This window comes from Clostridium luticellarii (assembly GCF_002995845.1).
GTDB lineage: Bacteria > Bacillota > Clostridia > Clostridiales > Clostridiaceae > Clostridium_B > Clostridium_B luticellarii.
Genome location: NZ_PVXP01000010.1, coordinates 1 through 57,671, shown reverse-complemented (window position 1 = coordinate 57,671; position 57,671 = coordinate 1). Strand labels below are relative to the sequence as shown.

At 36.2% G+C, this 57,671-nt stretch carries 48 protein-coding genes and 1 other annotated feature (1 of these 49 running past the window's edge); of the genes, 42 read left to right on the top strand and 6 right to left on the bottom strand.

Features of this window, described 5'->3' with window-relative positions; genetic code table 11:
- From CLLU_RS05600 to ppsA, 12 genes are all read left to right on the top strand, one after another.
- A protein-coding gene (locus CLLU_RS05600; protein WP_106008589.1) for a 3-isopropylmalate dehydratase large subunit crosses the window boundary here: on the top strand, positions 1-1,242 show its 3' portion. The gene continues 15 nt to the left of window position 1, outside the view; 1,242 of the gene's 1,257 nt are visible here — the last part of the coding sequence; the start codon falls outside the window, past its left edge; its stop codon occupies positions 1,240-1,242.
- Positions 1,243-1,246: 4 nt separating this feature from the next.
- Positions 1,247-1,747: a 3-isopropylmalate dehydratase small subunit gene (locus tag CLLU_RS05595; RefSeq protein ID WP_106008588.1), complete on the top strand. Its 501-nt coding sequence runs from the start codon at positions 1,247-1,249 to the stop codon at positions 1,745-1,747.
- Positions 1,748-1,905: 158 nt separating this feature from the next.
- A complete protein-coding gene (locus tag CLLU_RS05590; RefSeq protein ID WP_106008587.1) occupies positions 1,906-3,216 on the top strand; it encodes a 2-hydroxycarboxylate transporter family protein in 1,311 nt (436 codons plus the stop codon).
- A gap of 116 nt (positions 3,217-3,332) precedes the next feature.
- Positions 3,333-4,511: an NAD(P)-dependent malic enzyme gene (locus CLLU_RS05585; protein WP_106008586.1), complete on the top strand. Its 1,179-nt coding sequence runs from the start codon at positions 3,333-3,335 to the stop codon at positions 4,509-4,511.
- A gap of 159 nt (positions 4,512-4,670) precedes the next feature.
- Positions 4,671-5,633 (top strand): AEC family transporter, encoded by a 963-nt coding sequence (locus tag CLLU_RS05580; protein ID WP_106008585.1) that lies wholly within the window; start codon positions 4,671-4,673, stop codon positions 5,631-5,633.
- A gap of 461 nt (positions 5,634-6,094) precedes the next feature.
- On the top strand, positions 6,095-8,563 hold the full coding sequence (locus CLLU_RS05575; RefSeq protein WP_106008584.1) for an MMPL family transporter: 2,469 nt from the start codon (positions 6,095-6,097) through the stop codon (positions 8,561-8,563).
- Complete coding sequence (locus CLLU_RS05570) at positions 8,553-11,318, top strand: GLUG motif-containing protein (RefSeq protein ID WP_242977491.1); 2,766 nt, start codon at positions 8,553-8,555, stop codon at positions 11,316-11,318. Before CLLU_RS05575 ends, CLLU_RS05570 begins: the two co-directional genes overlap by 11 nt.
- A gap of 63 nt (positions 11,319-11,381) precedes the next feature.
- A complete protein-coding gene (locus CLLU_RS19065) occupies positions 11,382-12,110 on the top strand; it encodes a hypothetical protein (protein ID WP_242977490.1) in 729 nt (242 codons plus the stop codon).
- A gap of 101 nt (positions 12,111-12,211) precedes the next feature.
- Entirely contained in the window at positions 12,212-12,415 is a 204-nt protein-coding gene (locus tag CLLU_RS19060) for a hypothetical protein (protein WP_242977489.1), read from the top strand.
- Positions 12,416-12,615: 200 nt separating this feature from the next.
- Positions 12,616-13,383, top strand: coding sequence for an EFR1 family ferrodoxin (locus tag CLLU_RS05560; protein WP_106008583.1), 768 nt, complete (start codon positions 12,616-12,618; stop codon positions 13,381-13,383).
- A gap of 330 nt (positions 13,384-13,713) precedes the next feature.
- Positions 13,714-15,195, top strand: coding sequence for a B12-binding domain-containing radical SAM protein (locus CLLU_RS05555; RefSeq protein WP_106008582.1), 1,482 nt, complete (start codon positions 13,714-13,716; stop codon positions 15,193-15,195).
- Positions 15,196-15,824: 629 nt separating this feature from the next.
- Complete coding sequence (gene ppsA / locus CLLU_RS05545) at positions 15,825-18,440, top strand: phosphoenolpyruvate synthase (protein WP_106008607.1); 2,616 nt, start codon at positions 15,825-15,827, stop codon at positions 18,438-18,440.
- Positions 18,441-18,460: 20 nt separating this feature from the next.
- Here the strand turns inward: ppsA and CLLU_RS05540 are convergent, their stop codons facing one another.
- Complete coding sequence (locus tag CLLU_RS05540; RefSeq protein WP_106008606.1) at positions 18,461-19,456, bottom strand: YeiH family protein; 996 nt, start codon at positions 19,454-19,456, stop codon at positions 18,461-18,463.
- Positions 19,457-19,564: 108 nt separating this feature from the next.
- Between CLLU_RS05540 and CLLU_RS05535 the strand changes: the two genes are divergently transcribed.
- The 4 genes from CLLU_RS05535 to CLLU_RS05520 all read left to right on the top strand — a co-directional run bounded on the left by CLLU_RS05535 (position 19,565) and on the right by CLLU_RS05520 (position 22,660).
- Positions 19,565-20,443 (top strand): LysR family transcriptional regulator, encoded by an 879-nt coding sequence (locus CLLU_RS05535; RefSeq protein ID WP_106008581.1) that lies wholly within the window; start codon positions 19,565-19,567, stop codon positions 20,441-20,443.
- Positions 20,444-20,583: 140 nt separating this feature from the next.
- On the top strand, positions 20,584-21,060 hold the full coding sequence (locus tag CLLU_RS05530; protein ID WP_106008580.1) for a DUF2975 domain-containing protein: 477 nt from the start codon (positions 20,584-20,586) through the stop codon (positions 21,058-21,060).
- 10 nt (positions 21,061-21,070) lie between these two features.
- Positions 21,071-21,283 carry a helix-turn-helix domain-containing protein gene (locus CLLU_RS05525; RefSeq protein WP_106008579.1) on the top strand — a complete coding sequence of 71 codons (213 nt, stop codon included), beginning with the start codon at positions 21,071-21,073 and terminating at the stop codon, positions 21,281-21,283.
- 30 nt (positions 21,284-21,313) lie between these two features.
- Positions 21,314-22,660 carry a B12-binding domain-containing radical SAM protein gene (locus CLLU_RS05520; protein ID WP_106008578.1) on the top strand — a complete coding sequence of 449 codons (1,347 nt, stop codon included), beginning with the start codon at positions 21,314-21,316 and terminating at the stop codon, positions 22,658-22,660.
- A 115-nt stretch (positions 22,661-22,775) separates the two neighbouring features.
- Here CLLU_RS05520 and CLLU_RS05515 read toward each other — a convergent pair whose 3' ends face one another.
- Positions 22,776-23,321, bottom strand: a complete 546-nt coding sequence (locus tag CLLU_RS05515; protein WP_106008577.1) for a cupin domain-containing protein — start codon at positions 23,319-23,321, stop codon at positions 22,776-22,778.
- Between the two features lie 288 nt (positions 23,322-23,609).
- Between CLLU_RS05515 and CLLU_RS05510 the strand changes: the two genes are divergently transcribed.
- The 4 genes from CLLU_RS05510 to CLLU_RS05495 all read left to right on the top strand — a co-directional run bounded on the left by CLLU_RS05510 (position 23,610) and on the right by CLLU_RS05495 (position 29,195).
- Complete coding sequence (locus CLLU_RS05510) at positions 23,610-25,103, top strand: peptide MFS transporter (RefSeq protein ID WP_106008576.1); 1,494 nt, start codon at positions 23,610-23,612, stop codon at positions 25,101-25,103.
- 43 nt (positions 25,104-25,146) lie between these two features.
- Positions 25,147-26,235 carry a M24 family metallopeptidase gene (locus tag CLLU_RS05505; RefSeq protein ID WP_106008575.1) on the top strand — a complete coding sequence of 363 codons (1,089 nt, stop codon included), beginning with the start codon at positions 25,147-25,149 and terminating at the stop codon, positions 26,233-26,235.
- A gap of 299 nt (positions 26,236-26,534) precedes the next feature.
- On the top strand, positions 26,535-28,016 hold the full coding sequence (locus CLLU_RS05500) for a peptide MFS transporter (protein WP_106008574.1): 1,482 nt from the start codon (positions 26,535-26,537) through the stop codon (positions 28,014-28,016).
- A gap of 111 nt (positions 28,017-28,127) precedes the next feature.
- The gene (locus CLLU_RS05495) at positions 28,128-29,195 is read left to right on the top strand and encodes a M24 family metallopeptidase (protein WP_106008573.1); all 1,068 of its coding nucleotides are present in this window, start codon (positions 28,128-28,130) and stop codon (positions 29,193-29,195) included.
- Positions 29,196-29,263: 68 nt separating this feature from the next.
- On the opposite strand, the gene CLLU_RS05490 is transcribed toward CLLU_RS05495, so the two are convergent.
- The 3 genes from CLLU_RS05490 to CLLU_RS05480 all read right to left on the bottom strand — a co-directional run bounded on the left by CLLU_RS05490 (position 29,264) and on the right by CLLU_RS05480 (position 33,483).
- Positions 29,264-31,195, bottom strand: coding sequence for an oxidoreductase (locus CLLU_RS05490; RefSeq protein WP_106008572.1), 1,932 nt, complete (start codon positions 31,193-31,195; stop codon positions 29,264-29,266).
- 83 nt (positions 31,196-31,278) lie between these two features.
- Positions 31,279-32,103, bottom strand: a complete 825-nt coding sequence (locus CLLU_RS05485) for a MerR family transcriptional regulator (RefSeq protein WP_158255884.1) — start codon at positions 32,101-32,103, stop codon at positions 31,279-31,281.
- A 234-nt stretch (positions 32,104-32,337) separates the two neighbouring features.
- Positions 32,338-33,483, bottom strand: a complete 1,146-nt coding sequence (locus CLLU_RS05480) for a glycosyltransferase family 4 protein (protein ID WP_106008570.1) — start codon at positions 33,481-33,483, stop codon at positions 32,338-32,340.
- A gap of 201 nt (positions 33,484-33,684) precedes the next feature.
- On the opposite strand from CLLU_RS05480, the gene nirJ1 reads away from it, so the two are divergent.
- The 4 genes from nirJ1 (at position 33,685) to ahbB (ending at position 36,879) form a co-directional block, all read left to right on the top strand.
- The gene (nirJ1, locus tag CLLU_RS05475) at positions 33,685-34,869 is read left to right on the top strand and encodes a putative heme d1 biosynthesis radical SAM protein NirJ1 (protein WP_106008569.1); all 1,185 of its coding nucleotides are present in this window, start codon (positions 33,685-33,687) and stop codon (positions 34,867-34,869) included.
- A gap of 77 nt (positions 34,870-34,946) precedes the next feature.
- Positions 34,947-35,957, top strand: a complete 1,011-nt coding sequence (gene nirJ2 / locus CLLU_RS05470; RefSeq protein WP_106008568.1) for a putative heme d1 biosynthesis radical SAM protein NirJ2 — start codon at positions 34,947-34,949, stop codon at positions 35,955-35,957.
- Positions 35,950-36,402, top strand: a complete 453-nt coding sequence (gene ahbA, locus CLLU_RS05465; protein ID WP_106008567.1) for a siroheme decarboxylase subunit alpha — start codon at positions 35,950-35,952, stop codon at positions 36,400-36,402. Before nirJ2 ends, ahbA begins: the two co-directional genes overlap by 8 nt.
- Positions 36,403-36,408: 6 nt before the next feature.
- Entirely contained in the window at positions 36,409-36,879 is a 471-nt protein-coding gene (gene ahbB, locus CLLU_RS05460; RefSeq protein ID WP_106008566.1) for a siroheme decarboxylase subunit beta, read from the top strand.
- 52 nt (positions 36,880-36,931) lie between these two features.
- Here the strand turns inward: ahbB and CLLU_RS05455 are convergent, their stop codons facing one another.
- Positions 36,932-37,318, bottom strand: coding sequence for a winged helix-turn-helix transcriptional regulator (locus CLLU_RS05455; protein WP_242977488.1), 387 nt, complete (start codon positions 37,316-37,318; stop codon positions 36,932-36,934).
- 132 nt (positions 37,319-37,450) lie between these two features.
- Here CLLU_RS05455 and CLLU_RS05450 point away from each other — a divergent pair, with 132 nt between their 5' ends.
- The 18 genes from CLLU_RS05450 to CLLU_RS05365 all read left to right on the top strand — a co-directional run.
- A complete protein-coding gene (locus CLLU_RS05450) occupies positions 37,451-37,852 on the top strand; it encodes a pyridoxamine 5'-phosphate oxidase family protein (RefSeq protein WP_106008565.1) in 402 nt (133 codons plus the stop codon).
- A gap of 225 nt (positions 37,853-38,077) precedes the next feature.
- Positions 38,078-38,653 (top strand): TetR/AcrR family transcriptional regulator, encoded by a 576-nt coding sequence (locus CLLU_RS05445; protein WP_106008564.1) that lies wholly within the window; start codon positions 38,078-38,080, stop codon positions 38,651-38,653.
- A 134-nt stretch (positions 38,654-38,787) separates the two neighbouring features.
- Entirely contained in the window at positions 38,788-41,010 is a 2,223-nt protein-coding gene (locus tag CLLU_RS05440; protein ID WP_158255883.1) for an efflux RND transporter permease subunit, read from the top strand.
- Positions 41,000-43,186 carry a hypothetical protein gene (locus CLLU_RS05435; protein WP_106008562.1) on the top strand — a complete coding sequence of 729 codons (2,187 nt, stop codon included), beginning with the start codon at positions 41,000-41,002 and terminating at the stop codon, positions 43,184-43,186. Before CLLU_RS05440 ends, CLLU_RS05435 begins: the two co-directional genes overlap by 11 nt.
- Before the next feature lie 319 nt (positions 43,187-43,505).
- Positions 43,506-43,777, top strand: a binding site (T-box leader).
- 219 nt (positions 43,778-43,996) lie between these two features.
- Complete coding sequence (locus CLLU_RS05430; protein WP_106008561.1) at positions 43,997-45,319, top strand: MFS transporter; 1,323 nt, start codon at positions 43,997-43,999, stop codon at positions 45,317-45,319.
- 192 nt (positions 45,320-45,511) lie between these two features.
- A complete protein-coding gene (locus CLLU_RS19300) occupies positions 45,512-46,342 on the top strand; it encodes a methyl-accepting chemotaxis protein (RefSeq protein ID WP_434735236.1) in 831 nt (276 codons plus the stop codon).
- A gap of 448 nt (positions 46,343-46,790) precedes the next feature.
- Entirely contained in the window at positions 46,791-48,473 is a 1,683-nt protein-coding gene (locus tag CLLU_RS05420; protein ID WP_106008560.1) for an SWIM zinc finger family protein, read from the top strand.
- Between the two features lie 237 nt (positions 48,474-48,710).
- Entirely contained in the window at positions 48,711-49,298 is a 588-nt protein-coding gene (locus CLLU_RS05415; protein ID WP_106008559.1) for a GGDEF domain-containing protein, read from the top strand.
- Positions 49,299-49,357: 59 nt separating this feature from the next.
- Positions 49,358-50,347 (top strand): helix-turn-helix transcriptional regulator, encoded by a 990-nt coding sequence (locus CLLU_RS05410; RefSeq protein WP_158255881.1) that lies wholly within the window; start codon positions 49,358-49,360, stop codon positions 50,345-50,347.
- A gap of 72 nt (positions 50,348-50,419) precedes the next feature.
- On the top strand, positions 50,420-51,073 hold the full coding sequence (locus CLLU_RS05405; protein ID WP_106008557.1) for an SIMPL domain-containing protein: 654 nt from the start codon (positions 50,420-50,422) through the stop codon (positions 51,071-51,073).
- Positions 51,074-51,113: 40 nt separating this feature from the next.
- Positions 51,114-51,590 (top strand): hypothetical protein, encoded by a 477-nt coding sequence (locus tag CLLU_RS05400; RefSeq protein ID WP_106008556.1) that lies wholly within the window; start codon positions 51,114-51,116, stop codon positions 51,588-51,590.
- Between the two features lie 31 nt (positions 51,591-51,621).
- Entirely contained in the window at positions 51,622-52,092 is a 471-nt protein-coding gene (locus CLLU_RS05395; protein WP_106008555.1) for a hypothetical protein, read from the top strand.
- 58 nt (positions 52,093-52,150) lie between these two features.
- The gene (locus CLLU_RS05390; RefSeq protein ID WP_106008554.1) at positions 52,151-52,462 is read left to right on the top strand and encodes a hypothetical protein; all 312 of its coding nucleotides are present in this window, start codon (positions 52,151-52,153) and stop codon (positions 52,460-52,462) included.
- Positions 52,463-52,495: 33 nt separating this feature from the next.
- Complete coding sequence (locus tag CLLU_RS05385; protein ID WP_106008553.1) at positions 52,496-53,080, top strand: hypothetical protein; 585 nt, start codon at positions 52,496-52,498, stop codon at positions 53,078-53,080.
- Positions 53,081-53,291: 211 nt separating this feature from the next.
- On the top strand, positions 53,292-53,924 hold the full coding sequence (locus CLLU_RS05380) for a helix-turn-helix domain-containing protein (RefSeq protein ID WP_207655950.1): 633 nt from the start codon (positions 53,292-53,294) through the stop codon (positions 53,922-53,924).
- Between the two features lie 44 nt (positions 53,925-53,968).
- Positions 53,969-55,486: a class I SAM-dependent DNA methyltransferase gene (locus CLLU_RS05375; RefSeq protein ID WP_106008551.1), complete on the top strand. Its 1,518-nt coding sequence runs from the start codon at positions 53,969-53,971 to the stop codon at positions 55,484-55,486.
- Complete coding sequence (locus tag CLLU_RS05370) at positions 55,476-56,729, top strand: restriction endonuclease subunit S (protein WP_106008550.1); 1,254 nt, start codon at positions 55,476-55,478, stop codon at positions 56,727-56,729. Before CLLU_RS05375 ends, CLLU_RS05370 begins: the two co-directional genes overlap by 11 nt.
- A gap of 34 nt (positions 56,730-56,763) precedes the next feature.
- The coding region (locus CLLU_RS05365) for an SIR2 family protein (RefSeq protein ID WP_207655949.1) at positions 56,764-57,671 on the top strand (908 nt) is incomplete at its 3' end.

The following is a 57,671-nucleotide window of genomic DNA, read 5'->3' as shown; positions in this document are numbered from 1 at the left end:
AAAATTTTAGCTAAAGCCGCAGGAAAAGATAAAGTAGAAACAGGAGAAATAGTTACCTGCAAAGTAGATTTTGCTGAAATTAACGATCTTTATCTTCAGACAGTATATTCTTTTTATGAAATGGGGGGTGAGAAAGTCTGGGATAATGAGAAGGCAGCTTTTGTATTTGATCATTATGCCCCGGCACCAACTATACAGACTGCTCAAAATCATAGTGAAATGAGGGCTTTTGCTAAAAAACAAAACTTAAAATACCATTTTGATATTAATAAGGGGGTCTGCCATCAGGTTATGCCTGAAGCCGGGCTGGTTTGGCCGGGAATGATTCTTGTTGCAACAGATTCTCATACTACCACTCATGGAGCTTTTGGAGCTTTTGCCACAGGCCTTGGAGCTACAGATATGGCAACGGTATTGATTTCCGGGGAAATTTGGTTCAGAGTGCCTGAAATAATAAATATACAAATAAATGGACAACCTCAAAAAGGAGTTTACGCCAAAGATGTTATTCTCTATATACTTGGAAAACTTAAATCAGATGCAGCAGTATACAAGGCAATAGAATTTACGGGAAGTTATATTGATGATCTAGGTGTGGCAGAAAGAATGACCATATGCAACATGGCTGTGGAGATGGGAGCCAAGACAGCTTATATGAAGCCAAATGATAAGGTTTTAGAGTATTTAAAGGAAAGAACAGATAAGAAATTTGAGATTCAGGAAACAGATGATGACTTTGAATATTCAGAGACCCATGTTTTTGATATAAGTGAGTTGTCTCCACAGATTGCAGTACCTGACAGTGTTGACAATGTCTATTCTGTAAAGGATGTTAAAAAAGTAAATGTCAACCAGGCCTTTATAGGATCCTGCACAGGAGGAAGATTGGAAGATATAGAAGAAGCGTACAGGGTTCTTGATGGCAGGAAAATAAATAATGATGTAAGGCTCATTATTATACCGGCATCAACAGAGATATATCAAAAAGCAATGAAGCTTGGGTATGTACAATCTCTTATGGCTGCAGGTGCAACTTTTACAGCAGCTGGCTGCGGCCCCTGTTTAGGAACTCATGAAGGGCTGATTGCAAATGGTGAAGTATGTATAACAGCTACAAATAGAAATTTTCCAGGCCGTATGGGAAGCACAGGAGCAAAAATATATCTTGCTTCACCTGCTAGTGTGGCTGCTGCAGCATTGACCGGTAAGATTGCTGATGTAAGAGAAGTATTGGGGAGGTAGAAAAATGTTAAAAGAAATAACAGCAAAAGCTTTTGTCTATGGGAAAAATATTGATACAGATCAAATATATCCTGGAAGATATTTAGAACTCGTGAAGCCTGAGGATATAGCAAAACATTGTATGGAAGGAGTAGATCCTACATTTAGGGAACGCATGACTTCAGGAGATATTATAGTTGCAGGAACAAACTTTGGATGCGGCTCCAGCCGGGAACATGCAGCTATAACATTATTGCATGCCGGTGTCAGTGTGGTACTTGCTGAATCATTTGCCAGAATTTTTTTCAGAAATGCAATAAACCTGGCTCTTCCACTGATGGTGTGCCCGGGAATAAGTGGAAAAGTAAAAGAAGGCGATGTTCTTGATGTAAATCTTGTTAATGGAGTAGTTTTGAATAAAACTACTGGAACAAGTATAAAAGGTCAAAAACTGTCTGAATATACCATGAATATTCTGGAAAATGGTGGAGTCAAGCCTTTATTCAAAAAAAGGTTTAAAAAGTGAATGGACAAATATGATTTAGTAGTTTGCTGAGAATTTAATAAATAAGGGGAGAATGGCTGCGTTCAATAGGATAAATGTATTTTATTGAATGAACACCAAATTTCTCCTGATTTATTAGCACAGATAATTGTTCATATGAGTTTACTAGGAGGTTAGTCATGTATAAAGTAATGGAAAATGGTGGAGGAAAGATATTGGGTTTATCATTATATATTTTTATACCTTGTATAGTGTTGATATTGATTGTTGCACTAGCAGGGGCACTCCCAGATAATATGATAGGTTCATTGGGATTTTTAATGATGATAAGCGCTGTTGTAGGTTTAATAGGTAAGAAACTTCCTATATGGAACAAATATTTTGGAGGGGGTGCAATGCTTACTTTTATGGTGGGCTCGGGTTTATTTACTTATAAATTATTACCCGCTGACGTATTTGATAACGTTTCTACTTTCCTAAATAAAGATGGATTTCTTGATTTGTTTATAACGATTTTAATTGTAGGCTCTGTTTTGTCACTTGATAGAAATCAGATATTAAAAGCATTTGGAGGATTTTTCCCGGCAATTATTGGAGGAGTGGTTGTAGCATTTGTATTTTGTATGGGGGCAGCGGCATTAGTTGGTATAAAACCTATTACAGCATTGATAAACATTGCTTCTCCAATTGTAGCTGATGGAAATGGAGGGGGAGCTATTCCCATGAGCAAAATATGGGCACAGGCAACAGGAAAAAATTCAACAATATGGTATACCCCGGCCTTTGCAGTGCTGACTATTGCAAATATACTTTCTGTTATTCTAAGTTCACTTGTAAGTAGATTTGGTGAAAAGTATCCTAAATATTCGGGTCATGGCCAGTTATTGAAAATAAAGGATAAATCTGCTGGGCAGACAGAAAAATTTGATGCAGGTGTTCTGGATATTGCAGCTTCATTTTTAGTTGTTCTTTTTATATATATAATAGGACAGTTTTATGCAGATAAAATTTCATTTGTAAATAGAGGTAATATGGGCTTTAAAATCCATGCTTTTGCTTTCATGGTTATCTTTGTAATTGTATTGAACTTGATAAACGTAATACCTAAGGAAATAAGAGCTGGTGCAGATAAACTTCAGAAGCTTTCATCTAAATATTTTTTATTTTCTGTAATGTTTGCAATAGGTATGGGTACGGATCTAATGAATATTGTAAAAGTATTTACCATACCGAATATATTTGTAATAATAAGTACTGTTTTAGGTGCTTTGATAGGAGCTGTCTTAGTGGGACGCTGTTTTGGCTTGTATCCTGTAGAATCAGGAATAACTGCCGGATTGTGTATGACAGGTATGGGCGGATCCGGCGATATCTTGATATTGTCATCGTCAAATCGTATGAATTTAATGCCATTTGCTCAAATAACCTCAAGAATTGGCGGGTCCATGGTTCTTATAGTATTTAGTATGCTGCTTGGGCTTGGACAGTGAAAGTATATTATGGTGCAATAGAGGAAAATTGATGATTATGGAGTTTTGTAAATAACTAAAATTATAAAAGGAAGTGAAGTTGAACTATTATCAGGTTATAGTTCAGTCGAAATAATATGAGTATTGATGTGAGAGATGAATCTTTAAGATTACATAAAGAAAAGCAGGGTGCAATAGAAGTTGTCGGAACTATGCCATTGAGAAATAGTGATGATTTGGCGTTAGCATATACACCGGGTGTAACAGGACCATGCCTGGAGATTGCGCGGGATAAAGAAAAGGTGTATGATTATACAATAAAAGGGAAGACAGTAGCTGTGATTACTAATGGAACAGCAGTACTTGGACTTGGAAATATAGGACCGGAAGCAGGACTTCCGGTAATCGAAGGTAAAGCACTGCTTCTTAAAAGATTTGCAAATATAGATGCGATACCAATATGTGTAGATTCAACAGATCCGGATAAAGTAGTAAATACTGTAAAGAATATTTCTCCCGGTTTTGGTGGAATACATCTTGAGGATATAAAATCACCTGAATGTTTTTATATTGAGGATAGATTAAAGAAAGAATTGAATATACCTGTATATCATGATGATCAACATGGTACTGCTGTTGCGGTATTAGCAGGTTTGTATAATGCTTTAAAAATAGTTGGCAAAAATATAGCTCGGGTGAAAATAGTTATAAATGGAGCAGGTGCTTCAGGTATTGCAACAGCCAAACTTTTAAGTTTGGCAGGAGCAAAGAATATAGTATTATGTGACATAAATGGAGCACTTGTCAAAGATGATAGTACATTAAATAAAGTACAGCAGAAAATAGCACAAGTAACAAACAATAAATGTGAAAAGGGAAATCTTGCAGATATTATTAAAAATGCAGATGTTTTTATAGGCGTTTCAGCTGGTAATGTAGTAACTGAACAAATGATAGAAAGTATGAATAAAAATGCTGTGGTTTTTGCTCTGGCAAATCCTACACCTGAAATATCACCTGATGATGCAAAGGCTGGCGGAGCTAGAATTATAGCTACAGGGAGATCGGATTTTCCAAATCAAATTAATAATGTGTTGGTTTTTCCGGGTATCTTTAAGGGTGCATTAGAAGTCAGAGCCAAATTTATAAATGATGAAATGAAAATTTCTGCGGCAAAAGGTTTGGCAGGATTAGTAAAAGATCATGAACTAAATGAAAACTATATAATACCCAGTGTATTTGATAAGGGTGTTTGTGAGGCTGTTGCTGAGGCTGTTAAGCGTATAATAAGAGAGCAGGCGAAGCATACACAATAATATTCAGTCTTGAATATAAGAAATAGCGGGGAATGAGTGTAAATTTGTGTAAAATCAAATCTATATTCATTCCCAGTATTTGTTCAAAATTTGATTTTTGTGAGCATATTATAAAAGTTAATTTTTTAAAAATGTTGAAATATGATGGGGGATATAACAATGTCTGTTTTTTTATATATATTAGGAAATAATATTATACCTATTTTTGTATTGATTGGGTTAGGATTTGCAATAAGCAAAAAATTTGCTCTAAGTGTGTTTACGCTCAGTAAATTGAATTTTTACATATTTGTACCTGGATTTATATTTTATAATCTTTATACAACCAATTTATCTTACGGTATGCTTATGATCTTACTTTTTTGTATAGTAAATCTGATAATCAACGATTTAATAGCTAGAGTTATTTCCAAAATTCGCAAATATGATTTAAGTCAGGAAAATGCCTTTAAAAATTCCATTATGTTTAATAATACAGGAAATATAGGTGTGTCTCTTGTTACTCTTATCTTTGGAAGTGCACCTTTTGTAATTGATGGCAAGACACCATATCTGGGCCAAGCCCTTACAGTCCAGATTATGATTCTTGTGTTTATGAATGTTACAATGAATACTATTGGTTTCTACAATGCCGGAAGAGCTAATATGAACATAAAAGATTCAATGCACCAAATATTTACCATGCCATCCATATATGTAATACCTATTGCATTGCTGCTTAAATACACTCGAATTGACATAACTACAACACCATTATGGCCTGCAATTGAATATATAAAGGGCGGACTGGTGCCAATAGCGTTGATAACTTTGGGAGCTCAGCTTTCAAAGACCAAATTTGATTTTAGAGACAGTAATGTAAATATGGCAGTTTTTACCCGGCTTATTATAGGCCCTGTGCTTGCGTTAATCTTGATACATGTATTTAGGTTTAGAGGGGTTATTGCACAAACGGCATTTATCTCTTATTCAGTACCAACAGCTGTCAATACAGCTTTAATTGCCGTTGAATGCGGTAATGATCAGGACTTTGCATCTCAGGAGGTAATGGCCTCAACCATTTATAGTGCCGTTACACTTACATCAGCCATATACATAGCTAGAATTTTATTTCCTGTTTAAGATACAATTTAAGATCTAGTTAAATTTTTTATTTTTATGTATAGTTAAATCTTAATATACAGATATTAAGAATGTAGTACTAAATCAATACTAATATTATTCGAATAGATAATTTGGTTAAATGGAGATTCGATGACCAATCATATAGGAGTGTTTAGTAAGTACTCTTACATATTTTAGAGTAAAGGCAGATGAGAGTATATTTGTATACTTGTTGACCTTTTAAAGTGCAAAATATTATAAGAATGTAAAATTAGTAAAATAAGCTTTTGCAGATTAACCTAATTTGTCTAAATATAGACAAAATCTTTTATTTGATTCTTGATAAAATTTGTGTCTACTTCTATTATTAAAAGGAGTAGGCTATTGTCTATAAATTTGCAAACGCATGAAAAACAATTACTTTTTTATTGATGAAAGTAGGAAATTGGAAATAAAGAATGAGACATGAGGATATTACAATGGAAAATAAATCACAAGATAATAATATTATGAAGAAAATTTCAACATTTATTGTCGATAAACGGCAGGGCTTTTTTCTGTTGTTTATTGTTGCCATAATCTACTGCATTATTTCAATTCCCAAAGTCTCAATCAACAATGATATCACTACCTACTTACCGGCTAATTCGGAAACACGTCTTGGCCTGAACGTAATGCACAAAGAATTTACTACATTTGGTACAGCCAGCGTAATGGTAGCCAATATCAGTTATGACCAGGCGGAAGAAATCAGCAAAAAGATAAAGGAAATCAAAGGGGTTTCTTCTGTTGATTTCGATAACAGCAGCAAGCATTTCAAATCGGCATCTGCCCTGTTTGATATTACATTTGATGGACAGGAAAAGGATAAAGTAAGCATTGATGCCATGTCCGAGATTAGGAAAATGCTTTCAGGATATGATTTTTACGTATCGAGTACTGTGGGTGTAGATAATGCGAAAATCCTGGCAAAGGAAATGACCTCTATACTTGTGATTGCGGTTATAATCATTTTGGGGGTTTTGCTGTTTACCTCCAAGACATATATGGAAATTCCTGTTCTGATAATTGTATTTGCTGTTGCAGCTGTTCTGAATATGGGAACCAATTATTTATTAGGCACAATATCTTTCATTACAAATGCTATAGCAATTGTGCTGCAATTGGCCCTTGCTATTGACTATGCCGTTGTTCTGTGCCACCGTTATACCGAAGAAAGAGAAATAAAAGAACCAAGGGAAGCCACCATTGCAGCGCTGAGCAAGGGTGCTATAGAAATTGGATCCAGCAGTCTCACGGCTATTGTAAGTTTAGCTGCTCTCATGTTTATGCAGTTCCGGCTCGGTTATGATATGGGAATTGTCATGATCAAGGCCATTGCATGCAGTCTTGTGAGCGTTCTTCTCTTAATGCCTGGTTTACTCATGCTTTTTCATAAAGGAATTGACAAAACCGGCCATCGGAACTTTGTGCCTGCAATAGATTTTATCGGAAAGCTGGCTAACAAGACGAGGTACGTTGTGCCTTTGTTGTTCATACCTCTTCTGATTACAACTTTTTATCTAAGCCGTCAGACTGAATTTGCCTTTGGTCAGAAGGACATCCCCACAATTAGACAAAACGAAACACAGATTGCTGATCAGAAAATAAAAGAGACTTTCGGGCAGCCGAATATCCTGGCAGTGGTTGTTCCTTCCGGAAATTATGAAAAAGAGGGAGAGCTGCTGAAGGCTCTGAGCAAAATAAAACATGTTACAGCAGTTACGGGTCTTGGGAATATAAAAGTAGGCGATTATGTGCTGACGGATAAGATGACTCCGAGAATGTTTGCTGAACTTACAAATATGGACATTAATGATACAAGGCTGCTTTATGCAGCTTATAGCCTCGAGCATGAAGAATACGGGTATCTGGTAAACGAGTTTAACAATCGGAGTGTAACACTTTATGAAATGTTCATGTATGCATATCAAAAGGTTCAGGAAGGCTATGTGACACTGCCTTCCGATACAAGAGAAAATTTAGACGAAATCCATAAGCAGCTTGTAATGGCGACAAAGCAACTGCAGGGGAAAAATTATTCTCGAATGGTTATTAAGCTGGATTTGCCGGAAGACAGTAAGGAAACCTTTGAGTATCTGCCGACTGTACGGAAGGTGGTATCGGAATTTTACAAGGAAAATACTTTTCTCGTAGGAGAGTCAATTAATAATCATGATCTGGCAACCTCATTTGAAGTTGACGATATAGTTATATCTGTATTGACTCTACTGTTTGTTGTGTTTGTCTTGCTGTTCACATTCAAATCCGCAGGATTACCCATACTTTTGGTTACTACGATTCAGGGAAGCATTTGGATTAATTTTGCGATCCAGGCATTATCCCATAACCGTGTTCATTTTATAAGCTATTTGATTGTTTCAGCGATTCAGATGGGGGCCACCATCAACTATGCTATTTTTATAACAAACAGATATCTTGTGGCAAAGAAGCATATGTCGATTTCAGAAGCAATCAACGAGGCAGTCAATGGGGCTTTCCCGACGATTATGACGTCGGGTTCCATCCTCTCATCAACTGGAATTTTGATAGGTCTCCTCAGCTCGGATCCTGTCATCTCTGCCATAGGCAGCTGTCTTGGGAGGGGAACAATCATTTCCATTTTTCTTGTTTTATTTGTTCTGCCTCAGATACTGCTCCTCGGTGATATTATTATCGAAAAAACAAGATTCACACTGCAGGTGGATACTTATCAAAAAGTTCAAAGTGGCAATGTGCGTCTGGACGGGCATATTAGAGGTTATGTTTCAGGTATGATAAATGCCAACATCAAGGGAGATTTGAAAGGAAAAATTGATGCGGTGATTGACAGCCAAAATACATCAATAGAGCATATTGATGAAACCGAAAGTACAGCACAGGAGGAGAAAAATCAGGATGAAACTTAAAAAGAGAATTGCAGCTTTACTGATAATTATTGCAATATTTATTAATATTGCCGGTATTCCTGCAATGGCAGCACAGGACGAAAAAGTCATCTATATAAATTCCGTGAAGGATCTTGTCAAACTCGGCAATGACTGTTCTTTGGATACATATTCGCAGGGGAAAACAGTATACCTGAAGCGTAACCTGGATATTTCCAACAGTAAATTTGCCGCCATTCCTACATTTGGAGGGACTTTCAATGGTGGCGGGCATACAATCAGCGGATTGAAGATTACAAAAGCAGGCTCTGTACAGGGCGTATTTCGATATATACAGAGCAGCGGCAAAGTTATTAATTTAAATGTATCGGGAATCATCCAGCCATCTGGAAGCAAGCAGGAATTGGGAGGAATTGCCGGGATCAATTACGGAGAAATACTGAATTGTTCTTTTTCAGGATCTATTGTGGGGAGCAAGTCTGTTGGAGGTATTGCGGGAGTGAATGAAACAACAGGAACAATCAAAGGCTGCAGCTCCTCAGCTACTGTTACATCGGATCGCTGGGCAGGCGGCATTACAGGTAAGAATTTGGGTTCCGTTTTTTATTCAACCAATAAAGGCAAAGTTAATGCAGTCTATACGCAAAAGCGTACTCCCAACACGACTGTCGATTCTAAGAACAGTAATTCTGATATTCTTCCAAAGTTCGGTGTGGGAACTGATGCTTCCAGAAATCAAACATCGGAAACTGGTACAGGTGATTTGCTGAATGAGCCGGGAAGTTATATGGATGCCGGCGGAATTGCTGGGCATTCTTCTGGAATAATACAGTATTGCAAAAACTCCGGGGAAATAGGTTATCCCCATGTGGGCTATAATGTAGGTGGTATTGCAGGCAGACAAAATGGTTATCTTACAAACAGCAGCAACCAGGGAGAAATCCAGGGCCGTAAAAATATAGGCGGTATTGTGGGGCAGATGGAGCCGAACCTTTCTCTTCAATATTCAGAGGATACCTTTCAAAAAGTAGGAAGCCACCTGCAGAAAATGTCAGGATTGTTTGACAACCTGCTGGACGATGTACACGGCAGCTCAAATTCCATATCAAATCAGATTACTGATACTATGAAAGCCATTGACAGTGCTTTAGCGACAACAAACACTCTTGTCCATCAGACAACCGACTTGATTTCGGAAGGTAGTGAGTCCATTAATAACTCAAGCGAGAGAATAACAAATTCCCTGGCAAAATCAGAGCAGGTTTTCGAACAGCTTGAAAATGCAGCGGACAACATGTCGGTTGCTGCGAAAAATGCTGCAGATGGATTTGAAAGCTTGCGGGGAAGCAGTTCCAAGGCAGCTGAGGCCATGGAGGATTTATCGGATGCTTTCGATAAATTTGGAGATGGTGCAGATAAGCTTCAGGATGCTTCGGATAAAGTTGTTGAAGCTTTTGATAAACTGATAGTAGCACCAAACGAGGACGAAAGAAAAGCTGCCCTGGAAGATCTGCAAAATGCTCTGGCTAGTGCTCAGTCTGCTTCTCAAGAGATGAATTCCGCCCTTCAGAATGCGGTGACTGCGCTACAAAAAATACGCGAAGAAGATCCTGAAGCTTATGATGAACTCAATCAGGCGCTTGCCGATTTGTCTTCCGGTACTACGAAGCTCATTACAGCTTTTTCACAGATCAGTGCCGATTTGTCCGTTGTTATTAGCAATTCTTTACCATCAATCGATCTTGATGGTTTTGCAAGTGGGATGGCTTCTGCATTGGAGTCTTTTAATGAGGCGGTTGATAATGTGACCGAAGGTTTCGAGAAAATTAGTGGTGCTTTTAATGAAATGTATAAGGCAAGTAATGATCTTGGTGAAGGTCTTGGATCTTTTAAGGACGCATCAAACAACCTGTCTTCGGCACTTGCCAATTTAAGTGATGCCTCTGCAAAAATGGAGCAAATTATTTCAGAATTGACAGAAGAGCCGATTATTCAGCTTCCAGTTCCTGATGAATTCTATTCTGATCATCTGGATCAGCTTTATGACTCCCTTTCTGAAATAACCTCCGGCATTGAAACAATAAACAACCTTGCGGCAGATGCAGGCACTGCGGTAACAAATGATCTAAAAGCGATTACTGCGGAGATGAATAATATTGGTGAAGAATTAGCCAGCTCCAATGAACAAAAGGAGGATGCCAATCTTTTTCAGGACATTTCGGATAAAGAACTGGCCGATGCTAAGGAAGGAAAGGTTGCTTTCTCTGAAAACACCGGTGTTGTGAGCGGAGATGTTTCTGCAGGTGGGATAGCGGGTTCCATGTCAATATTTTATGAATTTGACCGGGAGAATGATGTTCTCAATCCTCAAACTACTGGAACAAAATCACTGAATTTCGCATACAAAACAAGAGCTGTCATTTATCAATCCTATAACAGAGGAGAGATTACTACAAAAAAGAACTGCGCCGGCGGAATTGCAGGAGAAGCAGATTTAGGAACTGTATATGGCTGCCAGAATTATGGTAATATCAAAAGCACTGATGGAAATTATGCAGGAGGCATTGCTGGCAGTTCCCTGTCCACAATTCGCCTTAGCTATGCTCTCACGGAGATTTCCGGAAAAAGCTATCTTGGAGGAATTGCAGGTTCGGGAGAAAATATTGATAACTGTTATGCTTTCGTTAGAATAAACAGTGATGGAGAGCACCTGGGATCTATTGCAGGAGCTGGTGACGGGAACATTACTGGTAACTATTTTGTTGAAAATCAGTGAAATGGGGTTGACGGAATAAGCTATAGTGGAAAAGCGGTTCCTCAGGAATATAATAATTTTATCATGGCAGAAGACATGCCGACTGAATTTAAAAATCTAAAACTCCGCTTTCTGGTGGACGGCAAGGAAATAGCTGTAATTCCATTCCATTATGGCGAAGCCATTTCCACCAAGATATTGCCTGAGATCAAACCAAAATCCAGGTATTCTGCGAAATGGCCTGATTATGATTACAGCAATTTGACTTTTAATGAGACATTTGAAGCAGAGTATGACCCTCTGGTTACTGCCATTGCCAGTAAGCAGACTCGAGGGAAACCTGCACGCCCAATTCTTATAGCGGAGTCCTCTTTCGAGAAGGGCGCAGTTATTAACCTGTCTAAAGCAGAAACGAAAAGCAAAATGATTTCAGTAAATGATCAGAGTATCCTGGAGTCCTGGAAGGTGACGGTTAATGGCCTGCATGACGGCAATGCAAGGGAAATCAAATTTAGATATCTTGCACCCGAAACAAGTGGTAAAATTCATATTTGGGCCAAAAAGGGTTCTGGTTGGGAGGAAGAAGCTTATAAAGCGGATGGCAGCTATCTCATTTTTACCATGGAACCGCAGGGCGTGTTTACTGTTACGATGCAGCCCAATATTTTTCTGAAATATCTGGTTGTCTGGATAGCTTTAGCAAGCCTGCTTATCCTTATCGCGGTATTTTTCCTGATGTACCGCAGAGGAAAATTGCTTCCAGTGCAGGCTTATCTTAAAAAATTGTTTAAAAAGATAGGCAAACGTTCTTGATATTGAAGATTTTCTTTCAACTTGGGTATGTGCGATCTGAATGCTAAAGGCGCTACAGCAGTGATTCATCTTTGCGCCACCCCGGCTGGATGGACACTGAGATGAACGCTGTAACAAGAAATACAAACCATACTGGTGTTTCTAACTTTTTACCAAAAGTAAATATTAAAAAACTTGCATCTAAATCGTTGGCAGCAGCAAGAAGGGGGAAGGCTTCATATACACAAGGTGCTTTTTATAAATTTTATCACTTACTGGCGAAAGTTCTGCCGCATACCTTAGTTGTGAAATTTTCATCAATGTAACTTGTTGTGCTCAAAAATTTTTTTGTTTCTCTTAGCAATGCTCTCCTGTGAATAGCTGATATTTCATAACTATGTTAAACAACTTCGTTATATTAGGACATGGACTATGCTAATGTCGTCCGGAACAGTGTACGATATATTTTCTCTTATTGAATAATTTCATTATTTTAGTGCTGCACAAAGATAAGGAGGTTGATAGCATGATCTTTTATTTTTCAGCCACTGGAAACAGCAAATATGTCGCTTCGAAAATTGCGGCGGAGACAAAAGAAGAACTTATTGCAATTACTGATTGTATAAAAAATCATAAATTCACATTTAAAGTAAATAGCAAAGAAAAAATTGGCTTTATTACACCCACATATTTCTGGGGATTACCTTGCATTGTGCGTGAGTTCCTTGAAAAAATTCAATTGAAAATTCCAAATTTATACCATCCTTATATTTATCATGTAGCAACATTTGGAACCACAACTGGACAGGTAGGACGTATGGCTGATAAGTTTCTGAGTAAAAAGGGATTGTCCCTAAATGGCAGGTTTAGTGTTCAGATGCCCGATACGTGGACACCGGTCTTTGATCTTACCAACAAAGAGAAAATAGAGAAAATCAATCACGAGGCGGAGAAGCAGATTGCGGAAGTAACCGAAAAGATCAAGCGAGAAGTTGACGGAGATTTCAGTCATCGAAAGATGCCTGTAGTTGCGGTCAAATTATTTTACCTTCAGTATGATAAACAGCGGCAAACAAAATATTTTTCAGTAGAGGATAGTTGTATAGCCTGTGGGCTCTGCGCGAAAAAATGTCCGGATTCAGCAATTAGGATGCAGTCGGGAAGGCCGATGTGGGTCAAAACAAAATGTACTCTTTGTCTTGGATGTCTGCATCGCTGTCCCAAATTTGCCATCCAATATGGTAAGAAAACCAAAAAACATGGTCAGTACATCAACCCGAATGTAAAAATATAAGTGGGATTAATACTGGTATTTTTAAAATATGCTATGATATAAATAGATTTTGTTTGTTTTGAAATGGCTTGGTTCAATTAGACCAAAACTTAATTAAGTTGAATATTGCATGGTTCTAAACAGAAAAGTATAATAAATATATGTATGTAAGTAAATAACAGATCAATAAATAGTTTACCGGCACAAGGTGGCAAAATAATAAAATGTTTTTTGAAATATATGCAATAGTTATTGGTAATGCTCTGTTGATCAGTTTTATTGCCGGTGTAGTCTGTTATCTAATGAAAAGAGAATATGTCAATAATATTTAACGAGAGACAGGTGATATTTATGAAGATACTGTTGGCTTATCCGAAGTCGCCGGAAACATTCTGGGGTTTCAATCATGCACTTAAATTTATATCCAAAAAAACAGTGTTTCCCCCTCTGGGACTGATAACTGTTGCCGCAATGCTTCCTGCTGCCTGGGATAAAAAACTGATTGATATGAATGTTGAAGCGATCAAGGATGATGATATTAAACGGGCGGATTTTGTTTTTATAAGCGCTATGGTTATACAAAAGGAATCCGCAAGGGATTTAATAAACAGATGCAAAAAACTCGGAGTTAAAACTGTAGCAGGCGGACCTCTTTTTACCAGCGAGTATCAGGATTTTGATGATGTTGATCATTTAGTATTGGGTGAAGGAGAATTGACTATTCCAGAATTTCTTCACGATTTGGATAACAATTGCTTGAAGCATATGTATACAACTAATGAATGGGCTGATCTGTCACAAACTCCGGCTCCCCTGTGGAATCTTATTGATATGAGTAATTATGCAACTTTAAATATCCAATACTCACGAGGATGTCCGTTTAATTGTGAATTTTGTGATATTACAACACTTTTCGGACGAATTCCAAGAACTAAACCGGTTAAACATCTTATCAGCGAGCTTGATGCCATATATGAAATGGGATGGAAAGGCTCAATTTTCTTTGTTGATGATAATTTTATAGGCAATCGCAAAAAGCTCAAGGAGGAAGTTTTACCAGCTCTTATAGAATGGTTGGAGCAAAGGGATTATCCATTCAGTTTTCTTACGGAAGTTTCCATAAATCTGTCTGATGACGATGAACTTATGAACTTGATGGTTAGAGCTGGATTTAAAACAGTTTTCATAGGAATAGAAACAGTCAGTGAAGAAAGCCTGACTGAATGCAACAAGGTTCAGAATAAAAACCGCAATCTGGAGGAATGTGTGAAAAAGATACAGCGTAACGGCCTTCAGGTACAGGGAGGATTTATTATAGGCTTTGACAGCGATAACAGGACTATATTTAAAAAAATGATCAGGTTTATTCAAAACACGGGTATTGTAACAGCTATGGTCGGTTTATTGAATGCACCCAGAGGAACATTACTTTACAAAAGGCTGAAAAAAGAAGGAAGAATTGAAGAAGGATTTTCCGGCAATAACACAAGCTTGTCAATCAATTTTAAGCCCACAATGAATCTTAAAGAATTAATTAGTGGTTATAAGTATGTTGTCAGTACGATATACTCACCGAAACAGTATTATGAACGGATCACTAATTTCCTTAATGAATTTCGTCCAAGTAACTTTGGCAAGCGGCATATTGGCTTAAGCGAGATAGAGGCATTTCTTAAAGCAAATGTCTACCTTGGTTTATTTGGAAAAGAAAGAAAATATTACTGGAAGCTATTTTTTGGTTGCATATTCAAACGGCCCAAAGTATTCGACCTGGCAATTGCCTTTGCTATTTGTGGATATCATTTCAGGAAGATATCTGAGAAGTATACATAAAAGATTTGTATAGTTCGCTCAAGGTAATTGTGTTTTTGGCAATGGGTTAAGTGAGTTTTATATCGGTAAAGGCGGCTTTGAACAGCTAAAGCCGCTGGTTTCCTTTTTTGCAGGTTTTTCATTGAATCGAATTTATGATTTGATTGCTGCCCATCAGGATACGGTTCAGCATATTTTGAAATTTAACTCCGGAGAAAATTTACTTATTAGTCATTTTCGAATTTATATGAATATCCAAATGCGAAAAATTTTTTGTCAGTGTCAATATAAACATCATTATGAAATTCCGTATGAGATTGTAGCAGAACATTATTGTAATACTATCCTTCTCATTTTGGAATGGAGCTTTTTGAAAAAGAACGGTTGCTCCAAAGTTCAGGCCCATGAATATTTGAAATATCTTTTGAAATCATTATGAAGTGTTTTTATTTGCGTATAAAAGATATATCCTGGCATAGGGTTAAGGTATTTGAAGCCACTTTTAATATTAAAATCTCCCTATTTTAATTATAACATATAAAAAATTGTAAATGTAGACTGTTTGTTCCTAGCTGCCAGTGCTATAATGCAATAGCACGTTAATGCGATTTATTGGAGGGATTATTGTGGAATCCAAAGAAGGTAAACATATGAGTTCCTATGTGCTTGGCTTTAAGGACATTGACAAAACAAAGCTCATGGCTGTGGGAGGTAAAGGCGTGAACCTGGGGGAGCTTTTCAGAATTGAAGGAATACACGTACCAGATGGTTTCTGTGTTTCTACTGAAGCCTTTAAAAGAATCATTGGTGAAACGCTGTCCATTGACGAATTACTCGATGAGTTATCACTTCTGAAAGCGGGAGACCGGTATAAAATTAGGGAGCTCAGCGGTGAAATTCGAAAGGTTATCGAAAACATAGCTATCCCTGAAGACATTAGTGAAGAGATCATCTGCTTTCTTTCCAGGCTCGGAGAAGAAAATGCCTATGCAGTACGATCCAGCGCAACTGCAGAGGATTTACCCACGGCCTCTTTTGCAGGTCAGCAGGATACGTATTTGAACATCATCGGAAAGGACGCAATCCTAAGGCATATCAGCAGGTGCTGGACATCGTTGTTTACTGAAAGGGCAGTAGCTTACCGCCTTCAAAAGGGTTTTGACCACCGTAAAATCCACCTGCCTGTGGTTGTTCAGAAGATGGTCTTCCCCCAGGCGGCAGGGATTTTGTTTACTGCCGATCCCGTCACTTCCAATAGAAAGGTATTGTCTATTGATGCCGGCTTCGGACTTGGTGAGGCCCTGGTTTCAGGCCTGGTAAATGCAGATAACTATAAAGTGCGTGACGGTAAAATCATTGAGAAGAAGATATCCACCAAGAAGCTGGCTGTTTATGCCTTAAAAGATGGAGGTACGAAAGAGCAGGAGATTGGGCCTGAGAGACAGAAGGAGCAAGTGCTGGCGGAGGAGCAGATTTTGCAGCTTGAGCACCTGGGCAGGAAGATTGAAGAACATTTCGGCTGCCCCCAGGATATCGAATGGTGTTTGGCTGATGATACATTTTACATTGTCCAGAGTCGGCCAATCACTACTTTGTACCCCATACCTGAAGCAGATGATAGGAAAAATCATGTTTATGTATCCGTGGGTCACCAGCAAATGATGACAGACCCCATGAAACCATTGGGATTGTCTTTTTTCCTGCTGACCACCAGAGCACCCATGCATAAAGCTGGTGGAAGGTTATTTGTTGATGTCACACAGATGCTTGCTTCCTCTGACAGCAGGAAAATCTTATTAAGTACCATGGGACAACACGATCCACTCATGAAAGATGCACTTATGACCATAATAGAGCGGGGGGATTTTATAAAATCCGCATCAGATGGTAAAAAAGAACAGAGCCCCGGTAAAAGTAATAAAAGTATGTCGTCTTCGGGTTTTCGTACACAAATCGAAAATAATCCTAAAATTGTTTCTGATTTAATTAAGAGTAGCCAAACATCCGTAGAGGAGCTGAAACAAAACATCCAGAGGTCATCAGGACCGGATTTATTTGATTTTATTCTGGAGGATATTCAGAAGTTAAGGAAGATTTTATTTGACCCGCAAAGTTTGCGTGTGTTTATGGCTGCTATGGATGCTTCATCATGGATCAATGAAAAAATGGAGAAATGGTTAGGTGAAAAAAACGCAGCAGATATGCTTTCTCAATCTGTACCAAACAATATTACCTCGGAAATGGGGCTGGCGCTGTTGGATGTAGCAGATGTTATTCGTCCTTATCCGGAAGTAATTGATTATTTACAACATGTAAAAGACGATAACTTTTTGGATGACCTGGTTAAGTTTGATGGCGGACAGGAAACCCGGGAGGCTGTATGTGCTTATCTCAATAAATACGGAATGCGGTGTGCCGGAGAAATCGATATTACCAAACCCCGTTGGAGTGAAAAATCCACTGCACTTGTTCCCATGATTCTCAATAACATCAAAAACTTTGAACCTAATGCCGGCAGGTGGAAATTTAAGCAGGGGCGGCAGGAAGCTTTGAAAAAAGAACAAGAGTTATTAGATGGATTGAAACAGTTACCGGATGGCGAACAAAAAGCCAGAGAAACAAAACGAATGATCTATCTGATTCGGAATTTCATCGGGTTTAGGGAATATCCAAAATACGGCATGGTTAATCGCTACTTCGTTTATAAGCAGGCTTTGCTGAAAGAAGCCGTTAAGCTCGTCCAAGCGGGCGTTATTCATAAAAAAGAAGATATATACTATCTCACCTTCGAAGAACTCCGGGAAGTGTTATACACAAATAAACTGGATTACCAGATTATAGAAAGGCGAAAAGAGGAGTACAAATTATATGAAAAGCTAACTCCGCCCCGGGTTATTACCTCTGATGGCGAAATCATTGCGGGTGAGTACAAACGAGAGAGTCTCCCGGAAGGAGCTATTGCAGGTCTGCCTGTTTCTTCCGGAGTTGTAGAGGGACGGGCACGTGTCATTTTAAACATGGAGGATGCTGATCTGGAAGAGGGGGATATACTGATCACCTCCTTTACTGACCCCAGCTGGACACCATTGTTTGTATCCATAAAAGGCCTGGTTACTGAAGTTGGCGGACTTATGACCCATGGATCGGTTATCGCACGTGAATATGGTTTACCAGCAGTTGTGGGAGTAGAAAATGCCACCAGACTGATAAATGACAGACAGAGAATCCGTGTTAATGGAACAGAAGGATATGTAGAAATCCTATAATGGGAAAAATGTTGTTTTGTTCAAAAAATTCCCATTATAAAATGCTGAACTCCAAGTGAAGTAAGTGCTAAAACCACCCAGCATGTAAAGCCTAATAAAATTGGCTTTACACCATTCTTTATGAGCTGCACGATATTGGTATTTAGTCCTACAGATACCATTGCCATTACAATAGCGAATTTTCCCAATTGCGATAGGGATTTAGTAAATCCCGCCGGCAGTGGAATAAATGTGTTGATTATTGATGCAGCTACAAAACCAAGTACGAACCAGGGAAATATTTTACTTATGTTATAAGCACTCTTTTTATCTTTAGCTTCTCTCTTGGAAGTGTATATAGCCAGCACCAGTGTAATTGGAACAATTGCCAGGGTTCTTGTAAGTTTTACTATAACTGCAAGGTTTCCGGCAGTATTGCTGTAGGAATAACCGGCAGCTACTACGGATGAGGTATCATTAACAGCTGTTCCCGCCCAGAGGCCGAAGCATTGGTTGCTCATATTCAATAAGTGTCCCAGAAATGGGAACAAAAAGGCTGCCATGGCATTAAAAAGAAATATAGTTGAAATGGAATGGGCAACTTCCTGTTCATTTGCATCAATGACTGGGGCTGCTGTCGCAATAGCAGAACCGCCGCATATAGAAGAACCGACACCAATCAGAATTGCTGTTTTTCTATTTATTTTCAATAATTTACCTGCAGCATAAGCAGTAATAAATGCTGCTGACAGTGTAAAAATCATTAAAATAATTGTCTGCTTTCCTACTTTAAAAACATTAAAAAGATTCATACCGAATCCCATGAGAATAATTGAATACTGAAGTAATTTTTTTGCGGTAAAGGTTATGCCACTATCAAGATAGCTTGGCCTTTTCCAAAATGCCAAAATCATACCAAATAAAATTCCAAGTACGGGACTGCCTATAATAGGAAAGGTGTTTCCAATTAACCATGCCGGAATTGCTATAATTAGTGCGAATAAAATTCCTGATAATTTGTGAATTGTCTTTTTCATAATATCTTCCTCCTGTCTGTTTTTCATCATACCTCTTGATATTATGTAAGTAAAATATTATTATTTTATTATTATAATAAGTATATACTAATGTATAAGGGTGATATTATGACGTTAAGACATTTTAATATATTTGTTGCTGTATGTGACAAGATGAACATGACTAAGGCTTCAGAAATGCTTTTTATATCACAGTCGGCAGTTAGCCAGGCAATTTCAGAACTTGAAAGTCACTATGGCGTACGGCTTTTTGAACGATTGTCAAGAAAACTTTACCTCACTCATGCGGGGAAAAAATTGTTGAGTTATGCCAGATATATTATTAAATTAAACAGGGAATTGGAAAATGACATGAAGACCTTGCATCAAAATGGTTATATACGCATTGGTGCAAGTGTTACAGTTGGAGCTTATGTACTGCCTAAGCTTGTGTGGAATTTTCAAAAGATAAATGTTGGGGCTAATATAAAAGTATATGAGGAAAACACTGAAAAAATTGAAAAAATGCTTCTGCGGGATGAAATTGATATAGCGCTGGTAGAAGGGGAAACGAAAAATCCGGATATTATTAACAGGCCCTTTATGAATGATGAACTGGTACTTATCTGTGGCTCTGGTCACAGGTTTGCAAAGCTTCCTTATGTTGAACCTCGTGAACTTGAAAGAGAAAAGTTTATTGTCCGCGAAAGGGGAAGCGGAACCCGTAAAACATTTGAGGACAAGATGAGAAAAAATCAATTGAGCTGGCAGGTTATATGGATATGTAACAATACTGATACCATTAAAATTGCAGTTGAAGAAGGATTGGGAGTTTCAGTTATTTCCAGGCATTCAGTAATGAGTGAATTGGCCTTGGGGATTCTCCATGAAGTACCTATTAAAGATATTAAATTTAAAAGGCAGTTTAAAATTATATATCATAAAAACAAGTATTTGACAGAAACAATGAAAGGCTTTATAACTTTGTGCATGATAAAATACCCTTAATTGTAAATTAAATCCTCAATTGTAAATTAAATTGCACTAAAATAACAATAAATAGATGCTAAAATTCAATAATAATATATTGTAAAACAATAAAATATATGTTAAAATCAAATAAACAATAAATAAGTGAGGTGCTTTTTATGAAACCAGGATCAACAATTTTTTTAAAGATAGTGGTTTTTCTTATTGGAATTATAGTACTTGCATTGTGCATTTTTTGGCTTCCTGCAATAGCTGCTGGAGCAGCAGAACATTATCCGAAGTTGTATTATTGGCCTGTTTTAATAGGAGCCTATCTTTCAGCAATACCATTTTTTATTGCACTGTACCAGGCCTTGAGACTTCTAAGCTATATTGACAGGAACAAAGCTTTTTCGGAATTATCTGTAACAGCTTTAAAGAATATAAAGCACTGTGCTATTACAATCAGTATTATATATGCGGTACTAATACCATTCTTAGTTCCTATGGCAAATGCAGACGATGCCCCGGGCATTGTAGCACTGGGATTGGTCATTGCTTTTGCTTCGTTTGTAATTGGGGTGTTTGCTGCCGTCCTTCAAAAACTTTTAAAAGATGCGGTGGATATAAAATCAGACAATGATCTAACGATTTGAGGTGAATAACTTGGCAATTATAATCAACATTGATGTTATGCTGGCCAAAAGGAAAATGAGTGTCACAGAACTTTCGAAAGAAGTTGGAATAACCATGGCAAACATCTCTATATTAAAAAATGGAAAGGCAAAAGCAATTCGGCTATCGACTTTAGATGCAATCTGCAGGGCTTTGGAATGTCAGCCCGGGGATATTTTAGAATACAGAAATGATTCACGATAATTTGGCTGAATTTGTTTGAGGAGGCAATGTATGAAAATTAAATTGATTCAACCTGCAATGCTGCCAAGACCTATGGATACAAAGTTGAAAACAAGAATGAGTCCTTCACTGGCATTACTCACAATAACAAACCTTACGCCGAAAGAGCACGAAGTTATTATTGAAAATGAAAATGTTGAAAAGATAGATTTTGACGAGCCTGTGGACTTGGCAGCAATAACTGTTACAGTAGATGTTATGAATAGAGCGGTGGAAATATCAAAGGAGTTTCAAAATCGTGGAGTAACAGTAATTGCAGGAGGCATACATATTACAGCAGATCCGGAGGGAGCTGCTGATAATTTTGACGCAATATGTGTGGGAATGGCCGAGAGAGTTTGGACAAGGATCCTCAGGGATAAAGAAAATAATTCACTTAAGAAGATATACTGTGATATGGAAAGTATTGCTGGAAAAGAAATAGTGTCGCCAGACTATCATAGTATTGATGATAAAAAGTATTTGTATACTAATATAATTAGTACAAGCAGAGGATGTCCTTTTAAATGTGATTTCTGCTATAATAGCTGTAAAAATGTACCTAAGACTTACATCAACAGGCCCATAGATGATGTGATTAAAGATATAAATGCATTAAAAACAAGACATATAATGTTTATTGATGATAATTTTATTGGGAATCCTAAATGGACAAAAAAATTATTGAAGGAAATAAAGCCTCTTAAGCTGAAGTGGAATGCAGCGGTTACTTCCAATATAGTGGACATACCTGAATTGTTGGATGAGATGGAGGTATCTGGCTGCCAAAGTCTGTTTATAGGTTTTGAAAGTATAAATGACAAGTCAATAGATAGTGTCCATAAAATACAAAACAGTGTAAACAGATATGAGAAACTTGTAGATGAAATTCACAAAAGAGGAATAATGATAAATGCAAGCTTTGTTTTCGGATTAGATGAAGATGATGTCTCCGTATTTAAAGATACATTGGAATGGATAGTTAAAAATAAGATAGAAACGGTGACTTCGCATATCCTCACCCCGTATCCCGGCACAAAGCTATACTCATCATTGATAGAAGAAGGTAGAATTGTAGATTATAATTTGTCAAATTATAATACTGCACATGTTGTATATAAACCAAAGAATATGACGGCGGAAGAATTATATAATGGTTATTTATGGATATATAAGGAAGTGTATACATTCAAAAATATAATGAAAAGACTGCCCAAATCCAAAAATCAATGGATTCCGTTCTTAGCATTTAATTTCTTTTATAGGAAGTTTGGAAAGCTGACTGAATTATTGTGCAGTGTAGTTTCCTTTGAAAATGTAGGAAGATTCTTTAGGTGGCTGGCCTATTGTATAAAGTAAGTGAAATAGTGAAAATTTTATGTCTCTGTTTTGCAGAAATAAATATGGCCTTTTTTCCTACACTGTTCAAGATGACAGGCGAGGATAAAACAAGCTGATATTGGGATCCAGGGAGTTATTTATGGAATACCCAGTAACTGATGGCCGGCTTGTCAAAACGGTTGAAAATTCGGTGCAGTTTTCGCCTTTCGATGTAGACGGAATCACCTTTTTCCAGGTCATATGATTGATCTTCAAATTCAATCGTCAGCGTACCTTCAATGACGATACAGACTTCAGAAAAAATATGTCGTGCAAGACGCCCTTTTTCTGCCTTACCGGGTTCTATTGTAATGATCCTATATATTTGACGATCATATCCGAAATCTATTAGTTCATCTGTCATATTTTGGTCAGGGTAGATTGTCGGAATTCGTTCATTTTTGCGGATTATCATCTTGGGGGATTTTTCGTCTGTCAAGATGGTAATGATGTCAGTCCCCAGAATTTCCGCAACCCATTGCAGGTCATTGACTGTGGGACTGCTTTTCCCGGTTTCAAGATTACTGAGAAAGCCTACCGAAAATCCTGTGTATTCTGATAAATCCCGCAGCGTCAATCCTTTTTCTTTTCTGATTTTGCTGATTTTCGTGCCAATCTTGTCAAGGTTAATTGTGTTCACCTCATACTCCTCCCACTTTAAGAAAAGAATCTAGGCGTTTTGAAAACGCCATGACCAGCATAAATGCCGATTATTTTGTCAAAAAACTACTCCATATTCTCTATAGTATCATATAAACATTTTTTTTTACAGATATTTTTTATAAAGAAACTATTGACTTTTATCTAAAGTAGATTTATTATCACAGATAATTCATAATTATGAACAATATTTCATGAAATTGAAAAAAGAACTGTATTTTTATTTTTGAAATACCACTTGAGGGAAAAATATGGTAGGAGGAAACATATGTTAGGGGTAAACAGTAAAAATATTAAACATCTTGATTTCAAAAACGACAAAAGATTTCTAGGGCAGCCCAAGGGGATGCTGACTACATCTTTTATGGCACTTGCGCAGGCATTTGGAAACTATGGAATGACTGCAATTCTGATATACTATCTTTATGAGGCGGCGACTACGGGAGGACTTGGATTTTCAAAGACAGAAGCGGCTCAGTTTGTAAACGTATATAATTCGCTGACTTTCATGTGCGGCGTGGTCGGGGCCTATATGGCAGATCGTCTTCTTGGTGTGCGTAAAGCCATCTCTATTGGATATGCGGTGAGAACCGTAGGGTATTTGCTTCTGGCAGTTCCGATGGGGGGAGCAGGTTTTTATTTTGCCAGCCAGCTGCTTTTGCTGGTATCAAGTGCCTGCATGGGCACCAGTCTGTATGCTCTGGCCGGGAAGCTTTATTCCAAGGATGATACAAGACGGGATGCGGGTTTTACGATCATGTATGTGGTAAATAACGTTGGAGCTGTTGCTCCAGTTATCACAGGAACAGTTGCATTGGTTCTAAATTACAATGTGGGATTTCTGGTGGCAGCAGCTGTACAGGGTGCTGGATGGGTGGTCTATGTGCTGACTCAGAATGCCTTGTTCGGAAATGCGGGCATTGCTCCGGATGACCCTCCGAAGGAAGAAAATGGCGTTCAGAAAATGCTTTTTAAATTGATCATTCTCATGCTTATTGTAGTGGCGGTGATTGTGGCCCTGCTGGGAACTGGAGCTGTTTCACCGGCTGCATTCTGTAATGCAGTTAGTGTTATCAGTATTTTCCTTCCACTTGTTTATCTGGGTTATATATACAAGAGCAAGAAGACAACCCGTGCTGAAGCAAAACGCTTGATACCTTTTCTTTTCATTTTTATTGGAAACTGTTTTAACTTGATGGTCTGGAACCAGTCTACAACTATCCTGGCAATATATGCGGCAGAACGTGTAAATATGAATTTTTTCGGATTTACGCTTACACCTGCTGCTTTCCAGACAGTGCCTGCTGTTTATGCAATAATTTTTGGAACACTGGCCAACATGCTTTGGACCAAAATGGGGACAAAGCAGCCCAATACAGCGCTCAAAGCAGGCATAGGAACTGTTTTGTGGGCACTTGGTCCTCTTTTTATGATTCTGCCCTTTGTTCTTTATACAGCGGATGTCAAAGTGAGTCCTTTGTGGCTGATGGGATTTTACTTTATCGTCATCTGGGGAGAGGCCTTGACCAATCCGGTTGGTATGTCGGCTTCTACAAAAGTGGCACCTCTGGCGTTTAGCGCACAGATGGTTACTATATGGGAATTGAGTAAATCAACAGGTGCCGGATTGAGTGCACTGGTAGTGAATTTTTATCATGAAGGTTCTGAAACACCGTATTTCTTGATTATTGGTGCTGTGACTCTTCTAGTTGGGCTGGTCATATGGATATTTAATAAAAAGCTATCTAATATGATGGAATAGGTATTATGCAAAAACTAAATTAAATATAAAGAGGAGGAAAAATATGATTCAATCAAGAGTTGATAGGATTTTAGCAAAGATGAAAGAGGAAGGAATAACTCAGATGATTATCTCTGACTCACCGGCTATTTTTTATCTGACCGGAAAATGGATCCGTTCCGGGGAAAGAATGCAGGCGCTTTACCTGAACGTCAATGGAAAAAATAAATTGTTTCTCAACAGGCTGTTTCCGCAGAAGGATGACCTGGGGGTGGAGATTGTTTATTATGATGATGTAGAGGACAGCGTAGAAATCCTCAGTAAGTTTGTGGAAAAAGATAAACCAATTGGTGTGGATAAGTTCTGGCAGGCAAGATTTCTTTTAAGACTCCAGGAGCTGGGGTCAGGAAGTAAATATCTTAATGGATCTATTATTGTTGATCATGTCAGGCTGATTAAGGATGCAAAGGAACAGAAACTTATGTGGGAAGCGGGACTGGCAAATGACAAAATTATGGAACAATTGGTGCCGCTGGTGGTGAAAGGTTATACGGAAAAAGAGATGAATGATATCGTTCGTAAGATGTATTTGGATAGTGGGCATTCCGGAGTTTCATTTGATCCCATTATCGGATATGGAAAATCAAATGGAGACCCACACCATGCTACCGATAACACAAAGGGAAAAAGGGGTGACAGTGTTATAATAGATATCGGTGGTGTTCTGAACGATTATTGCTCGGATATGACTAGAACCGTATTTATTGGAGAGGTTTCTGAACGCGGCAGGGAGATTTATGAAATTGTAAAAGAAGCACAGGCCAGGGGAATCGCAGCTGCAAAACCAGGCAACAGGATGTGTGATGTTGACCATGCTTGCAGGGATTATATTACTGAAAAAGGCTATGGTGATTATTTTGTGTGCAGAACAGGACATACAATTGGTATTGAGGATCACGAATTTGGAGATGTATCTTCCGTAAATGAGGAAATTATTAAGCCAGGGCAGGTATTCTCTATTGAACCGGGTGTTTACCTGGACGACGAGGCACTTGGGGTCAGAATAGAAGATCTCGTACTGATTACAGAGGATGGATGTGAGGTATTGAATCACTATACGAAAGATTTAACCGTAGTTCCTGAAAATAACTAATAAAGTATTTTGCAGCAGAGGAAGCTGTCTTCTACAAATGGCTTATATCTGTAAAAGGCAGCTTTTTAATTTGTTTGTATACCATTTTTCCATATTCATTTATATGAAATATTATGAGCTAAATTTATATTATATATGAAAAAATATTTTTACATGAAATAGTTGTTGAAAAAATCTGGAAATTGTGCTATTTTTAAATTGATAATTCATATATATGAAATAGATGATTTTGTTTTGAAAATTGTAAAAGCTGCCTTGAATTGATTAGGTGAAATCAAAACAATGAAAGAAGGGGAAATATGGGGAAAAAAGAAGCAATGCGTATTGATTTCAAAGAAGACAAGAGGTTTATAGGGCACCCAAAAGGAATGCAGATAACGTCAACTATGGCTCTAGCTCAAGCTTTTGCCAACTATGGAATGACTGCCATTTTGATTTATTATCTGTATACATCTGTGTCAGAAGGAGGGCTGGGATTTTCACATGCTAATGCTGCTCAGTTCGTAAACGTTTATACTGCTTTTGCTGGTATAGCAGGAATTATAGGCGGATATGTGGCTGATCGTTTTCTGGGCGTAAGAAAGGCCATCACAATAGGATATGCAGTTGCAACAGCTGGTTATTTCCTTTTGGCAGTTCCCGGAGGCGGCCCGGCACTTTATCTGGCAAGTCAGATTATGCTGCTTGCTGCAGCCGTGTGCAGAGGAAACAGCCTTTATGCTTTGGCAGGAAAGCTTTATGCTAAAGATGATGGACGTCGGGACAGCGGATTCAGCATTATGTATGTCATGAATAACGTAGGTGCAGTAGCTCCTGTAATAACCGGGACAATAGCACAGGTTTTGAATTATCATATGGGATTTTTGTTTGCAGCTGTTATTCAGTTTATTGGATGGATAATTTATGTGGCAAGTCAAAACAAAGTATTTGGAGATGCAGGGATTGAACCGGATGATCCGTTTTCTGATGAAAAGAGAAATAAAATGCTTTTTGGAATTACAGCATCTTTACTTGTGTTTGTATTGGTTGTTGTAGTACTTTTTGTAACAGGTATCGTTACTCCAACTGCTTTTTGTAATGTAGTCAGTGTTGTAAGTATTTTTATTCCCATTATATATATCGTTTACATCTACAACAGTAAAAAGACAAGCAAAGAAGAAGCGGTGAGAATTATTCCCTTTATTTTCATATTTGCTGCGAATTGTTTTAATATGATGATTTGGAACCAGTCTACAACCATACTGGCGATATATGCAGCAGAACGTGTAAATATGAATTTTTTCGGCTTTAAGCTGACACCTGCCGCTTTTCAGACAGTACCGGCTGTTTATGCAATAATTTTTGGAACGCTGGCCGCCAGCCTTTGGACTAAAATGAAAGAAAAACAGCCCAACACACCGCTGAAATTTGGGATAGGAACTGTTTTTTATGGACTTGCTACTCTATTTATGATCATGCCATTTGTGCTGTATCCTGCCAATGTAAAAGTAAATCCGATGTGGCTGATGATTTTCTATGCTCTAATGATATGGGGGGAGGCAATGACTTCACCTGTAGGAATGTCGACAGCTTCGAAAGTTGCACCAGTTGCTTTTACTGCTCAGATGATGACAGTATGGCAGTTGGGTTTGTCCACAGGCTCTGGCTTAAGTGCCCTTGCTGTAAATTTCTATAAAGAAGGAAGTGAAAGCATTTATTTTCTTGAAATTGGAGGAGTTACTTTTTTGATAGGATTGATACTTTGGATATTTAATAAGAAGCTAAACAAAATGATGGAATAAATTTTATTTTGATAAGGGATATTTCAGGCAGCATTGAAATAATTGATAAAGTGTTTTCCTGCCTTTAGAACTGAAAGCTTGTATAGAAAATAAATAAGGAGGAACTTATAAATGAATGAAGAGAAGTTATTATCTTATATGGAAAATGAACATTTAGACGGATTTTTCGTAGCCAAAAAGGAAAATGTACGTTACATCAGTGGTTATACAGGAGATGACAGTTATCTTCTTATAACAAGATCAAACTACTACTTTCTTACAGATCCCAGGTATACTGAGCAGGCGGCCTTAGAATGCCCGCAATATAAAGTGGTAAATTGGAGGGAAAAAAGGAAGCCGATAGGATGTAAAATTGGTGAATTGATGAAAGAGAACAAGCTTTCTGCTCTGGCCTTTGAAGCGGATAAAATGAATTTTGCCGATTACCAGTCGTTTAGAGAGGCTTTCAGGGGAGAATTGGTTCCTGAGACAGGTGTCATTGAAAAAATGCGCCAGGTTAAGACTCCCCAGGAAATTGAATATCAAAGAGCGGCATGTGAGATATCCTGCCGTGCTCTGGAAAAGCTTCTGCCGGAAATAAGAGTGGGTGTAACCGAAAAGGAACTGGCGGCAAAATTATCTTTATATATGGTTATGGAAGGTGCCGATACCATGCCTTATGGCAATATTTTGATTTCCGGTGCAAGGACTTCACTTCTGCATGGGATTCCCTCGGAAAAATCTATTGAATATGGTGATTTCGTGCTGATGGATTTTGGCTGTCAGGTACACGGCTATATGTCAGATATGACAAGAACGGTAATAGTGGGGAAAGCAACAGATAAGCAGAAAGAGGTATATGATTTGGAGAAAAAGATGGTGGAAGATTGTCTTGCCATAACGAAAGCTGGAGTTACTGGAAGAGAGATCTATCGTGAATCTTTAAAAGCCCTGGAAGGGACAGAATATATGGGATACCAGTACACGAATATCGGACATGGTATAGGGCTTTTTGTTCATGAAGGACCATTTTCCTCAGAGCCGGATCTAACCGAGCTGATGTCGGGAAATGTAAGGACCATAGAGCCTGGAATATATATTCCGGGATGGGGAGGTGTGAGAATTGAGGATCAGATACTTGTAACAGAGGACGGATATGAAAATATGGTTCGTTTCACACATGACCTGGTAGAATTATAAAAATATTATACAGCTTTCTATGATATTCTGATTTCATCATAGAAAGCTATATTTTACAGATTCTTATATTATTTAATGCTGATTCCAGCATCAAATCCTTCTCTTGTTGCAGCTAGAGCATTGCTTGTCTTCACTGCACCAGCTATGACAACAACATTATCATGGCTTTCTTTTAATTCTTCTGCTAGTTTATTGTTAGGTCTATAGCCCAGACCAATTACCACTGTATCCGCAGAAATTGTAAATTTACCCCGACTGTTTTCAACAACAACACCCTCATCTAATATTTCAACAACCTTAGTTTCCGTATATTTCTTTACGCCGTATTCATCTAATATTTTCATTATATTATATTTATTAACTCCATCCAGTTCCCTAAATAAACTCGGGCACATTTCCACAACCGAAACATCCTTTTGCTGCATGGCCAAATGAGCAGCAGTTTCTCCACCTACTTCACCGCCGCCGGCTATTACTATTTTATCTCCAGTTGCAGTGTTACCAAGAAGCGCATCTTCTGCTGAAATTACATGCGGTTTATCTATACCCTTTATTGGAGGCATAAGTGGAGCTCCGCCTGTAGCTATTATTATTACATCAGGATTTTTCTCATCTACCAGTTCATTTGTAACTTCAGAATTTAAGTATACTTTAACACCTAACTTGTTCAGTTCATTTGTTATCCATGCAATGTAAGTACTTAGTTCACCCTTGCATGGAGGATAAGCTGCAGATCTGAATTGTCCTCCCAGAAAACTTCTTTTTTCATAAAGGCTGACCTTATGTCCTTTTATAGCGGCTGTTCTTGCTGCCTCCAATCCTCCAGGGCCTCCACCTACAATTAAAACGGATTTGGGCTCATCTACTTTTGAATAATCTAATTCCCATTCCTTTCCCAAGCTAGGATTAACTAAACAGGTGATGGGTCCGCCAACATATAACGATCCAGTACATCCTTGAAGGCAGCCAATACAATATCTTATTGATGTTAAATCTTCTGTACTTGCCTTATTCGGCAGATCCGGATCTGCTAGAGAGCCTCTTCCCATGCCGATAAAATCAGCTTTGTCCAATTCTAAAATACTTTCCGCCATTCTTGGATCGTTGATTCTATTTACTGTAAATACAGGTATGTTAACTATTTTTTTTATTTCTGCTGCATTATCAACGCCAAAAGCATGTGGATAGTACATTGGTGCTACAATTCCACCGTCATTGTGATCACCATATGCACCATTTGAAACATGCAGGGCATCAAACCCCCATTTTTCAAATAATTTTGCCAAGACTCTGGACTCTGCCATATCTCTGCCGCCCTCAAATCCCTCGTAAGCGGAAAAACGTATTGTTACAGGAAAGTCCTTTCCAACTTTGGAACGTACGCTTTCATATACTTCTTTTATAATTCTCACACGGTTGTCCAAACATCCCCCGTATTTATCTGTTCTTTTATTTGCATAAGTTGACATAAATTCAGCAAGCAGATATCCATGGGCGGCATGTACCTCCACTCCGTCGAAGCCTGCCTTTTTTGCTCTTAATGCGCAATCACCGAAATCCTGAACTATTTGTTCTATTTCAGGTATCGTAATCTCTCTTGGGAGCTCTCTAAGCCAGGGACAAGGTATTGCTGAAGGAGCAACTGGCTGCATTCCACCGTTTACAGCGCTACAGCTCTGTCTTCCTGCATGATATATTTGACAAAATATTTTACTCTCATACTTATGAATAGTATCAGTTAGTTTCTTGTGACTTTCAATCTGTTCATCATTCCAAAGACCGGCAATGTATTTATATCCCATGGCATTTTTGTTAATTGCATAATCTTCTGTTATGATCAATCCCCAGCCGCCTTTTGCTTTTGCTTCATGATAGGCAATGTATCTGTCTGTTGCCGTTCCGTCCTCGCTGCAGTAATTTGTAACCATGGCAGTAACTGCAAGTCTGTTTGGTATTTCACAGACATTGATTTTTTGTGGTGAGAATAGTTTCTTAAACATATTAAACCCTCCATATTTTATTTTAGATTTCGTTTACATATAAAATATAAACCCTGTATGAACTACAGAGTCAATATGTTTGTTTAAAATTTATCAATTTTTTTTACTGGCAGCCAAACCTCAATATACCTGAAGTATCCATTTGGTTCATGTACACGGGCAAGAAGATTGCCTATAACATTTCCTGCAAGCTCACAGCCATTATCTTCAATAAATTCAAGAGCTTTATTTAACAGCTTTAATGAGAAACTTCCTTTTTCACCGGCACAGATTACAGTATAAACACTTTGCGTACTTTTAACATGGTTAACCTTATCACTATTTAATGGGATATTAAATGCATCCGCATACTTTTTCTTTATGGAAAATCCCCATTCATAATTATTGTTGGTATCCCTGTTCATGACTGCGTCAAGCTGCATTTCAACTATTGTATCTATAAATGGAAAATAGTTTAGCCAAGTTTCGAAAAGACCGTCAAATTTTTCCTTTCCTGCATATTTATAATTAAATCTATGTATAAAATAATAAATGCTGGGACATTCGGTAAAGGAACATTTCCAAAGATTTTTTTTGATGTTATTTAAAGAATCTAAATACTTTTGATTTTTTTGCTTTAAGAATGTATAATATTTTAATTTATCTTCGAAATATTTCTGCCTTTTACTGATTCTTCCTATAAAGTTTTCCAGATTATCCGAGTGTAGAATTTCTTCAACTTCAGGAACTGAAAAATCGAAACTTCTAAACTTTTTATACTCAGTTAAAAAATTAATGTCCCAGGCTTCATAAAATCGATAGTTATTACTATCTTTACTTGGATTTACAATATTCTTTTTCTCTAAATAGCGAATCGTATCAATAGGTATATTAAGTATTCTTGAAACTTCACCAATCTTGTATTTCAATGCAGACTCCTCCTTGATTCGTAAATTTCGATTGTAATTTTTGTGTAAATTACTAGTTTATTATATCATGTGTTTTAATTGTTGGTATTGCTGTAATTTGTATATCAGTGGAGAATATTAGAAGATTGGATCAGTTGAATCTAAAGTAATAAATTGTTTTATATGTATGAAAGTATTAATCATTAAGACTACAAAGCCCCCTTAATTATAGGGGTACACCATTTTATAATATAATCAAGCACTTATATCACTATTCTTTTTATTAAGCAGAATGTCATTATAAGTATCCATAAGGCCATTAAATACCTTGTTCCAGGATCTTCTCAGTCCAGTATTTCTGGCATTTATGCTCAATGTGTTTCTTAAGTCTTCATCCTCAATTAACTCTACCATTAGATCGATTAGTTCATTCACATGTCTTGCCTTGAATTTAAGACCGTTAATTTTGTGTTTGATAGTATTTTTAACTCCTCCGGCATCAGCACCTATAACTGGAACACCGGAGGCCATGGCCTCAAGTACCACATTTCCAAAAGTCTCTGTTGAAGAAGGAAATACAAATATATCACTGGACGCATAAATCTGTGCCAGTTCTTTTCCCTTCTTAAATCCCGTGAATATGGTGCCTTTTGGAAAATCATTTTTACATTTATCCAGGTATGGCCCTTCTCCTGTTACAACAAGAGCTATCTTGTCTCCATATTTATTATAGACTTCTCTATAGGCATCAATTAAAATATCCAAATCTTTTTCTGGTGAAACCCTGCCTACATATAAAAATACCAATTTATTATTGATACCAAGCTGTCTTCTTAAATCCTCGCTTCTCAATTCAGGATTAAATTTTTCAGAATCTATACCTCTTGAAAAAATATCTGTATTTGATATTCCCTTATTTTTAAGATAATCTTTTATTTCCTCCGATGGACATAAGGTTAGATCATTCTGATTGTGAAACCATCTTAAATAAGTCCATATGTAATTGTTTAAAAAGTCCAAATTATAATAATTTAAATACTGACAAAAATTAGTTGTATAATTGGATACAGTAGGTATTCCGTGCTTTTTTCCATACTTTAATCCTGCCAACCCCATATTAAATTCAGTCATGAGCTGTATTATATCTGGTTTGAAATCAGATAGTAAAGTACTTAATCTAAAGGTGTTGGGGAAAGCTATTCTGCATTCCGGATAGAGAAAAAACTTTATACTGAAAAACCTTTGGATATTGCAGTTACCGTTTTTCTCTACATCATTATCAGGTGCAAATATTAAATATTTAATATTATTTGCTTCATAATATTCTGCAAGTTTGCTTAGAGTATTGGTAACTCCATTTATCTGTGGTAAAAAAGTATCTGTAAAAATAGCTACCTTCACGTTATCACTCCTCTATTTTTATCTTCCTAATATAATAATATTTCTTATAGTTAATTTCTGATTGCATATTTATGTTAAGTTTATGATAAATATTGTGAAGTTCAGTTAATATTGAGATCATTTAATGTATTTTTATCCATATTATTACTCATAATAATAATATTGCTAAGTTTTATGTATGAACAAGGAGTTTGATTATGTATGATAGGGATATCAAAATTATTATGTGGGAATAAGAATTTTGGAGATGAACTGAGGTATGTCCGTGGAGCCAGCCGGCAGAAGAATGGAGTCATCCCAGGGCATGGACCTGTAGTCGTCTGGAATTGCACCAGAACCTGTAATTTAAAGTGCAGACACTGTTATGCAGACTCCGACAGCAGGATATATCCGGGAGAACTTAATACCAAAGAGGCAAAAGATTTCATCGATGATTTACAGGAATTTAAAGTGCCGGTAATAATATTCTCAGGAGGAGAGCCGCTTCTTCGTAAAGATCTATTTGAATTAATTGAATATGCCAAACAACACAATATAAGAAGTACGATTTCCACCAATGGCACTCTTATTGACAGGAATACTGCAGACACACTCAAAAAATGTGGTGTGGGATATGTGGGTATAAGTTTAGATGGAATGGGTGAAAATCATGATAAGTTTAGGGGAACTAAAGGCTCTTTTTGCAATGCACTTATGGGAATAAGAAATTGCAGAGAAGCAGGTCAGAAGGTAGGATTGAGATTTACCATAAATAAGCATAATTATGGTCAGCTAAAAGATATATTTAATCTTGTTGAAGAAGAAAAAATAAATCGGGTTTGTTTCTATCATCTGGTTTATTCCGGCAGAGGAAGTTTTATGGTGGATGAGGATATAACTCATGATGAAGCCAGGGAAGCTATGAATCTGATTATGGAAAAGGCCATGGAATTTGGAGATAAAGTAGAAGTACTTACAGTAGACAATCATGCGGATTCAGTTTATCTGTATTTGAAAGCCAGGAAAAAATACAAGAAACTGTCAGAAAATATGTTTGAATTGATGAAATTAAATGGTGGAAATCGTTCGGGAATAGCCATTGCCAATGTGGATTACAAGGGAGATGTTCATCCGGATCAGTTTACAACTCAATATACTTTTGGAAATGTAAAAGAGAGAAGCTTTGGTGATATCTGGTCCGATACTTCAAATCCCATTATCAGTGGATTAAAGAATAGAAAAAGTTTATTAAAGGGAAGATGCAGCAGTTGTAAATGGCTTGATATTTGTAATGGAAATTTTAGAGCAAGGGCCAAGGCAGTAACGGGAGATTTCTGGGCATCGGATCCAGCTTGCTATCTGACAAATAAAGAAATAGGAGTCGGTGAATTCGCTGGGTTGATCTGATGTATATCGATGCAGCTGACATGATTTGTTTTGTCCTTATGAGACCAACTAAAATTATTTGAGGAGAGGAATATTTGATGATTATATCCTGGAATACTACCAATAAGTGCAATATGTATTGTAAACATTGTTATAGAGATTCTGGCAGGGAGGCTGAAAAAGAATTAAATACTGAAGAGGCAAAAGCACTGATGGATGAAATAGTAAAAGCTGGTTTCAAGATAATGATTTTTTCCGGTGGTGAGCCGCTTATGCGTGAAGATATTTATGAATTGATAAAGTATGCATCAGAAATTGGACTCAGACCAGTACTTGGAACTAATGGTACACTTATAACCTTAGAAGTGGCTGAAAGGTTAAAGAATTCAGAAGTTAGGAGAGTGGGAATTAGTTTGGACAGTTTAAATCCTAAAAGACACGATGATTTCAGAAATTATGATGGAGGCTGGAATAAAGCTGTTGAAGGCATGAAAAATTGCAGAAAAGTGGATCTGTCGTTTCAAATACATACTACTGTAATGAATTGGAATAAAAATGAAATATCAGATATAACGGACTTTGCGGTGAATATGGGAGCTGCAGCTCATCATATATTTTTCCTGGTACCTGCAGGAAGGGGAATATACATAAAAGATGAGGGGCTTAATAGAGAAGATTATGAAGGAGTTCTAAAGGATATAATGATAAAACAAAAGGAAGTATCTATAGAACTGAAACCCACTTGTGCACCTCAGTTCACGAGAATTGCTCTGCAAAATAATATAAAAACAAGATTTAAAAAGGGATGCTTGGCCGGCACTTTCTATTGTATCATAGATCCTGAAGGAAATGTGCGGCCCTGCGCCTATTTGGATTCTTCCATAGGAAATGTAAGAGAAACTCCTTTTGGCGAAATATGGAGGAATAGTTCTCTGCTGAATAAATTGAGAACTTCAAATTACAGGGGTAAATGTGGAGCCTGCAATTATAAAAAAACCTGCGGAGGCTGCAGAGCTCGTGCAGCTTTTTATAACAATGGAGATCCAATGTCGGAAGATTACTGGTGCCTGTGTTCTGGAAATAAAAGGGAGACATTTAATAATGGATAGAGAAAGCAGAGAAATACTTAATTTGATACAAACGGAATTTTCATTGGATTCAAAGCCTTTTTTGAAGATTGCCGACAAACTCAATATGACTGAACAAAAGGTTATAAATACAGTCAACAGGCTTAAGAAACAGGGATATATACGGAGAATAGGCGGCATATTCAATTCGAATAAACTGGGATATACAAGCCTTTTGTGTGCTGTAGAGGTGCCGGAACATAGAATTCATGAAGTGGCAGAATTCATAAGCAGCTACAAGGGAGTAACTCATAATTATCAAAGAAATAATGAGTACAATATCTGGTTTACAGTTACGGCAGCATCACAGGATAAAATTAAAAAATTTCTGAAAGACATTAAAATCAATATGGGGATTGAGAATATATTGGAACTGCCTGCAGTGGATGTGTTTAAAATCAATGCTGTTTTTTCCATGAAGGAGTGATAAAATATGCTGAGCCCGTTAGACATAAGTATTATTTGCAGGCTTCAGGAAGATATGCCTGTTGTATCAGAGCCATATAAGAAAATGGCAGATGAACTTGGAATTTCAGAGCAGCAGCTGTTGAATAGAGTTAGGGAATTTTTACAAATTGGAATTATGCGGAGATTTGGTGCAATTTTAAATCACAGGAATGCTGGGTTTAAGGCAAATGCCATGGTGGTCTGGAAGGTACCAGAGGAAAATATTAAAAAAGTAACAGATATTATGGTGGGATTCAAGGAGGTGAGTCATTGCTGCAGGAGGCCTGTATATGACAACTGGTTCTATAATATTTTTACAATGATTCATGGACAGACAAAAAATGTATGTGAAGATATAGTACAAAAGATATCAGAGTTAAGTCATATCGACAACTACAGCATATTGTACAGCATCTGTGAATTCAAGAAAACCAGCATGAAATATTTTAAAGATTAAAAGCTGCCGAAGACATTCATGGTGCATAAAGAGAGTTACCGAAAGGATCTATTCAGTCAATGTCTCTATAGCATTTTTCACAGGGAAATCCATTTAATATGCAGATATCCATATTACATTTTTTTGTCTTTTTAATATACCCTGTTCCCCATTTTATAATCTCAATCATTATAGGGATGAAGCTTACGCCGATTTCTGTCAAAGAGTATTCCACTTTAGGTGGTACCTCTCTATATACCTTTCTGTTTACAAGCTTATCTCGTTCAAGTTCTCTTAATTGTTGTGTGAGTACTCCTCTTGAAATAGTGGTCATCAATTTCTGGAGCTCATTAAAACGCATTGTCTTATTGTGAAGAGCCCATAGAATCGGTAACTTCCATTTTCCCATTAATATGTTTTGGGTTGAAGATACAGGGCAAAATTTAATTTTATCATTCACTTTAAATCCTTATCCTTTCGCATTAGTCTATATTATATGACTATGTAATAAAAATGTGCGTACTTGTAATATTAAGCATACACTTATATTATTATATTTGTAATAGATAAAAAAATCAAGGAGGAAAATTAAATGGATGAGATAATAAAACTTTTTAAGGAGAATGGATTTGGGTTTTTAGCAACTGTAGATAATGGAAGACCTAGAGTAAGACCTTTTGGCTTCATGACCTGGGATAAAGGCAAACTGTATTTCTGTACTAACAGCACAAAGAAAGTTTATAAGCAGCTTCTTGAATCACCGTATATTGAATACAGCACCACGTCAAAGGACATGATCACAGGAAGAATAAGTGGAAAAGTTGTATTTTCCGATGATAAAGACAAAAAAGAACTGGTACTAAATTCATCAGAACTTGTGAAAAAATTATATAAATCTTCGGATAATCCTATTTTTAAAATATTCTATATTGAACATGGTACAGCAACAATTTCAGATTTAACAGGAGAAAATTCTAAGGAGATAGAATTTTAGTTTCAGACAGGAGAATACTGCTGGATCTGTGGTATGAACCGAGGAAGTTCATACCATAACTGATGTTTGCTTTTGCACTTTGAATAATAAAGGTGCAGCGTTCAGATAAAAGTTGTTGTTTGTAATATTATTTTACTAAAAGTATCTTGACATGTAAGTAAAATAAATATAAAATACAAATAAATAAATGTTTATTTATTTGTATTTTTTGGATGGTGATATGAAATGGCTAGAATTGCAGATCCTAAAAAAATGGATAATATCAAGAAAGCGGTGATGGAGTGTATAATAGATTATGGCTACTCAGGAGTGTCAATTGCTTTAATCTGTGAAAAAGCAGGAGTTTCACCTGGATATTTATACAGATATTATAATAGTAAAGAAGAATTGGTACAGGAATTGGTAGACCTGGAAATGAGTGCAATAGTTAATAGTTTTATATCAGATATCGATTCTTCTGACACGATGTATGAAGCCGGATATAAAACAATAAAGAAATTATTTATGAATGCAAACAAGGAACCCATGCTGGCAAAATTTGATGCTTCAGTTGTAATGGATCTAAAAATACTGACTAAAGAGAGATTTAGCAGTATCTTAAATTTGGCAGAAAAATGTATTGAGTTGGGGATAAAAACAGGTGAAATTAAATCTAATATAACTGCCGCGGAAGTATTGGTTGTATCTTTTACGATTCCATTTAGGTATCTATCATTTGCTTTGGAATTAGAAAATGATAAAAAATTTACAGAAAAAGAAGCTAAAAGGATAGCTCAAATATGTGTTAATGCACTGAAATAAATTTTTTGCTTCATTAATGAATAAATATTTATTTATCAATGAAGCAAAAAAGCAGTAATTTATATGATGTTCGTGCATATGATTTGATCGTATATTTGGAAGAAATGCATAAGAAATGGAGAGGTAGAAACTTGATGAAAAATAGAATAAAAATTAAACCATCCGATTTAGTAATCAATTTTATCGTAAATAGAAGCAAATATATCGAAATATTTTTCGCTGTCGTGGTTGCAATAAGCATGTTTTTATATCCGTTTGTGAAAGTCAATTATGATCTGACTAAATATCTCCCTGATACGACTGCATCCAAAGCCGGTTTGAATCTTATGGAGAAGGAGTTTGGTTATCCCGGTACCGCACGTATCATGATCAAAAATGTATCCTTGTATCAAGCCAAGCTGTATAAGCAGGAGATAGAGTCAGTGGATGGCGTAGATACGGTTTTCTGGGCAGATACAACAGATGATATTAAAAAGTATACTGACGTATATACCTCTGATACTTTCATAAAAGCTGAAAACATCCAGGATTATTATAAAGACAATTGTGCGGTGATGGATATTTCTTTTATTGCAGGAGATTCCGATACAAGGACATCGAAAGCACTGGATAAGATTCAAAAGATTGTAGGGGATAAGGGCAGCTTTACAGGACCAGCTGTTCAAAATAAATCTTTGAACGAGAGTTTGAATAGGGAAATGAAAAGTGCTACGGTAATTGTAGTTGGCGTTGTGGCATCGGTACTGATTCTGACAACAACAGCATGGCTGGAGCCCTTGTTGTTTCTTCTGGTAATGGGGATTGCCATCGTGATAAATATGGGAACAAACGTGTTTCTGGGAGAGATATCATTTATGACGGCAAGTGTGGCACCTGTTCTGCAGATGGCAGTTGCAATGGACTATTCTATTTTCCTGATGCATGCGTTCAGCAGAGAAAAAGATGAGGGCAAAGATCCCAAAGAAGCCATTAGGATTGCCATACGCCAATCCGCATCCTCTGTTATTGCCTGCGGTATGGCAACTATTATCGGCTTTTTAGCGCTGACCATTATGAAGTTCTCTATAGGCTATGACCTGGGTATTGTTCTGGCAAAGGGAATTTTTATCAGCCTGCTGACTGTTTTGTTTTTGATGCCTTCCATGATTATACGCAGTCAAAATATGATTCAAAAAACTGCACATCGTAAACTGATAAAGCTTCCTAAAAATCTAGCCAAAGGTATTTTCAAAGTCAAATATGTGGCGCTGGGACTTGCAATATTTTTGGCGGTGCCATGTTTTATTGCAAAAGACATGAACAGCTTTCTTTTCGGCAACTCGGCGGTGGGTGCAGGAGAAGGGACTCAAGTTTATAAAGATGAGCAGGAGATTGACGGGATTTTTGGAAGAAGCAATATGCTCATGGTATTGATACCAGATGATTCTAACATAAAAGAGAAACAATTGTCCGATGAGCTGGGTAAACTCAGTTATGTGAAAAAAGTAACTTCACTGGAAAATACGCTGCCGGAAGGTATACCGGAAAGTATTATTCCAAATCAAATTACCACACAATTTCACTCAGGAAAATATGCCCGAATACTAGTTTATATAAGGACACGGGAAGAAAGTGCTGCGGCATTTAGATATTCTGACGAGATCAAAGGTATCGTTCAAAAGTATTATCCGCAGCATTCGTTTTTAATTGGAGCCACGCCTTTTACACAGGATATCAAAACTATCATCACCAGGGATTATACCTTTGTAGACAAGCTTTCTCTATTGGGTGTGGTAGTTGTGGCAGTGTTTGCTTTCCGATCAATGTTGCTCCCCATTCTGTTGGTGATACCCATTGAAATAGCTATTTTTTTCAATATGGCAATACCTTATTTCATGGGAGAAAACATGATCTTCATGGGTTATATTATCGTCAGCTGTATCCAATTGGCTGCAACGGTGGACTATGCGATATTGATGACCAACTACTATTTGGAATATCGAATGCGTTTGGATAGAAAACAGGCTATTATGGAAACTATTTGGGCAGCGGTTCCACCTATTATGAATTCTGGAATAATTCTGTCCTTTGCAGGATATACACTTTATTTCACTTCCAGCATTGCGGCCATTGGTGCTATGGGTCATCTTATCGGACGTGGAGCACTGCTGAGCATTGCAATGGTAGTTATACTGCTGCCGGCACTTCTGTATATTTTTGATTCACCAATCTACAGGCATATTTCCAGAAGAAAGCAGCTAAAGGACAAAATCAAGAAAAAAATTGCAGGTAAGCTGCAATTGGGTGAAGTGTGCCCCAAGACAATAGATGATGATAAATCTGCTAAAAGTTTGGAGGGATTGAAGGATGAAAATTAGAAAAAAAATTATATCAAGTATGTTAATATTGCTGATTTTGATTGGCACTATGTCCAGTACGGCAATGGCGTCAGCACCGGGAGTCTCGGTGGATGAATCCGCTTATGTAAATCTGAATTACTATGGCACCCCCACCAATATAAATATAGTAAAAAGCTTAAGCTTAAACGGAAACAAGCAATTTACAGACTATGGCGAGTATGAAAAGGTAACTAATATGTCCAATAATACTGCTCCGACGGTGAAGGATGGATCGATCAGCTGGAATTTGAACAATTACGATGGAAAATTTTATTATGAATGCACCCCGAAAAAAGGAACTGTGGTTTTACCCTGGAACGTGGATGTGTCCTATTCTCTTAACGGTACTCCCATAGATGCCTCCAAGCTGGCGGGTGCGTCCGGATTAATTCAGATTGATGTAAAAGTAACGCCAAATACCAAGGCAAATATGTATTATAGAAACAATATGCTTTTGCAGATGCAGACCATAGTGGATATGTCAAAGGCATCCAGTGTGGATGCACCGGGGGCACAGGTCCAGACCATAGGCAATAAAAAAATTGTCATATTTGCTGCACTTCCGGGAGAGAAAGATACATTTACTCTCCGTATCGGTACAAACAGTTTTGAGACTGATGGTATTCTGCTGACCATGGTGCCGGGAACCTTAAAACAGATGCAGGATGTGAAAGATCTCAAAGATGACATTGATACATTCAGAGATTCTCTGAATTCTATCTACGACAGTACGAATACTCTTTTACAGACAACTGAAAATATGCAAAGCGGTCTGTCACAGGCTCAGTCTGGTTTATCCTCACTGGATCGTGCCAACAGCAACATAAGTGCCTCCAAGGACAGCTCTTTTGCCAAATCAGAAACAGCATTGGCGGATTTGTCAGAGATCACGGCCAATACGGCAGCAATGATCCCTCATATTAGTGAAGGGGAGAATGCTATTGAAGACTTGAACTATGATTTGAATGCAATGACAAAAACCATTGAAGGCTCAAAAACTGAGATAGAGCAATATAAGACTTCCATTAAAAATGTACAGGATGATATCACGGCACTGCGTGATGTTGTAAAAGATGTAAACAGCAAATCCGATGAAAGAGATGAGCTGCTGCAGCGTACCAAGTCAGATATAGAGGACATGCAAACAGATTTGGACAATTTGAGCGACAGCTCTGCTGACCTCAGCAGCAAGTTGAGTACAATCAGCTCTGACATATCCACGTTATCAAATGCCATGAAAAATGTAGAGTCGGAGTTTTCAGAGTTTTACGGGAAATACTCACAAATTATTGAGTCTAATGAAACACTGAAGACATTGTGCGACAGCATACAGAAAATGCTCTCATATGTTGACTCAACGCTCTCAGATCTTACTGAGGCATGTGATTCTGCCAGCGAACTGCTGAGTGTAACATCTGATATATCTGAAAATGGGAAAGATTATCTAAGTACTGCCAATAAAAGCATATCTTTGATAGAAGATTATTTTAAAGATTTTGATAAGGCAAGTAAAGTTACAGATGATATGCTGGGTGAGCAGAAGCAGATATTGTCAACCACCAGCAGTATGTTGACAAAAGGTGAGACGCTTATTGACAATGTTTCAGCAATCAATGATACAGCCAATAAGTACGAAAGTAGTTCTGTAAAGGCGTTACAGGACACGGGAACTCTTTTGGAAAGCATGGTGAAAGGTCTTAATAGTTCACAGGATTTTCTGAGTGATTTTGAATCTACGCTTAAAAACAACAGCGGTGATATCAGCCAGGGCAGCAGTGATATGCTCAAGGGTCTCATAAATGTATTGAAGCAGAGCCTTGAGGGAATTAAAACTACACCTACCATGCGGAAGGCAAATGATTCTATTAAGTCCACCACAGACAAGGAAATCGATAAATTTGAGAATGAGAACAGACTTCTGTACCTAGATCCGAAAGCAGAATTAATCTCATTTACTTCCAGTAAAAACCCTTCACCCAAGAGCATCCAGGTGATCATGAGAACACAGGAAATCAACAAGGACAGTGACAACAGAGACAATATTGCAAATGCAGATTCGGACGGAAAAGACGAGGGTGTACTTTACAGAATTGCTCGTGTATTTGTTCAGTTAAAGCAGGCTGTGGTATCAATTTTTTCAAATATCAACAAATAAATATACCGAAACTGGAATTTGGTCAAGGCGTCAAGTGACAGGAAATACCCGGGATTCACATAATTTAATATATTTAAAGATTTATTTTTGAGCTTGTTCAGGTGGCTTGTAATAGCCATTTTAAATAAGCTCTTTTTTATAGCTTTACAGAAAGATTTTATTTATGACAGACTGCTGTCAGGTTAAAAATGATATAATGGCTGTATATCAAAAATTACTGAAAAAATCTTTTCATGAAGGCGTGTTTAAGACCAGAAAAAAAGCTTGAAAAAAATTTGACAAGCTTGAAAAAAAATAATATACTTAATGACATAAAATAATATAGACTATGATGGAGAAACAAATATTTGCTGTATTAACTTAAGAGAGACGGCGTTTGGTGTGAGCTGGTGTTAACAAAATATTGAAATCACTCCGGAGTTTCCAAGTAGAAAGGTTTTTGCCAAGTAAACGGAGACGTGTACCAGCGATATATGGTTAGGGTTTGCATTAAATAAAATTTTTATTTGAAGCTGACCTGAATTGAGAGGCAGTTAGTTTATCTGATTGCAAATAAGGCGGTACCGCGGAGATAGATCTTTCGTCCTTATGAACATATGAAATGTGTTTATAAGGATGAAAGATTTTTTTATTCATTAAAATATAGGTAAATAAGAAAGGAGGATAGTTTTTATTTGAACACTGCAGCTTTATTATAAAATTCAAAGTACAAATAATTAGGATTTTCGGTTAAGGCTGAAAATCAAGCAATATTGAAAATTGGGGCAAATTGAAATGATTGTACAGAAGTAAAAAAGGGGGCTCATATATATGAATACTAATAGCAGTGTCACTAAAAGAAAATATTTGAATGTTGTTTTACCTTTGTTCATCGGCTCCATGCTGGCATATATTGACAGGCTGAATATATCATATGCTGCTTTGACCATGAACAAGGATTTGGGATTTAATGCCCAGATTTTTGGAATGGGTGCAGGTATTTTATTTTTTGGATATGTGGTGTTTGAAGTACCGGGCACCGTGTTTGCGGAAAAGCGAAGTCCAAGCAGGTGGGTTGTCAGGATTATGCTTACCTGGGGTATTGTTACCAGTCTTATGGGATTTGTGCATACGGAAATTCAATTTTATATTGTTCGTTTCTTGGTAGGGGCTGCAGAGGCGAGTTTTTATCCAGTTTGTTATTCGGCCATTGTGCCTCGCTGGTTTAATGCAAAGGAGAGGCCCAAGGCACTTTCGGTTTTATTGACTTCTATGCTTGTTTCAAGTATTATCGGTTCTCCTTTGGCAGGAGTAATCCTTAATGTTAAAGCTTTTGGTTTTGAGGGCTGGCAGATGCTGTTCCTCATGGAAGGGTCAATGGCCTTCATATTTGGAATAATTCTTATTTTCTGGCTGAAGGATTGGCCTGAAGATGTCAATTGGCTGACTGCTCAAGAGAAAAAGAAGATAAGAGCAGATTACGAAAAAGAGATTGCCGTGAAGAATTCCATAAAAAAATATACCTTATGGGAAGCATTGAAGGATAAAACAGTACTTAAATTATGTTTTATATATTTTATGTGGGTTACCGGATTCTGGGGATTTGGTTTCTGGCTGCCTACGGTTTTAAAGTCAGTATCCGGGCTGAGTAATTCCAGTGTGAGCTGGTTGATTATAATACCTATGTCTGCAGCGCTTGCTGGTTTTATATTTAATGGTAATTCCAGCTCCAGGACCGGGGAAACAAAATGGCATATAGCTCTTCCACTTTTCATTGGAGCTGCTGGTATGGCTTTTGGAACCATGGTTTCCAATCCGGTATTAAGTTTCATATTTACCTGTGTCACTGCTATAGGTGTGTATGTGGGAATGGGAGTCTGGTGGAGTGTACCCATATCCTTTTTATCCGGACCGGCAGCAGCTGGTGCCACTGGTTTGATCAATTCAGTAGGAAATATGGGAGGATGGGTTGGACCATATTTTGTGGGATTTATTAAAAATAGTACAGGATCTTATACGACTGCATACATTTGTTTGTCTGTATCATTGATAATTTCAGGACTTGTGATGCTGACACTCAAGAAAAAAGTTGACGTTGATGAATTGTCAGGTCAACAGGACAAGGATGATTTAGATAAAATTAAAGTGGGATAATAAAAAAATAGATTGGTCAATAATAAGCATGTCAAAAGTACTCTTAAAAAAGAATATTTTTGGCATGCTTATTATTGATAATGTTGCTGATATATAAATGCAGACAATAAAAGCTCGATACCTATAATAGTGGTTGTCCAAAAGAGAAGCAATTTTACAACAATCAAAACTTAAAATATAGTTAGAAGGGAAATGAGTATTATGAGTGAAGAAATTTTAGAACCTTTTTTGCAAGTCATGCCTGTTTTAAAAGAAATATTGCAGGAAGATGTTTTTGCTGCTGTTGCAGATACTTCAAAATTCTTATATTATAGACCCGGTGACAACATTGATGCAAAGATAAAAGTGGGCAGCAAAGTTCCAGTTGAGGACTTATTGTATAAAACGCTTAAAGAAGGGAAGGGATACAGTGCAGTTGTTCCAAAGGAAATATTCGGAACACCATTTAGAGGTGTCACATATCCTGTTAAAAATTCAGATGGCGATGTCATAGGTGCTGTTGGCGTTGGAAGAAGTTTAGATAAGCAGATGAAATTGGAAGAATCAGCGGATACATTGTTTTCTGGTCTAGAAGAAACCGGTGCAGGTATTGAAGAAATTAATTCCGGCTCTGAAAAAATGAATCAAATGATATGTAACATGTCCGAAATTACAAGACAGGCAGAGAAGCAAATAGAAGAAAGTAATGAAATAATAAGCATGATACAAAATATAGCGTCACAGTCAAATTTATTGGGACTTAATGCAGCAATAGAAGCGGCCAGATCCGGAGAACAGGGGAAGGGATTTGCAGTAGTTGCAAGTGAAATGAGGAAACTGGCCCAATTAAGCGGTGAATCCTCAAAAAAGGTTTCAAGGGCATTATCGGAAATAAGTAATAATATAAAAAATATATTTGAGACAGTCAATCAAGTTAAATCTGTTTCAGAAAAGCAGGTGACTTCAATGAAAGAAATTACTTCCACATTGGAAGAGATCACCGCAAGTGCACAGACAATGACTGAAATTTCCAAAGTAGAGTGAATTTAGGAAGCTTTTATGAATGCTGCCGAGTTCTAGGAATAGAAAGAGTATGGTATGAACAGGCAGACACGAGAATTTTGTGGGAATATTTTAACGTATTTCAATTATACCACTGAAGTCTATATACAATTGTATAGGCTTTTTTATATTTAGCAAATAAAAATTCATCTTTATAGGGTATTATATGAAATAAGTGCTATGCAAGGCAGTAAGTGAATTATTGTGAAGGCAGTAGACTTATTGGTAACTCAAATTAAAGGAATCTTATTGCAAAAGGTGATTGATGGTATGCAGTACTTCATAAAGCTTTTCTACATGAAAAGTCAATACCTGGAATTGGTATGAAAGTAAAAGAGAAAGTGGAATAGTATCCATATTTTAATGATAAATGGTAAAAAGACTTTAATACGAATAATAAATAGAATTTTTAAAGAATGGGGAATAGAATGTGAACATAAATGATTTTGAGAAGCACATAGGTAAAACAATTTTAGGCAGGGGATATGATTATTATAACAATGGAAACATAGTCGAATTCCATAAAAACGGGAATAGTGAATATGTTTTTCTTGTAGAAGGAAGCGAAAAATACCGGGTAGATATAAAAATAGATGAAGGTGGAGATATACTGTATTCAAATTGCGACTGCCCTTATGATTTTGGACCTGTATGCAAACATCAAGCTGCAGCTTATTTCAAGCTGAATGAGATATTAAATGGAAAATCAACTGATAAATTCAAGAAATATGAAATAGAACGCAAACCTGAAGTAAAAAAAATGTTGGAAAACTTTTCAAAAGAAAAGTTGATGGATATTATAGAAGATATAGTTGAGGATGATGATAATTTAAAGAACAAAATAGTTTTTAAATATTCACCGGTTGATAAAAAACAGGAAATCAGCAGATGTAAAAAACTTATGAATTCGATAGTACGAAAATACAAGGGAAGAGATGGTTTTATTTCCTATATGGAAGCCTGTGATTTTGCCAGCGAAATGGAGGTTATACTGAAAAGAATAAAAGAAATATGTGAAATTGGCAATGATCCTCTGCTTTCATTGGATATTGCCATTGTGATTCTGCATGAATCCGTAAAAGCTTTCCAATATGCAGATGATTCAGATGGAGATATAGGAATGCTTGTGTCGGAAATAATAGATACTATAGGTAAAATTGCGCATTTTTCTAAAGATATAAATACAAGAAGAAAAACATTTAAAAAATTACTGAAAGAAGCTGAAAACAGTATTTTTGATGGCTGGGATGATTATAGGATTAATTTGATTCAAATCTGTTCCGAGTTTGCAGATAATGAGGAATTTAGGAATCAACTCAAAATCAAAATAGAGGATCTGCTCAACAGCATGTCCCATAATAGCTACAATGAATATGGGGTTGAAAGAATACTGTTGATACTGTTTGATATTATAGATAAATATGGTACTAAAGAAGAATCTGAAAAGTTTATAGAGAAAAATATTGGATTTTCATCTTTCAGAAGGATACTTATAGGCAGGTTCATGAAAGCAGGAAACTATTCAAGAGTTATAGAACTGGCACTTGAAGGTGAAAAGCAGGACAAAAATTATGCTGGATTAGTATTGGAATGGAAAGAGATAAGATACAGGGCCTATAAAAAACTTTCATTGAAGGAAAAACAGGAGAAACTGGCAAAAGAGCTATTATTTGATGGTAGGTTTGAATACTATGGAGAGCTTAAAAAGCTAAATAACGGAAATTACAAAAACTTTTACAATAATATCAAAAGAGAAATAAAAAACTGTAAAAACTGGCAGGCAAAAAGTGTTTACCTTGAACTTATAGTTCAAGAAAAAGATATTGATGAATTGATGAAATATGTTAAAGAAAATCCATCCAGTATAGAAGAATATGCCTACTTGCTTATTGATAAACACAGAGAAGAGGTTATAAAATTATATGAAAAAAATATCCGGGAAAGTGCAAGAGAAGCATCAAACAGGGTGCAGTACAAAAGAGTTTGTAAAATTATAAAGAGATATAAAAAGATAGCCGGTAGGGAAAAGACAAAAGAAATTATAAATGTGCTGGGTGCTATCTACAGGAGACGACCGGCATTTCTTGATGAAATGGGAAAGATCAAATGCTGATGATCTTGATGAAGATGAAAATCAGTTTTTAAGAACTTTTGGAGATAGAAGAGCTTTTGAAAATTGAAGCAGACTTTTCTAAAATAAAACCAAAATAAGGGTCAGTTAAAGTGATTTTATCTGCTTTAACTGTTTTTTTATTTTTTGTCAAAAACTTTTATCGTTACTGACAGTCCATGTCATTGTAGTTGTATATAATAAAAATATAGAATACAAACATTAAAGGCGGGGTATTGTGTGGATTATGAGGATATGGACAGGGAAACGCTTATCAGGATTTTACGGGAAAAGGACACTGTGCTCGAAAAATTGTATATGGAAAGGGAAAAATTGAATTACTATGCAAGTACAGATGCTATGACTGGAGTGTTGAACAGAAGATCAGGTCTGGAGATGCTGAATAAAGAACTTAATTTGTCAAGGATAGGCAATAAAAATCTTGTTGTCTGCTTTGTTGATGTAGATGGATTAAAAATAGTAAACGATAACTTTGGACATCAGGAAGGCGATAAGCTTTTGATAAATACAGCTAAAATACTGAAAGACAGTATTAGAAAAACTGATTTTGTAATTAGAATGGGCGGGGATGAATTTCTAGTGATATTTCCAGGCGCTGCAATGGAGGAAGTTCATAAAATTTGGCATAGAATTGAGGAAAAATTAAAGGAATACAATGAGAATAATGAAAATTATAATTTTAGCTTGAGCTGTGGATTTTGTGAGTGCAGGAAAGGAATGCAGTGTGGAATGTCTGTGGAGGATTTAATAAAAAATGCGGATTTTGAAATGTATAAGAAAAAATTGCAAAAAAAGAAGGAATTATAAATATATATGTATAATTAGTTAATAAAATGTTAACAAAATATAAGGAAGGGCACATATATATGGAGAGATTTAAAGCAGATGTAGTACTGTCTATATACAATCAATTAAAAGAAGGAAAAGTGATTGTAAAGAATGATGTAATAGATAAATTCAATATCAATGAAAGAACTTTTTACAGATATATAAAAGACATAAAGAAATTTGTAGAAGACCAATCTGACGGCGAGCTAATGGGAGAAGAAATTGTATCAGACAGAGAAAAAGGCGGATATATCTTAAAAGGCGGGCAGGAGAAAAATCTAAGCGAAAAAGAAATACTGGCAGTTTCCAAGGTGCTTTTAGAGAGCAGAGGTTTTATAAAAGCGGAAATAAAAGATATAATTTACAAACTTCTTGATAATTGCATATCTAAGGACAGGGAGAATATCAAATACATTATAGGCAACGAGCTCATGAATTATGTTCCTCCAAAACATGGGAAAAAGCTTTTGGATAAGCTTTGGAAAATAAGTGCTGCAATAAAAGATAAAAATGTACTGGAAATCGGGTATTTCAAAATTGGTACGGGCGGAAAAATAGAGGAGAAAATCTCGAAAAGAACCCTGTATCCCCAGGGTCTGTTGTTTTCTGAATACTATTTTTATCTTATAGCTTTAATAGAAGATAAAAGCTATGAATATCCTGCCATCTACAGGGTGGATAGAATTGAAAAACTAATTGTTACAGACAGGAAATACAAGTTGGATTACAGCAAAAGATTTAAGGACGGGGAGTTCAGAAAGTTAATCCAGTTCATGCAGGCAGGGGAGCTGGAAAGAGTGAGATTCAGGTATACAGGCAGATCCATAGAGGCAGTTTTAGATAAACTTCCTAATGCCAGAATAATAGAAGAAAAAAAGGGTGAATACATGGTGGAAGCCAGGGTATTCGGGAAGGGAATAAAGATGTGGCTTTTGAGTCAGGGAGATTCTGTGGAGGTCTTGAGCTCAGATGGATTCAGAGAGGACATGATAGAGACTATAGACAGAATGAGAGAGATGTACAGATGAGCTTTTTATATAAGAAAATTGAAATCGAATGATTGTTTAGCATATGAAATAAAACTGAAGGAGGTTGTTTGAATGGAACATTTAATTAGGGTGAAAGGCACAGGTAATATCAATGTTAAGCCGAATTTAATTGTTATTACCATGAACCTTGAATCGCAGCATTATAATTATGACAAGACAATGGAACTTGCGGCTGATTCAGTAGAGATTTTACAAAATGCAATTGAATCAGCAGGTTTTGACAAAAAAGATCTAAAAACAACAAGTTTTAATATAAAAACACACTATGAAAGTTATCGTGATAATAACGACAATTATAGAAGCAAATTTGATGGATACATTTGCAGGCAAAGTTTAAAAATTGAGTTTGATTTTGACACAGAAGTAATGTCAAAGGTATTTGCTGCTATTGCAAAAACGCAAATAAGTCCACAGCTGGATATACAGTTTTCTGTTAAGGATAAATCTGTTATCAGTGAAAGGCTTTTGGTAAGTGCTGCCAAAAATGCGAAACACAAGGCGGAAATTTTAGCAAAAGCATCAGGAGTCATTCTTGGGGATCTGGTTAGTATTGATTACAATTGGAGTGAACTGCACCTTTATTCTCAAACAAGATGTGGGGTAGAGGAAAATTGTATGGCTGTTCAGTCATCTTATGCTCCGGGTATCGAACCAGATGATATAAAAGTCAGTGATACAGTTTTATTTGTATGGGAGATAAAATGATAAGACATTACATAGAAAATAACTATTAAGGGATGATAGAATGGATTTCGCATGGGTTGGATTTGATAGAAAAATAAATTCTGAAATGTTAATAGATGCTTTGAAACAAAAGTTTAATTTATCAAATTGTTATGAATATTCTATAGATAGGTTGCCGGTGTTGCTTAATACATTAAATTTAAAGAATATTAAAGAGGGTGCATCTATAGTTTTTTATAAAGTAATAAAAAATGAAAGCGAGTTTCCTGTAGTTTGGGAATTTATTTGGTTTCCAGATTTGCAAAATGGTATCAGGAGTGACTTAGTTATAGCTTATTATTTATCAGAGATTCTTAATTGTAAAACTATAACTGATGGGAGTGATTTTGGACTTGATGCCAGTTCATATTGGGGTATAGTATTTGACGGAGGAAGAGTATTTTTAGTTGACGACCTGGAAACACGATTTTATGGTGATGGAGACAATGTGCTAAAAATTATAAAAGAATTGAATATACAAGAAGTAATTAAAATGTAAAAGAAATATTTATGTGAGGCGGTGGAATTATATGTTAAATATACCTTTAGGAAAATTGGTTGTTTGTAAGAATGATATAAAAATAAATTATATAGTATTTCCGCAACCTTTAAAAGTTATTGATAAATGCAACTATTATGTGGATGCTAGGTATTTAATACTTGTGGATACAAGAGCTATTAAAGCAGGTGATAAAATTAAATGCTTTATTGATTGTGAAAATGTTGAAACATATATTAATGGTGGAGAATATCTAGTGCTTTTAGATTTTATAAAAGATAACGTATTAATAAGTTTGGGTGGATATGAGATATTGTATAATTGTGATGATAAAAATTTTGCATTTGATATATATTACATTAAGAACGGATTGGGAGTGTATTTTATTGATACAAAGTATGTTGAAAAGTTCAAGTTGGCAATATCATGGATGAATCTGGAAACTAAACGAAATGAATTATCCACATGGTATGCATCAGATCCATTTTTGTGTAAAAAATAGTACGATATTTTATAAATTAGAAAGTTACTATTAATGAATAATTTGGGAAAATTTAATGATGTGGGAAAAGTATAACGAAGGAATAACTATTGGTAAAGTTGGCTCTGAAAATGGAATAGTGATAATTGATGAAACTTATGGCGATGAAGCCCGAATAACACTTGAACGGGATTGTGGTAATATACCATTTGCTATAACCATAGGCATCTATGGCCTAATGGTCCATACAGCTTTTGCTTCCAGTAATGGTGAAGCTGAGAAGAAATATTGTGAAATGAAAGAAGATGTGAAAAAATTATTGGATAATTGGAAAGCAGAAGAAGATGATGAATTAGATGACTGGATGGATCAATTTTGTAATAAGTATTGATAATGGTTAGATGGATTATAGGAGAAATTAAATATGGAATATATGAAAATAATTATTTCTACTTTTGCAACATTTGTTGCCGCATATATTGCTGCTACTTTGGCATATAAAAATAGTAAAAAAATAAAATATTATGATGAAAAAAGAAAAATATATTATGATTTAGCTTCAATACTTCCTATTGTAGATGAAATAGAATGTCAATCGGATTACTTAGATGGTAGTGAAGGCTGTGGTAATGCTGAGGTTAAAACAAAAATAATGGAAATACAATTGGAAGATGCAGAAGAACATTTGGCAGAATGTAAGAAGAGAAGTGGAAATCTTAAAAAAGATGAAAAAATTGAAATAGAAATATCAAACCTTAAATATAAAATAGAAAAGCATAAAAAATATTTAAAAGAATTTTCAGAACTTAAGCACAAAATAGAGTATTTTAAAAAAGATGGTAAGGAGAATCTTATGAGGATTTTTGCAAGTATAGCTGTCTGGAATAGTTATATAAGTCTCATTGTTGCATTAAGTAATGAACATAATATTGATATTGGGGTTACCACTGAAGATATAAAATATTGTATTAATAATTTAATTAATAATATAAGGAAAGATTTGAATTGAGTAAAACAAAGAACATACAGGTGAAAAGAATTTAGCGGCTGACAGAGAAATGGGTTTGTAATAGATTGGGCATTTTGCCCTATTTTTTTGGGCATTTTTATGCCTGCTTACACTGATGGAAAAGATGAGATTTAAATCATACTTAACAAAATGATATAATTCTTATTAAAAAATATTGACTGGGACAATAAAAAGAGGTAATATAATTGTATTGACTAAGACAATGAGGCCTAAGTTAGGTGGTGGTGGATTGATAGGATTAGAATATATCTTAGGACTTTACAATATGCAGCATATGGAACTTGCCAAAGAACTTGGATTGAAAAAACAAAATATTAACTTGTGGATAAAGGGCAGGCAGGGTATACCCAAAAAATATTTGCCCAGACTTGAAAAGATATTTGGAATCAGCAGGGAGTATTTTCCTAAAGAGTTAAATGAAATAGAAAAACTTGAAATTCAAAAAGAAAAATTGAAAAAGGAATTAAATCCCGTAATTGAAAAATATGATAAACAGTTTATGGTAAAAGAGACCAATTGTATCTATAAAGTGCCAATTTACGATAAAGAGGAGATAAACAGGATTGGGAGAAAGATTGAGAAAGCAAAACTTGTTTCTAAATTTAAACAGGCTTTGGATGTAGTAGATGACAATCCATATATGGATACATATAGGCTTATTACTGAATTGCTGAACAAAGCTCAGCAGGAAGTTGTTCTCCATAGGACCATCGAGGCACTAGCACATTACCTGGAGGTTCTTCCGGATAAAATAAACAGTGATGAAAGCCAGGATGAATTTGAAAGTGAAATATTTGAAATATTTGACGATTATAATTTTTAGAATAATTACTTAATACAGAAGAATAACCAGGGAGGAATAAAACAATGTCAACAGGAAATATTGGATTTGAGGAAACACTGTGGAAATCTGCAGACAAACTGAGAAGCAGCATGGATGCTGCGGAATACAAGCATGTGGTATTGGGGCTTATATTTTTAAAATATATTTCCGATAAATTTGAAACCAAACACCAGGAGCTTGTAGAAGAGGGAGAGGGATTTGAAGAGGATAGGGATGAATACGAAGCAGAAAATATATTCTGGGTTCCCAAAGAAGCAAGATGGGAGTACATAAGAGATAATGCCAAAAGTCCCAAAATAGGACAATTGATTGATGATGCCATGATTTTGATAGAAAAAGAAAATCCTACACTTAAAGGTGTTTTAGATAAGAGGTATGCAAGGCCGGAACTTGACAAGAGAAGACTTGGAGAACTTATAGATTTGATTTCTACCATAAAACTTCATAAAAATAGTGAGAAGGATTTACTGGGAAGGGTGTATGAGTATTTTCTCGGAAAATTTGCAGATGCAGAAGGAAAAGGCGGCGGGGAATTCTATACCCCTACTTCTGTTGTCAAGACATTGGTTGAAATGATAGAGCCCTATCAGGGGAGAATATATGATCCCTGCTGCGGCAGCGGCGGCATGTTCGTTCAGAGTGAAAAATTTATCAAGGAACATCAGGGGAGAGTCAATGATTTGTCCATTTATGGCCAGGAGCTAAATTCTACTACCTGGAAGCTCTGCAGGATGAACCTTGCCATAAGAGGGCTGGATGCAAATATAGGACCTCACAATGATGATACCTTCTATAATGATCTCCATAAAACTTTGAAAGCAGATTTTATTCTGGCGAATCCGCCTTTTAATGTAAGTGACTGGGGCGGTGATAAATTGACAGAAGATGTCAGGTGGAAATACGGCATTCCGCCGGAGGGAAATGCAAACTATGCATGGCTTCAGCACATGGTGTATCACCTGGCTCCCAATGGTTGTGCAGGGATAGTCCTGGCAAATGGAGCACTTAGCTCAAACACTTCAAATGAAGGAGAAATAAGAAAAAATTTAATTGAGGCACATTTGGTAGATGCAGTAGTTGCACTACCTGACAAGCTTTTTTATTCAACAAGCATACCAGCTTCACTTTGGATATTAAACAGGAATAGAAAGAATAATACTGAATTTAGGTGCAGGGAAGACGAAATACTCTTTATAGATGCCAGAAATCTGGGAGAAATGATTGACAGAAGGCACAGGGAGCTGAGTGAAGAAGATATAAAAAAAATTGCAGATACCTACCATAGGTACAGAAATATAGATGGAAACTATGGGGATATCAAGGGCTTTTGCAAAGCAGCAAAACTTGATGAAGTGAGACAAAATGAATATGTACTGACCCCCGGAAGATATGTGGGAATAGAAGAAACAAAATATGATGGAATTCCATTTGATGAAAAAATGAAAACACTCACTGGCGAATTAGGAGAATTGTTTGATAAATCCCACTGCTTAGAAGAAGAGATAAGGAAAAATCTTAGGGGGATTGGGTATGGAATCTAACGGATGGAGAGAGTGTAAATTAATAAATGTTGTTCAATTTAATCCAAAAGAAAGTATAAAAAAGGGTGATATGGCAAAAAAAATATCAATGGATAAGTTAGAATCATATACCAGGAAAATAACAGGATTTGAAATAGCAAAATTTAAAGGTGGTACAAAATTTAGAAATGGTGATACACTTTTAGCTCGGATAACTCCATGTTTGGAAAATGGCAAAACAGCTCAAGTAGGTATATTGAATAAAAATGAAGTGGCATTTGGTTCGACAGAATTTATAGTCCTTAGAGAAAAGTTAGGTATTACAGACAATGATTTTATTTATTATATGTCAATCTCACCTGAATTTAGGAATTTAGCCATAAGATCTATGAATGGTTCGTCAGGTCGTCAAAGAGTTCAAAAAGATGTTTTAGAGGAATGTGAAATTAAATTACCGCTTTTAAAAGAACAAAAAGCAATAGCACATATTCTTTCAACCTTAGATGAAAAAATAGAGGTCAACAACCAAATCAACAAGACTCTTGAAAAAATGGCTCAATTAATATTTAAACACTGGTTTGTGGATTTTGAGTTTCCCAATGAAGAAGGGAAGCCTTATAAATCAAGCGAAGGAAAGATGGTTGAAAGTGAGCTGGGGATGATTCCTGAGGGATGGAAAGTTGAAGAATTAGGGAATTTAGCGAAAAAAGTGATTACAGGTAAAACTCCTTCTACAAAAAATGAAAAAAATTATGGAAATAAATATCCATTTATAACTATTCCAGATATGCATAATAGTATATTTGTAATAAAGGCTGAAAGATTCTTATCAGAAATTGGGAACCAAACTCAGATCAAAAAGTTATTGCCTAAAAATTCTATAATGGTATCATGTATTGCAACTGTTGGATTGGTAAGTATAAATGCAATTCCTGCACATACCAATCAGCAGATAAATAGTGTAATACCTAAAAATGATGAAGATTTATATTATTTCTATGAATATTTAAATCTTATAGGTGATAAGCTTAAAACAATTGGTTCTACAGGAAGCACTACTTTAAATGTAAACAAGACAGAATTTGAAAAAATTAAATGTATTTATCCGCTAAGTAAAATTGTAAAAGATTTTCATAGTTTAATTAGAAGTAGTTTTGAGATAATTAAGCAAAGACAAATAGAGAATGAAATACTAATAGATTTGAGAGATACATTACTTCCAAAACTTATGTCAGGGGAAATAAGGGTACCTTTGAATAATTGAAAATTAGTTAAGTGATTTTAATTTATTAAAGAGGGTGATTAGAATAGAAAAACTTGAAGATGTATTTAGAAATTTTGATACAGCACCAGTTCTATTTATTGGTGCTGGTATCTCTAGAAGATATTTGGGGTTGGCAAATTGGGAAACTCTTTTGCGTGAAATGGCAAAATTGACTAAAGATAATGAGTTCGCATTTGAAATATACAGTAGAAAAGCTAAAAATGAGGGATTTAAAATTGGTGAGTTTCAGAAAATAGCAGAATTGATAGAATGTGATTTATCGGATATTTGGTTTGAAGATCCTAAGTTTGAGGAGAGTAGGAGAGAATATAAAGAACTTGCCTTAGCAGGAGCCTCGCCATTGAAAATAGAAATTGCTAAATATATTAAAAATAATTCTCTAAGTGTTAAGGAAGAGTATGCTGATGAAATTAAATTGTTCAAGAAACTAGGTAAAAAGAGTATAGCAGCAGTTATTACAACAAATTATGATAATTTTATAGAAGACAGTTTATATAATTATAGGAGATTTATAGGACAAGAAGAGCTTATATTTTCAAATATACAGGGAGTAGGTGAAATATATAAAATTCATGGCTGTTGCACTGAACCGGATTCCATAGTAATTAATGAGAAAGATTACTTGAATTTTGAGGAAAATAATGCATATCTTGCAGCCAAGATATTGACCATTTTCTTGGAACATCCAATTATTTTTCTTGGGTATTCTATTGAAGATAAAGATATTAAGAGTATTTTAAAGGCAATAGTGAAATGTCTTTCAAAGGAAAAATTAGAGAAATTTAAAAAAAGGCTTATTTTTGTAGAATGGAATAATTCAAGTGAGGAGGATCAAATATCAACTCATAGTATATCTTTTGAAGATGAAAAAACTTTAAATATGACGAGGATATATATTAAGGATTATTCTAGATTATATAA

What these genes read in the sequence shown, in the direction of transcription:
- ahbB (WP_106008566.1), top strand. Translation starts at nt 36,409, where the DNA reads ATGCTGAGCCCGTTAGACATAAGTATTATTTGCAGGCTTCAGGAAGAT.
- nirJ1 (WP_106008569.1), top strand. Translation starts at nt 33,685, where the DNA reads ATGATAGGGATATCAAAATTATTATGTGGGAATAAGAATTTTGGAGAT.
- CLLU_RS05435 (WP_106008562.1), top strand. Translation starts at nt 41,000, where the DNA reads ATGAAAATTAGAAAAAAAATTATATCAAGTATGTTAATATTGCTGATT.
- CLLU_RS05395 (WP_106008555.1), top strand. Translation starts at nt 51,622, where the DNA reads ATGTTAAATATACCTTTAGGAAAATTGGTTGTTTGTAAGAATGATATA.
- CLLU_RS19060 (WP_242977489.1), top strand. Translation starts at nt 12,212, where the DNA reads ATGAACGCTGTAACAAGAAATACAAACCATACTGGTGTTTCTAACTTT.
- CLLU_RS05390 (WP_106008554.1), top strand. Translation starts at nt 52,151, where the DNA reads ATGTGGGAAAAGTATAACGAAGGAATAACTATTGGTAAAGTTGGCTCT.
- CLLU_RS05560 (WP_106008583.1), top strand. Translation starts at nt 12,616, where the DNA reads ATGATCTTTTATTTTTCAGCCACTGGAAACAGCAAATATGTCGCTTCG.
- CLLU_RS05375 (WP_106008551.1), top strand. Translation starts at nt 53,969, where the DNA reads ATGTCAACAGGAAATATTGGATTTGAGGAAACACTGTGGAAATCTGCA.
- CLLU_RS05500 (WP_106008574.1), top strand. Translation starts at nt 26,535, where the DNA reads ATGGGGAAAAAAGAAGCAATGCGTATTGATTTCAAAGAAGACAAGAGG.
- CLLU_RS05575 (WP_106008584.1), top strand. Translation starts at nt 6,095, where the DNA reads ATGGAAAATAAATCACAAGATAATAATATTATGAAGAAAATTTCAACA.
- CLLU_RS19065 (WP_242977490.1), top strand. Translation starts at nt 11,382, where the DNA reads ATGGCAGAAGACATGCCGACTGAATTTAAAAATCTAAAACTCCGCTTT.
- CLLU_RS05405 (WP_106008557.1), top strand. Translation starts at nt 50,420, where the DNA reads ATGGAACATTTAATTAGGGTGAAAGGCACAGGTAATATCAATGTTAAG.
- nirJ2 (WP_106008568.1), top strand. Translation starts at nt 34,947, where the DNA reads ATGATTATATCCTGGAATACTACCAATAAGTGCAATATGTATTGTAAA.
- CLLU_RS05410 (WP_158255881.1), top strand. Translation starts at nt 49,358, where the DNA reads ATGGAGAGATTTAAAGCAGATGTAGTACTGTCTATATACAATCAATTA.
- CLLU_RS05570 (WP_242977491.1), top strand. Translation starts at nt 8,553, where the DNA reads ATGAAACTTAAAAAGAGAATTGCAGCTTTACTGATAATTATTGCAATA.
- CLLU_RS19300 (WP_434735236.1), top strand. Translation starts at nt 45,512, where the DNA reads ATGAGTATTATGAGTGAAGAAATTTTAGAACCTTTTTTGCAAGTCATG.
- CLLU_RS05540 (WP_106008606.1), bottom strand. Translation starts at nt 19,456, where the DNA reads ATGAAAAAGACAATTCACAAATTATCAGGAATTTTATTCGCACTAATT.
- CLLU_RS05530 (WP_106008580.1), top strand. Translation starts at nt 20,584, where the DNA reads ATGAAACCAGGATCAACAATTTTTTTAAAGATAGTGGTTTTTCTTATT.
- CLLU_RS05585 (WP_106008586.1), top strand. Translation starts at nt 3,333, where the DNA reads ATGAGTATTGATGTGAGAGATGAATCTTTAAGATTACATAAAGAAAAG.
- CLLU_RS05490 (WP_106008572.1), bottom strand. Translation starts at nt 31,195, where the DNA reads ATGTTTAAGAAACTATTCTCACCACAAAAAATCAATGTCTGTGAAATA.
- CLLU_RS05580 (WP_106008585.1), top strand. Translation starts at nt 4,671, where the DNA reads ATGTCTGTTTTTTTATATATATTAGGAAATAATATTATACCTATTTTT.
- CLLU_RS05555 (WP_106008582.1), top strand. Translation starts at nt 13,714, where the DNA reads ATGAAGATACTGTTGGCTTATCCGAAGTCGCCGGAAACATTCTGGGGT.
- CLLU_RS05590 (WP_106008587.1), top strand. Translation starts at nt 1,906, where the DNA reads ATGTATAAAGTAATGGAAAATGGTGGAGGAAAGATATTGGGTTTATCA.
- CLLU_RS05385 (WP_106008553.1), top strand. Translation starts at nt 52,496, where the DNA reads ATGGAATATATGAAAATAATTATTTCTACTTTTGCAACATTTGTTGCC.
- ppsA (WP_106008607.1), top strand. Translation starts at nt 15,825, where the DNA reads ATGAGTTCCTATGTGCTTGGCTTTAAGGACATTGACAAAACAAAGCTC.
- CLLU_RS05595 (WP_106008588.1), top strand. Translation starts at nt 1,247, where the DNA reads ATGTTAAAAGAAATAACAGCAAAAGCTTTTGTCTATGGGAAAAATATT.
- CLLU_RS05495 (WP_106008573.1), top strand. Translation starts at nt 28,128, where the DNA reads ATGAATGAAGAGAAGTTATTATCTTATATGGAAAATGAACATTTAGAC.
- CLLU_RS05450 (WP_106008565.1), top strand. Translation starts at nt 37,451, where the DNA reads ATGGATGAGATAATAAAACTTTTTAAGGAGAATGGATTTGGGTTTTTA.
- CLLU_RS05505 (WP_106008575.1), top strand. Translation starts at nt 25,147, where the DNA reads ATGATTCAATCAAGAGTTGATAGGATTTTAGCAAAGATGAAAGAGGAA.
- CLLU_RS05520 (WP_106008578.1), top strand. Translation starts at nt 21,314, where the DNA reads ATGAAAATTAAATTGATTCAACCTGCAATGCTGCCAAGACCTATGGAT.
- ahbA (WP_106008567.1), top strand. Translation starts at nt 35,950, where the DNA reads ATGGATAGAGAAAGCAGAGAAATACTTAATTTGATACAAACGGAATTT.
- CLLU_RS05535 (WP_106008581.1), top strand. Translation starts at nt 19,565, where the DNA reads ATGACGTTAAGACATTTTAATATATTTGTTGCTGTATGTGACAAGATG.
- CLLU_RS05430 (WP_106008561.1), top strand. Translation starts at nt 43,997, where the DNA reads ATGAATACTAATAGCAGTGTCACTAAAAGAAAATATTTGAATGTTGTT.
- CLLU_RS05445 (WP_106008564.1), top strand. Translation starts at nt 38,078, where the DNA reads ATGGCTAGAATTGCAGATCCTAAAAAAATGGATAATATCAAGAAAGCG.
- CLLU_RS05400 (WP_106008556.1), top strand. Translation starts at nt 51,114, where the DNA reads ATGGATTTCGCATGGGTTGGATTTGATAGAAAAATAAATTCTGAAATG.
- CLLU_RS05440 (WP_158255883.1), top strand. Translation starts at nt 38,788, where the DNA reads ATGAAAAATAGAATAAAAATTAAACCATCCGATTTAGTAATCAATTTT.
- CLLU_RS05370 (WP_106008550.1), top strand. Translation starts at nt 55,476, where the DNA reads ATGGAATCTAACGGATGGAGAGAGTGTAAATTAATAAATGTTGTTCAA.
- CLLU_RS05510 (WP_106008576.1), top strand. Translation starts at nt 23,610, where the DNA reads ATGTTAGGGGTAAACAGTAAAAATATTAAACATCTTGATTTCAAAAAC.